This is a genomic window from Flavobacterium pygoscelis, assembly GCF_023162025.1.
Lineage (GTDB): Bacteria > Bacteroidota > Bacteroidia > Flavobacteriales > Flavobacteriaceae > Flavobacterium > Flavobacterium pygoscelis.
The window spans coordinates 403,701-461,371 of sequence record NZ_JALNUB010000004.1 but is presented as its reverse complement, the minus strand read 5'-3'; the positions used below and the strand labels follow the sequence as shown (position 1 = coordinate 461,371).

At 31.8% G+C, this 57,671-nt stretch carries 47 protein-coding genes (2 of these 47 cut by a window edge); 31 read left to right on the top strand and 16 right to left on the bottom strand.

Annotation, left to right across the window (positions count from 1 at the left end):
• The 3 genes from alaS to MW871_RS08715 form a co-directional block, all read left to right on the top strand.
• A protein-coding gene (gene alaS / locus MW871_RS08725; protein ID WP_248428277.1) for an alanine--tRNA ligase crosses the window boundary here: on the top strand, positions 1 to 2,589 show its 3' portion. 75 nt of this gene lie to the left of the window's left edge; only the last 2,589 of its 2,664 coding nucleotides appear in the window; the start codon falls outside the window, past its left edge; the stop codon is at positions 2,587 to 2,589.
• Positions 2,590 to 2,819: 230 nt separating this feature from the next.
• Entirely contained in the window at positions 2,820 to 3,776 is a 957-nt protein-coding gene (locus tag MW871_RS08720; RefSeq protein WP_248428276.1) for a GSCFA domain-containing protein, read from the top strand.
• A 2-nt stretch (positions 3,777 to 3,778) separates the two neighbouring features.
• Complete coding sequence (locus MW871_RS08715) at positions 3,779 to 4,399, top strand: DUF4230 domain-containing protein (RefSeq protein ID WP_188049532.1); 621 nt, start codon at positions 3,779 to 3,781, stop codon at positions 4,397 to 4,399.
• A 109-nt stretch (positions 4,400 to 4,508) separates the two neighbouring features.
• On the opposite strand, the gene MW871_RS08710 is transcribed toward MW871_RS08715, so the two are convergent.
• From MW871_RS08710 to MW871_RS08675, 8 genes are all read right to left on the bottom strand, one after another.
• On the bottom strand, positions 4,509 to 6,248 hold the full coding sequence (locus MW871_RS08710; RefSeq protein WP_248428275.1) for an aromatic amino acid hydroxylase: 1,740 nt from the start codon (positions 6,246 to 6,248) through the stop codon (positions 4,509 to 4,511).
• A gap of 267 nt (positions 6,249 to 6,515) precedes the next feature.
• The gene (locus MW871_RS08705) at positions 6,516 to 7,649 is read right to left on the bottom strand and encodes an esterase-like activity of phytase family protein (protein WP_248428274.1); all 1,134 of its coding nucleotides are present in this window, start codon (positions 7,647 to 7,649) and stop codon (positions 6,516 to 6,518) included.
• Positions 7,650 to 7,686: 37 nt separating this feature from the next.
• The gene (locus MW871_RS08700; protein WP_188049535.1) at positions 7,687 to 8,076 is read right to left on the bottom strand and encodes a group III truncated hemoglobin; all 390 of its coding nucleotides are present in this window, start codon (positions 8,074 to 8,076) and stop codon (positions 7,687 to 7,689) included.
• A 59-nt stretch (positions 8,077 to 8,135) separates the two neighbouring features.
• Complete coding sequence (gene ilvA / locus MW871_RS08695) at positions 8,136 to 9,380, bottom strand: threonine ammonia-lyase IlvA (RefSeq protein ID WP_248428273.1); 1,245 nt, start codon at positions 9,378 to 9,380, stop codon at positions 8,136 to 8,138.
• Positions 9,381 to 9,414: 34 nt separating this feature from the next.
• Positions 9,415 to 9,927 (bottom strand): acetolactate synthase small subunit, encoded by a 513-nt coding sequence (gene ilvN, locus MW871_RS08690; protein ID WP_248428272.1) that lies wholly within the window; start codon positions 9,925 to 9,927, stop codon positions 9,415 to 9,417.
• A 318-nt stretch (positions 9,928 to 10,245) separates the two neighbouring features.
• Positions 10,246 to 10,788, bottom strand: a complete 543-nt coding sequence (locus MW871_RS08685; RefSeq protein ID WP_188049538.1) for a DUF4136 domain-containing protein — start codon at positions 10,786 to 10,788, stop codon at positions 10,246 to 10,248.
• A 47-nt stretch (positions 10,789 to 10,835) separates the two neighbouring features.
• Positions 10,836 to 12,818: a urocanate hydratase gene (hutU, locus tag MW871_RS08680; protein WP_248428271.1), complete on the bottom strand. Its 1,983-nt coding sequence runs from the start codon at positions 12,816 to 12,818 to the stop codon at positions 10,836 to 10,838.
• Between the two features lie 105 nt (positions 12,819 to 12,923).
• On the bottom strand, positions 12,924 to 13,106 hold the full coding sequence (locus tag MW871_RS08675; RefSeq protein ID WP_248428270.1) for a C1orf53 family protein: 183 nt from the start codon (positions 13,104 to 13,106) through the stop codon (positions 12,924 to 12,926).
• Between the two features lie 120 nt (positions 13,107 to 13,226).
• Here MW871_RS08675 and MW871_RS16405 point away from each other — a divergent pair, with 120 nt between their 5' ends.
• The 5 genes from MW871_RS16405 (at position 13,227) to hemL (ending at position 19,091) form a co-directional block, all read left to right on the top strand.
• Complete coding sequence (locus MW871_RS16405; protein ID WP_248428269.1) at positions 13,227 to 13,565, top strand: hypothetical protein; 339 nt, start codon at positions 13,227 to 13,229, stop codon at positions 13,563 to 13,565.
• 485 nt (positions 13,566 to 14,050) lie between these two features.
• The gene (locus MW871_RS08665; protein WP_248428268.1) at positions 14,051 to 15,883 is read left to right on the top strand and encodes a T9SS type A sorting domain-containing protein; all 1,833 of its coding nucleotides are present in this window, start codon (positions 14,051 to 14,053) and stop codon (positions 15,881 to 15,883) included.
• Between the two features lie 89 nt (positions 15,884 to 15,972).
• Entirely contained in the window at positions 15,973 to 16,869 is an 897-nt protein-coding gene (locus MW871_RS08660; RefSeq protein ID WP_248428267.1) for a 1-aminocyclopropane-1-carboxylate deaminase/D-cysteine desulfhydrase, read from the top strand.
• Complete coding sequence (locus tag MW871_RS08655; protein ID WP_248428266.1) at positions 16,862 to 17,773, top strand: glucosaminidase domain-containing protein; 912 nt, start codon at positions 16,862 to 16,864, stop codon at positions 17,771 to 17,773. The genes MW871_RS08660 and MW871_RS08655 overlap by 8 nt, the downstream gene beginning before the upstream one ends.
• Before the next feature lie 31 nt (positions 17,774 to 17,804).
• Positions 17,805 to 19,091, top strand: a complete 1,287-nt coding sequence (gene hemL, locus MW871_RS08650; RefSeq protein ID WP_248428265.1) for a glutamate-1-semialdehyde 2,1-aminomutase — start codon at positions 17,805 to 17,807, stop codon at positions 19,089 to 19,091.
• A 48-nt stretch (positions 19,092 to 19,139) separates the two neighbouring features.
• Here the strand turns inward: hemL and MW871_RS08645 are convergent, their stop codons facing one another.
• Positions 19,140 to 19,580, bottom strand: a complete 441-nt coding sequence (locus MW871_RS08645; protein WP_248428264.1) for a hypothetical protein — start codon at positions 19,578 to 19,580, stop codon at positions 19,140 to 19,142.
• Between the two features lie 191 nt (positions 19,581 to 19,771).
• Between MW871_RS08645 and MW871_RS08640 the strand changes: the two genes are divergently transcribed.
• The 7 genes from MW871_RS08640 (at position 19,772) to MW871_RS08610 (ending at position 26,697) form a co-directional block, all read left to right on the top strand.
• Positions 19,772 to 20,260, top strand: coding sequence for a c-type cytochrome (locus tag MW871_RS08640; protein ID WP_210644364.1), 489 nt, complete (start codon positions 19,772 to 19,774; stop codon positions 20,258 to 20,260).
• Positions 20,261 to 20,285: 25 nt separating this feature from the next.
• The gene (gene nosZ / locus MW871_RS08635; RefSeq protein ID WP_188049546.1) at positions 20,286 to 22,259 is read left to right on the top strand and encodes a Sec-dependent nitrous-oxide reductase; all 1,974 of its coding nucleotides are present in this window, start codon (positions 20,286 to 20,288) and stop codon (positions 22,257 to 22,259) included.
• A 62-nt stretch (positions 22,260 to 22,321) separates the two neighbouring features.
• Positions 22,322 to 23,338: a nitrous oxide reductase accessory protein NosL gene (locus MW871_RS08630; RefSeq protein WP_236023870.1), complete on the top strand. Its 1,017-nt coding sequence runs from the start codon at positions 22,322 to 22,324 to the stop codon at positions 23,336 to 23,338.
• A 166-nt stretch (positions 23,339 to 23,504) separates the two neighbouring features.
• Positions 23,505 to 24,734, top strand: a complete 1,230-nt coding sequence (locus MW871_RS08625) for a nitrous oxide reductase family maturation protein NosD (protein WP_248428263.1) — start codon at positions 23,505 to 23,507, stop codon at positions 24,732 to 24,734.
• Positions 24,731 to 25,453, top strand: a complete 723-nt coding sequence (locus tag MW871_RS08620; RefSeq protein ID WP_188049548.1) for an ABC transporter ATP-binding protein — start codon at positions 24,731 to 24,733, stop codon at positions 25,451 to 25,453. The genes MW871_RS08625 and MW871_RS08620 overlap by 4 nt, the downstream gene beginning before the upstream one ends.
• Positions 25,437 to 26,204, top strand: coding sequence for an ABC transporter permease subunit (locus MW871_RS08615; RefSeq protein ID WP_248428262.1), 768 nt, complete (start codon positions 25,437 to 25,439; stop codon positions 26,202 to 26,204). The genes MW871_RS08620 and MW871_RS08615 overlap by 17 nt, the downstream gene beginning before the upstream one ends.
• Positions 26,205 to 26,325: 121 nt before the next feature.
• Positions 26,326 to 26,697, top strand: a complete 372-nt coding sequence (locus tag MW871_RS08610) for a group III truncated hemoglobin (protein WP_210644357.1) — start codon at positions 26,326 to 26,328, stop codon at positions 26,695 to 26,697.
• Between the two features lie 134 nt (positions 26,698 to 26,831).
• On the opposite strand, the gene MW871_RS08605 is transcribed toward MW871_RS08610, so the two are convergent.
• The 3 genes from MW871_RS08605 to MW871_RS08595 form a co-directional block, all read right to left on the bottom strand.
• Positions 26,832 to 27,386 carry a fasciclin domain-containing protein gene (locus MW871_RS08605; protein ID WP_188049551.1) on the bottom strand — a complete coding sequence of 185 codons (555 nt, stop codon included), beginning with the start codon at positions 27,384 to 27,386 and terminating at the stop codon, positions 26,832 to 26,834.
• 67 nt (positions 27,387 to 27,453) lie between these two features.
• Complete coding sequence (locus MW871_RS08600) at positions 27,454 to 28,686, bottom strand: hypothetical protein (RefSeq protein ID WP_210644355.1); 1,233 nt, start codon at positions 28,684 to 28,686, stop codon at positions 27,454 to 27,456.
• A 2-nt stretch (positions 28,687 to 28,688) separates the two neighbouring features.
• Positions 28,689 to 29,285, bottom strand: coding sequence for a Crp/Fnr family transcriptional regulator (locus MW871_RS08595; protein ID WP_188049553.1), 597 nt, complete (start codon positions 29,283 to 29,285; stop codon positions 28,689 to 28,691).
• 265 nt (positions 29,286 to 29,550) lie between these two features.
• Between MW871_RS08595 and MW871_RS08590 the strand changes: the two genes are divergently transcribed.
• The 7 genes from MW871_RS08590 (at position 29,551) to MW871_RS08560 (ending at position 37,505) form a co-directional block, all read left to right on the top strand.
• Entirely contained in the window at positions 29,551 to 31,365 is a 1,815-nt protein-coding gene (locus MW871_RS08590) for a hypothetical protein (protein ID WP_248428261.1), read from the top strand.
• A gap of 95 nt (positions 31,366 to 31,460) precedes the next feature.
• Positions 31,461 to 31,829 (top strand): PH domain-containing protein, encoded by a 369-nt coding sequence (locus tag MW871_RS08585; protein WP_248428260.1) that lies wholly within the window; start codon positions 31,461 to 31,463, stop codon positions 31,827 to 31,829.
• A 341-nt stretch (positions 31,830 to 32,170) separates the two neighbouring features.
• Positions 32,171 to 33,097 (top strand): hypothetical protein, encoded by a 927-nt coding sequence (locus MW871_RS08580; protein WP_248428259.1) that lies wholly within the window; start codon positions 32,171 to 32,173, stop codon positions 33,095 to 33,097.
• Between the two features lie 5 nt (positions 33,098 to 33,102).
• Positions 33,103 to 35,085, top strand: coding sequence for a TonB-dependent receptor plug domain-containing protein (locus MW871_RS08575; RefSeq protein ID WP_248428258.1), 1,983 nt, complete (start codon positions 33,103 to 33,105; stop codon positions 35,083 to 35,085).
• A gap of 1 nt (position 35,086) precedes the next feature.
• Entirely contained in the window at positions 35,087 to 35,458 is a 372-nt protein-coding gene (locus MW871_RS08570) for a hypothetical protein (protein WP_188049558.1), read from the top strand.
• Positions 35,459 to 35,526: 68 nt separating this feature from the next.
• A complete protein-coding gene (locus MW871_RS08565; protein WP_248428257.1) occupies positions 35,527 to 36,399 on the top strand; it encodes an MbnP family protein in 873 nt (290 codons plus the stop codon).
• 80 nt (positions 36,400 to 36,479) lie between these two features.
• Positions 36,480 to 37,505, top strand: a complete 1,026-nt coding sequence (locus MW871_RS08560) for a cytochrome-c peroxidase (protein ID WP_248428256.1) — start codon at positions 36,480 to 36,482, stop codon at positions 37,503 to 37,505.
• Positions 37,506 to 37,602: 97 nt separating this feature from the next.
• Here the strand turns inward: MW871_RS08560 and lysS are convergent, their stop codons facing one another.
• From lysS to MW871_RS08545, 3 genes are all read right to left on the bottom strand, one after another.
• Positions 37,603 to 39,306, bottom strand: coding sequence for a lysine--tRNA ligase (gene lysS, locus MW871_RS08555; protein WP_188049561.1), 1,704 nt, complete (start codon positions 39,304 to 39,306; stop codon positions 37,603 to 37,605).
• Between the two features lie 178 nt (positions 39,307 to 39,484).
• A complete protein-coding gene (locus MW871_RS08550; RefSeq protein WP_248428255.1) occupies positions 39,485 to 40,495 on the bottom strand; it encodes a hypothetical protein in 1,011 nt (336 codons plus the stop codon).
• A 14-nt stretch (positions 40,496 to 40,509) separates the two neighbouring features.
• The gene (locus MW871_RS08545; protein ID WP_188049563.1) at positions 40,510 to 41,742 is read right to left on the bottom strand and encodes a hypothetical protein; all 1,233 of its coding nucleotides are present in this window, start codon (positions 41,740 to 41,742) and stop codon (positions 40,510 to 40,512) included.
• A gap of 281 nt (positions 41,743 to 42,023) precedes the next feature.
• On the opposite strand from MW871_RS08545, the gene MW871_RS08540 reads away from it, so the two are divergent.
• Both MW871_RS08540 and lipB read left to right on the top strand, forming a co-directional pair.
• Complete coding sequence (locus MW871_RS08540) at positions 42,024 to 42,758, top strand: hypothetical protein (RefSeq protein ID WP_248428254.1); 735 nt, start codon at positions 42,024 to 42,026, stop codon at positions 42,756 to 42,758.
• Between the two features lie 200 nt (positions 42,759 to 42,958).
• Positions 42,959 to 43,657, top strand: coding sequence for a lipoyl(octanoyl) transferase LipB (gene lipB, locus MW871_RS08535; RefSeq protein ID WP_248428253.1), 699 nt, complete (start codon positions 42,959 to 42,961; stop codon positions 43,655 to 43,657).
• A gap of 63 nt (positions 43,658 to 43,720) precedes the next feature.
• Here the strand turns inward: lipB and MW871_RS08530 are convergent, their stop codons facing one another.
• A complete protein-coding gene (locus tag MW871_RS08530; protein WP_248428252.1) occupies positions 43,721 to 44,380 on the bottom strand; it encodes a ribonuclease HII in 660 nt (219 codons plus the stop codon).
• A 376-nt stretch (positions 44,381 to 44,756) separates the two neighbouring features.
• Here MW871_RS08530 and MW871_RS08525 point away from each other — a divergent pair, with 376 nt between their 5' ends.
• The 7 genes from MW871_RS08525 to MW871_RS08495 all read left to right on the top strand — a co-directional run.
• Complete coding sequence (locus MW871_RS08525; protein ID WP_188049567.1) at positions 44,757 to 47,939, top strand: SusC/RagA family TonB-linked outer membrane protein; 3,183 nt, start codon at positions 44,757 to 44,759, stop codon at positions 47,937 to 47,939.
• Between the two features lie 17 nt (positions 47,940 to 47,956).
• Complete coding sequence (locus tag MW871_RS08520) at positions 47,957 to 49,399, top strand: SusD/RagB family nutrient-binding outer membrane lipoprotein (RefSeq protein ID WP_248428251.1); 1,443 nt, start codon at positions 47,957 to 47,959, stop codon at positions 49,397 to 49,399.
• A gap of 709 nt (positions 49,400 to 50,108) precedes the next feature.
• Positions 50,109 to 53,246 (top strand): SusC/RagA family TonB-linked outer membrane protein, encoded by a 3,138-nt coding sequence (locus MW871_RS08515; RefSeq protein WP_248428250.1) that lies wholly within the window; start codon positions 50,109 to 50,111, stop codon positions 53,244 to 53,246.
• 18 nt (positions 53,247 to 53,264) lie between these two features.
• Entirely contained in the window at positions 53,265 to 54,698 is a 1,434-nt protein-coding gene (locus tag MW871_RS08510; RefSeq protein ID WP_188049569.1) for a RagB/SusD family nutrient uptake outer membrane protein, read from the top strand.
• Between the two features lie 237 nt (positions 54,699 to 54,935).
• The gene (locus MW871_RS08505; protein ID WP_248428249.1) at positions 54,936 to 55,805 is read left to right on the top strand and encodes an ABC transporter permease; all 870 of its coding nucleotides are present in this window, start codon (positions 54,936 to 54,938) and stop codon (positions 55,803 to 55,805) included.
• Positions 55,806 to 56,084: 279 nt separating this feature from the next.
• Positions 56,085 to 57,401 carry an ABC transporter ATP-binding protein gene (locus MW871_RS08500; protein WP_248428248.1) on the top strand — a complete coding sequence of 439 codons (1,317 nt, stop codon included), beginning with the start codon at positions 56,085 to 56,087 and terminating at the stop codon, positions 57,399 to 57,401.
• A 19-nt stretch (positions 57,402 to 57,420) separates the two neighbouring features.
• On the top strand, positions 57,421 to 57,671 hold the 5' portion of the coding sequence (locus MW871_RS08495) for a class I SAM-dependent methyltransferase (RefSeq protein ID WP_248428247.1). 460 nt of this gene lie beyond the right edge of the window; only the first 251 of its 711 coding nucleotides appear in the window; it begins with the start codon at positions 57,421 to 57,423; its stop codon lies beyond the right edge, outside the window.

Sequence of the window (57,671 nt, the reverse complement as noted above, 5' to 3'; positions counted from 1 at the left end):
CCTATCGTTCTAAAAGATGATCCAACCTTGATGTTCAACAACTCAGGAATGGCGCAGTTCAAAGAATATTTTTTGGGAAACGCAACGCCAAAAAGCAATAGAATTGCCGATACTCAAAAATGTCTTCGTGTTTCAGGAAAACACAATGACTTGGAGGATGTTGGTTTTGATACGTATCACCATACGATGTTCGAAATGTTGGGAAATTGGTCTTTTGGTGATTATTTTAAAAAAGAAGCAATCAATTGGGCTTGGCAACTTTTAACGGAAGTGTATAAAATTCCTAAAGAAAATTTATACGTTTCAGTTTTTGAAGGTAATGCAGAGGAAAATGTACCTTTCGATCAAGAAGCTTGGGATATCTGGAAGGAGTTGATTGATGAAGACCGAATCATTCTTGGAAATAAAAAAGATAATTTCTGGGAAATGGGTGATCAAGGACCTTGTGGACCTTGTTCAGAAATTCACGTTGATTTACGTACCGCTGAAGAAAAAGCAGCAGTTTCAGGAAAAAGTTTAGTCAACAATGATCATCCACAAGTGGTTGAAATTTGGAACAACGTATTTATGGAATTCAACCGTAAAGCCGATGGTTCATTAGAAAAATTACCTGCAAAACACGTTGATACCGGAATGGGATTTGAGCGTTTGTGTATGGCATTGCAAGGAGTGACTTCTAATTATGACACGGATGTTTTTACCCCACTTATTGAAAAAGTAGAACAAATTACTGGAGCTAAATATACTACCAATGATGTCATTCTGAGCGCTAGCGAAGAATCTCAAAACAAAACTAATATTGCTATTCGTGTCATTGTAGATCACGTTCGTGCGGTTGCTTTTGCAATTGCTGACGGACAATTACCCTCTAATACTGGTGCAGGATATGTAATTCGTAGAATATTGCGTCGCGCTATTCGTTACGGTTTTACATTTTTAGACATCAAAGAGCCTTTTGTCAATCAATTAGTTGCTGTTTTAGCAAACCAAATGGGTGAATTTTTCCCAGAAATCAAATTGCAAGAAACGTTTGTGACGAATGTGATTCGTGAGGAAGAAGCTTCATTTTTGAGAACATTAGACCAAGGTTTACAGTTATTAGACAAAGTTATTGCCGATACTAAAAAAGCCCTTCCTTCGGAGGGGTTGGGGAGGATTTCAGGAGCTAAAGCATTTGAACTGTATGATACTTTTGGTTTTCCAAAAGACTTAACAGCTTTGATTTTGAAAGAAAAAGGAATGTCTTTCAACGAGGCTGAATTTGACGCTTCGATGCAAGCTCAAAAAGCGCGTTCTCGTGCAGCATCTGAAGTTTCAACCGAAGATTGGTCAGTTTTAATTCCTGGAAATGTAGAAACATTTGTGGGTTATGACCAAACTGAAAACGAAGCGAAAATTACGAGAATTCGTAAAGTAGATAGCAAAAAAGATGGAGTTTTATACCAAATAGTTTTAGACAACACACCATTTTATCCAGAAGGAGGAGGACAAGTTGGTGACAAAGGAATATTGGTTTCTGCTAATGAAACTATTGAGATTATAGACACTAAGAAAGAAAATAATTTAATTCTACATTTTACAAAACAACTTCCTGAAAACATTGAAGCAAGTTTTGTGGCCAAAGTAAATACAGAATTAAGAACTTTAACATCAAGAAATCACTCGGCTACACACTTAATGCATCAAGCTTTAAGAAGTATTCTGGGAACGCATGTGGAGCAAAAAGGTTCTTTGGTAAATTCAAGCTATTTGCGTTTTGACTTTTCTCATTTTGCAAAAATGACGGAAACAGAATTGCAACAAGTGGAAGATTTTGTTAATGCTAGAATACAGGAGCAATTACCACTTATCGAAAGAAGAAATATTCCTTTTGCGCAAGCAGTAGAAGAAGGAGCGATGGCTTTATTCGGTGAGAAATATGGCGATCATGTTCGAGCGATTAAATTTGGCGAAAGCATGGAATTGTGTGGTGGAATACACGTGAAAAATACAGCGGAAATTTGGCAATTCAAAATTGTTTCAGAAGGAGCAGTTGCAGCAGGAATTCGTCGTATTGAAGCGATTACGAGTGATGCGGTAAAAGCATTTTATGCTACGCAAGAAAACACATTAAATGAAGTGAAAGTTGCTTTGAAAAACCCACAAGATATTTTGAAAGCGGTTCATTCGATGCAAGAAGAGAATTCTAAATTCAAAAAAGAAATTGAAAATTTAGTAAAAGAAAAAATTGAGGGACTAAAAAATATTTTGGTTACTGAATTTCAAGAAATCAATGGGGTTAACTTTTTATCTAAACAAGTTAATTTATCAATGAGCGCCACAAAAGATTTGGCTATGGCAATTGGAAGCGCAACACCGAGCTCGTTTGTGTTTTTGGCTTCTATTGAAGACGGTTTACCCAATATTCATTGCTTTATTTCTAAAGAATTAGTTAGCCAAAAAGGACTTAATGCTGGTAATGTAATTAGAGAACTAGGTAAATTCATAGACGGAAACGGTGGCGGACAACCCTTTTTTGCATCAGGAAAAGGTAAAAATGTATCTGGAATTAAGGAGGTATTAGAAAAAGCAATTGATTTTGTGAAATAGTAAAAATGTATAAATACAAACAACCCTTTTAGAACTCGTTTTTAAAAGGGTTGTTTGCTTTTGTAGTAAAGACGTATTGAAAAGAATCTCTTGAATTTAGCACTTATTACCGTTTTGCTAAATCATTTCTCCTGATAACAATAAACAAATCGGCAGTTTCTATTTTAAATCGAAATGTTTGAGTTTTTTTATTGGTTTAAATTATTCAACTTTGTAAGAAAGTAAGTGAAATGAATTTCAGAACTCCAATACCTATTCCAAAAAGTAATCGGCTTATAGATTACAATTCGAAAATTGTTTCTCTTGGTTCTTGTTTTGCAGTGAATATGGCAGAAAAATTGGATTATTTCAAGTTTCAAAATACTTGCAATCCGTTTGGGATTTTATTTCATCCTCTGGCTATTGAGAAATTTATTGATTTTGCTGTTTCTAAAAAACAATTTACCGAAAACGATATCTTCTTTCATAATGAATTGTGGCATTGTTTTGATGCGCATTCGGATTTAAGTAATCCCGATAGAGAAGAATTGCTAGTTTCATTAAATGCTGTTGTCCAATCTGCTAAAATAGCAATAGAACAAGCTTCACATGTTATTATTACTTATGGTACATCGTGGGTTTATAAAAATATAGAAAGCAATGAAGTTGTTGCCAATTGTCATAAAGTACCTCAAAAACAATTTGAGAAATCTATTTTGTCAATAGAAACTATTCAAAAATCTATTAGAAATACAATAGATTTAATTCAAAAAGTAAATTCAAAGTGCTGTGTTATTTTTACGGTTTCTCCAGTGCGTCACATCAAAGATGGTTTTGTTGAAAATCAATGGAGCAAAGCAAATTTAATTTCTTCAATTCATCAAGTTATACAAACAGAACATTTAAAATTAAATACTGGATACTTTCCTTCCTACGAAATTATGATAGATGAACTTCGTGATTATCGTTTTTACAGCGAAGATATGTTACACCCCAATCAAGTAGCGATTGATTATATTTGGAAACGTTTTAAAGAAACCACTATTTCTGATGGAGTTTTTACCACGATGGAGGAAGTAGAGAATATTCAAAAATCACTAATGCACCGGCCATTTAATCCGCAATCTGAAAGTCACTTAAAATTTGTGTCTAAATTGAACCAAAAAATCACTAAATTAGAAACTCAAAATCCATTCATGAAATTTTAATTATGCTAAAAAGACTATTTATTTTCATCGGAATTATAATTACTGTTTTTCTATTATTCAAATACTGTGAATTTAAAAAAGACGATAATACAACTACTATAGACGGCTCAGGCTTAATTCAGCAACAAATTCTAAATGTTGGAAAACTAATTGTTACTGAGGGACATTTCTCTGAAGTGATTACTTATAAAAATCAAGAAAAGTATTTATTAAACATGCTTTCTTTTGAGAAAAAAGCACTCGTTGTCGTAAATGCTGATGTAACAGTTGCCTATGATTTACATAAAATGAAATATGATATTGATGAGAAAAATAAAACCATAACGATTGTTTATATTCCCAAAGAAGAAATAAAAATTAATCCAGACATTAAGTTTTATGATGTAGAACAAAGTAAACTGAACCCTTTTACTGGCGAAGATTACAACAAAATTAACAAATCTGTAAAAGCGAATTTAGCTAAAAAAATAGAAAGTTCTACTTTGAAAACCAATGCTCAAAACAGATTAATTAGCGAATTGTCTAAACTATTAATTACGACTAGTCAATTAGGGTGGACACTGAAATACGAAGGAAAAGTGATCGAAAGTGAAAAGGAATTTGGACAACAAATTAAATTGTAGGTAAAAAAAAATCGCATATTCTCAGTGTATTAATTAATCTGAGAATATGCGGTTTAATTTTAAATAATCTATTTTCACTAGAGCAATCTGCGAAAATGAGCGTTCTTTTTTATATCAAATCCAGTCCGCCATTTATCAAGTGTGCAATTTCTGATCGTCTTTGTTTTAGATTTTCAAGATAATTTTTCACCTCTTGCAAAAGATTTGGTTCGTTTCTATCTTTCAATAATTCAACAATCTCAACAGATAACAACCAATCATTTGGGTGATTCTCTTTTAGTTGTTGAAAAATCGGAACTAAAGAAGTTGTAGTATCTTTTGATTCTCTAATCAATCGTACGGTTTGATACAAAACTTCTAAATCATCACGTTCTGCGCTTTGCTGCGCTTTGATTGTTGTACTACTAGGAACAGCAGTAATCAAATCAAAACTAGTCGCATCTGCAGGTCCTGAAAAAGCCGAAACTAGTTTTTTTCCAACAGCCATATCATAAATACCCCATTCTGGTTGAAACAAAATAGTTTCTCCATGCGTAACAGTACAATTTTTAAAACTGATTAAAATTATTTCGCCATGCAAGTTTCTCGAACCAGTAATAATTTCTCCTTTTACGGTAATATCACCTTCAAAATCTAAAGTTACCGTTTCATTTTCAGTAATAGAATAAGCACTTAAATCTCTTGGACTCATGTCTTCTATAGCCAGATTGATGCCTTTTAGTTTTCCAATGGGACTACCAAAACCATCTTTATGATTAATCGTTCCATGACCTACTAATTCTTTCTCTCTATAGGATAAAGCTGTTTTTCCAGTGGTCTGAATGTAAACCGGTTTTCCATTCGCTTCAATTACATTCGTAAAAACTCCTGAAACTTGTATGCCAGTGCTCAACTCAATAGTTCCTAAAGCATTTGATTGTATCAGTTTATTTATACCCGATAAACCTCCTGTACGCAACGCCATTTTATTAGCAAATTCTTCTAATATTAAGCTCAAATACGCAAAATCAGGAGTTACATACAATTGCGGTTGCAGTTGTGTAATATCAAAATTCTGATTTGCTGCCGATATGTCGTAAGGGATTTTCTTTACTTTTTTAGTCATACAATGCGCACTTTCACCAATTGAAGAAAGTAAACCAGCGCCGTATATTTTCGGATTTTCTACCGTGCCTATTAAACCGTATTCTACAGTCCACCAATGCAGATTTCTAATTTGTGCCATTTCTGACAATTCACCCATGTTATTCTGCAAATCTTCCACTGCTTTTTCAGCAGCGTCAATATTGGCTTGTGGAGTTCCTTCTGCTTCTTTCAAAATAGAAAGTAATCGGATGGCCTCATACATTTCGTAATCTTTGTGCGAAGAAATGGCTTTGCAACCTATTTCTCCAAAACGACGTAAATATTCTGCATATTCTGGATTGGCAATAATAGGGGCGTGACCAGCACCTTCGTGAATAATATCTGGTGCAGGCGTGTATTCTATATGTTCAAGTTGACGAATATCTGAAGCAATCACGAGTACATTATACGCTTGAAATTCCATGAAAGCATTGGGCGGAATAAATCCATCAACAGCAACAGCTGCCCAGCCAATTTCAGTTAGAATTCGGTTCATTCCGTACATACTCGGAATAGTATCTACCTCAATTCCTGTTTTTTTAAGTCCTTCTAAATAGGAATTATGTGCTACTTTTGATAAGTAACTTACGTTTTTACGCATTACATAACGCCAAACTGCTTGGTTAATTGGTGTATAGTCGCTATAATCCTGAGGTTTAATAAATTGTCTTAAGTGCTTTGGCAACCGATCTAATAACGGATTGCTTTCTATAGTTGTGCTCATCTCGAAAACGTTATAGTTTTTGTCAAAAGTACAACTTTAAGGAGCTATTTCCAGCTATCCGTTACAAGATTTAGCAAAAAAATACATTTTTGTAAGTCCTAATAAGAGCTTCTTACAGTCGCTTTATTAGAACAACAAAAATTGTCTTTTTTTGCCAAATGCTTTCCACTGCTATCTGGGCTAGGAGAGTTAGTTTTTATTTTCGATGAATTTTAATTTAGTTTTTACAGGTAAATAATAGTGTTTTGAAAAAAACAGTATAAAACATTATTCTTTTACTTCAAAAAGCAATACCTGTGTTTTTTGAGTTTCTGAAAAGTTATTATCCGATATAAAAATCAAGGAACGATTTCCATTAGTTAATTTTGGACCAAAAGTCAATCCTTCAATATTGTCTGTATATATTCCTAAATCATCCATATTTAGAATTAGTTTTTTAGAGATCAATTCAATTTTTTGATTCTGTAAAGATTCATGATTTTTAACATCTGTTGCCTTTTTAAAATCACATAAAAAAACTTTTATAGTACACGGTTGCGTTCCTGTAGAGTAGGAGCGTTCTAGTACTAAGAATTGGTTTTTTTTGTAAAACTGAATCGCAGCAACACCATTTACAGCAAAAGCGCCTTTAGGATTAGGTTCGTTTGCAATGGCTTCAAGCTGATATCCATATTGAGCTGTGTTTTTTTGTGTTTTTATATCAAATTCGTAAAAACGAATTAAGCCACCTTTGCTTGTGCTGGCTTGGTTACCGTCTTCAAATAGCGGTTCTTCTACGCAAGTATATAGTGTTTTATAATTTTGGTCAAAAGTGATGCTTTCAAGTGTTCCGTTATTGCGAGGTCCTTTGCTTTCTTTTTGCATTTCAAGATTAGAAGGTAATTTTAACTCCTCTTTAAAATTTCCTTTTAAATCCATAAAAGTAATCGAAGGATTTTGTAAAATAGTTTTGTCAGCGGTTACAACTCGAGCACCTTCACTTGTCCAAACTAGAGAGTTATTTTTCGGATTGTATCTAATATCTTCTGGATCTGCAGAGGTTTCTGGACTAGTTGTCCAATTGCCAAAAGTGGAACCTTGCTCATTTTTTAAAGTGTTGGTTTCTTGAAAACTAATTGCTTTTAGTTGATTGTCAGCGATATTAATCTTTGCAGTGTAAAATCGGGAAAGGTTTTCTTGTGCTCTTTCATCGCAAATGATATAATAAAGATCCTTCTTTTTATCATAATCAATACCGGAAAGCCCACCAATTTTAGTGTTATTAAATTCTTGGTTAAATGGAATTTCAATTGAATTAATGAATTTTAATTCAGGATAACTGCCACTTGAGGATGTGTTTTTTAAATTGGAACAAGAAGCCAAAATAGATAGTGCAAATAATCCAGTAAGAAGTTTACGCATGATATTGTTTCTATTTATAAAAAGATACTTAATGAGGTTAATTGTTTTTTGCAGCATTACGAAAATAATCAATCTTGTAATGAAACATTTCGGCCATGTTTCGGCCACGTAATTTTGCTTCTTCAGCAAGTGGACCTAAAAATAATTCATCTGTAGTTGCTGAGAAAATTGCCATCCAACGATCAAAGTGTTCTTTCTCAACAGGTAATTGTTTGTGCGGAGGAAATGGACTACCAGAATACGAATGGACATCAAGTAAAATAGTTTGCCAAAAACGATACATTTTCTCCAAATGTTCTGGCCAGCGATTGCCTATTTTCTCATTAAATATTGGTCCGATAAATTCATCTTTTTGAACTTTAGAATAAAAAGTATCAACTAGTAATTTTATATCGTCTAGATTTTTAATGTCGGTAAGAGTTGTCATAATTGTATATAAAAAAGCCTACGCAAAGGTAGGCCATTCTTAAGGAACTGTAAATTGTTTTATCCAATTAATTGTGTAAACAAATCTTGCCTGTCGTTGAGATATTGAAATTCGAATCCTTTATCAAACATTTTCTCTTTTATATTTACAATGTCATTCTTGTTTTTTAATTCTAAACCTACAATCGCAGGACCTACTTCTCGGCTATTTTTTTTAGTGAACTGAAAATAGGTAATATCATCATCTGGCCCTAAAATATCATTTACAAATTCCTTTAGAGATCCTGGACGTTGTGGAAACTGAATCATAAAATAATGCATGAGTTCTTCATACAATAAAGACCTTTCTTTTATTTCGGCAGTTCTTTCAATATCATTATTACTTCCGCTCACAATGCACACCACATTTTTCCCTTTTATTTGGTCTTTATAGAAATCTAAAGCGGCGATAGTTAATGCTCCAGCTGGTTCTACAACCATTGCTTCTTCATTATACAAACGCAAAATAGTAGTGCATACTTTTCCTTCTGGCACTAAAACGATAGCATCAAGATTTTTTTTGCAAATTTCAAAAGTCAAGTTTCCTACTTGTTTTACCGCAGCTCCATCTACAAATTTGTCTATTTTTTCAAGAGGAAGGTTTTTACCAGTAGCTATAGCAGTTTTCATTGAGGGAGCACCTTCGGGTTCAACGCCAATTATTTTTGTGTTAGGACTCAATTTTTTAAAAACTTCCGAAAGTCCTGCTGCTAATCCGCCACCGCCAATAGGTACAAATACATAATCTATTGGTTCTTTACAGTTTTCTAAAATTTCTAATCCAACGGTTCCTTGTCCTGCAATGACTTTAAAATCATCAAATGGATGTACAAAAATAATGTTTTTTGCAGTAGCCTCTTCTGCGGCTTTTGCATAAGCATCATCAAATGTGTCTCCTATTAAAATAATTTCAACATAAGTTTTTCCAAATAATTGTACTTGTTTTATTTTTTGTTTCGGTGTTGTTTTAGGCATGTAAATTTTGCCTTTTATTTTCAATAAATGACAAGAGTAAGCTACTCCTTGTGCATGATTTCCAGCGCTAGCACAAATTACACCCTGACTTTTTTCTGACAAAGTTAAAGTGCTCATTTTGTTATATGCTCCTCTAATTTTATAAGAACGAACCACTTGTAAATCCTCTCTTTTTAATAAAACTTTACAATTAAATTCTTCTGATAGATTTAAGTTTTTACTTAAAGGTGTAGCTGTTACAACCTCTTTTAATTGATTTTTTGCTGCTAATACTTGTTCGTATGTTGTCATAGGATTTTTTTTAATAAGGATTAAAATTGTTGATCTAGTTTGAATAAATTAATACGTTTTCTCTGTTTGATTTTGTAATGGATATTCTACCGCTTTTAACAAATTCGATCAGGTTACAATTTCGCAATTCTTGTACTAAATGTTTTAATTGTTCAGATCTTCCACTCACTTCAAATACAGTAAAATCTTTAGTTATTAATATGGTTTTTGCTTTGTATTTCTCTACTATTTTTTCAATTTGAAAATCTATTTCTCTTTTTTTAAAACAAATTTTAAATAAGGCAATTTCATTTTCTATTACTTCATTTCTCATGCTAGCAAATACGTCAATTATTCCAATTGTTTTTCTTATCTGAAGTACCAAATTTTTAATTATAATTTCGCCGTCTATTAAAACAATGGAGAATTTATAAAGGTTTTCTATCGGTTCAAAATGGATTGTAACCGATTCTGTTTTGATTTTTCTTCTGGCAAGGATTATATCTATTTTACTGATCAGACTTACTTGATTTTCAGTAAGTATAGTAATGGTGTATTCTTGTTTCATTGGTTTTTTAATTGTATTACTGTTTGAATTTTTGGTAAAAAAAAGCCTTTCTCATTATGGTGAGAAAGGCAAATAGGGAGCACTATTATTCTGACTCGTTACGTAAAACGAATGATGATAATAATGATAATAGAATTTTTAGATAGACTTAGCATAGGTTTAAAACAAAAAAAACCTCCTAAATTAGGAGGTTTGATACAAATATTTTTATACAAGACTCCGCTATTATTGCTGAACAATAATAATTATAATAGCGACGATAATGTTTATAGAATTTCTCATTTTTTTATTAGAAAATCAAATGTAAATAAAATAAAATTATTTCTTTACATTTGAAGGAGGAAATTGTGCAAGTATTTTAGTAACAAATTCATTGATTACTTTTTCCTTTTCACTTCTATTATTGGTGAGGTATCCAATTCCTTCACCTTGCCATACTAATTCTTTTTTCTTGGCATCAATTAAATCGATATAAAGAGTTCCTTCAGTTGATGAGGTAACAGAAGTGTTTCGACCTCCCCAGATATAAGGATTCCAACCGTATCCCCAACCATAACCAAATCCCGCATTGAATTGATTTACATCTATTCTTTCTCTCTCCTTTGTGAATATGTTTATTAAAAGATCTGGATTCTCACTTTTAGTCATGCCTTTTTTTGCAAGTTCAGCATCAACAGCGTAAAGAATTCTTTTTTTATCCAATTCTGAAATTTCAACTTTATCAATCCCTTTTTTATGAAACGCATAGGTTTTGTATTGACTAAAGTCTACTTTACTATCATAATCAGAATATACTCTTACAGAACTGCAGGAAGCAAGTACTAAAAGTAGAAAAACGGGTATAAATTTAATTGCTTTCATAATAGGTTAATTTGATTACTAATAGTTATAAAGGTTTTATGTAAAATTTAAAAATCTAATAAAGTGTCATCTACTATATTTGGGAGTGTAACTTTTAATAAAGGTTGCGTCTCCATAGCTCTTTTTATAGCAAAAATTGCTCCATCATTCCGAGCCCAACTCCTTCTTGAAATACCATTGTTGACATCCCAAAAAAGCATTGATGCTAAGCGCTTTGAAGCTTCCTTAGAGCCATCAAGAACCATACCAAATCCACCATTAATTACCTCTCCCCATCCTACGCCACCACCATTGTGAATAGAGACCCATGTTGCGCCACGAAAACTATCTCCAATTACGTTTTGGATGGCCATATCGGCTGTAAAACGAGAGCCGTCATATATATTTGAAGTTTCTCTATACGGCGAATCGGTACCTGAAACATCATGGTGATCTCTACCTAAAACTATGGTTCCTATTTCTCCCTTAGCAATTGCTTGATTAAAGGCTTCTGCAATTTTTACACGGCCTTCTGAATCTGCGTATAAGATTCGAGCTTGAGAACCAACTACTAGTTTGTTTTCTTGAGCTCCTTTAATCCACTGAATATTATCTTGCATTTGTTGTTGAATTTCAACTGGAGCATTTGTTGCCATTTCTTCTAAAACACTACAAGCAATTGCATCCGTTTTAGCTAAATCTTCAGGTTTACCTGATGCACAAACCCAACGAAATGGACCAAAGCCATAATCAAAACACATTGGTCCCATAATATCTTGCACATAACTTGGGTATCTAAAATCGATATTGTTTTCTGCCATAACATCTGCCCCAGCACGAGAAGCTTCTAATAAAAAAGCATTCCCGTAATCAAAGAAATAGGTTCCTTTAACAGTGTGTTTATTAATTGCTGTTGTATGACGACGTAATGTTTCTTGTACTTTTTGTTTAAACAAATCAGGATCATTAGCCATCATTTCATTGGCTTCTTCAAATGAAACACCAGCAGGATAATAGCCTCCAGCCCAAGGATTGTGCAATGAAGTTTGGTCGCTACCTAAATCAATATGAATGTTTTCTGTATCAAATTTCTCCCATACGTCTACTATATTTCCAAGATACGCTATGGAGACTGTTTCATTATTGGCTTTAGCCAAAGCTACTCTTGCAACTAATTCGTCGATGTTTTCTATAACCTCGTTAATCCATCCTTGGCTATGACGAATGTGTGTAATTTTTGCATTCACCTCAGCACAAACGGTAATACAACCAGCAATGTTACCTGCTTTTGGTTGCGCACCACTCATACCTCCTAATCCAGAGGTTACAAATAAACCTCCTTTTGGTTGTTTCTTAATTTTTCTGAAACCATTTAACACAGTGATTGTTGTTCCATGTACTATTCCTTGTGGACCAATATACATATAACTTCCCGCAGTCATTTGTCCGTATTGAGAAACACCTAAAGCATTCATTTTTTCCCAGTCATCCGGTTTAGAATAATTTGGGATAACCATTCCGTTGGTTACTACAACCCGTGGAGCTTCCTTGTGAGAAGGAAATAGACCCATTGGATGTCCAGAATACATTGTTAATGTTTGCTCATCGGTCATTTCAGATAAGTATTGCATCGTCAATAAATACTGCGCCCAATTCTGGAAAACGGCACCATTACCACCATAAGTAATTAATTCATGCGGATGTTGGGCTACAGCATAATCTAAATTGTTTTGAATCATCAACATGATCGCTTTTGCCTGTTCTGATTTTCCAGGATATTCTTCAATAGGACGAGCACGCATTTCATAATCGGGACGAAAACGATACATGTAAATTCGACCGTATTTATTTAATTCCTCTGTAAATTCTTTAACTAATTCGGGATGATGTTTTTTATCAAAATAACGAAGTGCATTGCGAAGTGCTAATTTTTTCTCTTCTGTTGAGAGAATTTCTTTGCGCTTTGGTGCATGATTTATTGCTGTTTCGTAGTTTTTTTGTTTGGGTAAAACAGTTGGAATCCCTTGTTGTATTTGTTCTTTAAAAGTCATTTTTTCTGTGCTGTTTTTTTGTGTAGTGTAGTAGAAATATTTTTGATTACGTACCACAATAAATAAAGTGAATTTAAATATTTATTCATTTAATGCGGTTAGGCTCTATAGTTGTTTTTTTGTGGCACCTGTTTTTTTATCGAAGCCATACGGACAGTGACGACAACCGTTTTTACAACAATAACCTCTTTTTAAATGGTGCTTTTCTGTAAAACATTTATAACCTTCTGGTGTTAAATAAAAATCTTCGCCTTCTATCACTTTATTTTCATTACTTTGGTTATTCATAGCTTTACCATTCAATTGCAAATTAATTTGGATTTGTGTTCTAGAATTGTCATTTTAAGAACTGACTTTTTACTTAATTTAAGCCAAATTTTAAATACAAATTTATAAATTTTATAACGAATGTTTCTGATTGTTACTAAATATTTAATTCCTAATGGATATCGTGGATTAACGGTATTTCCTTTTGTGTTTGCAAAACAGGAAGCTGATAAAGAAAATGCCGTTTTTTTGAACCATGAAAAAATTCATCTTCGACAACAATTGGAATTGTTGGTTATTCCTTTTTTTATTTTGTATTTACTTGAATACTGTTTTCGACTTTTATATTACAGAAACTCAAATTTAGCCTACAGAAATATTAGTTTTGAAAGAGAAGCGTACGCCAACGAATCTGATTTTAATTATTTAAAAACACGCTCTTTTTTTAGGTTCTATTATTACATTTTTTCGAAAAAATAATTAAAATAGTCTTAATGTCTGATTGAAAAGCTTTTAAAGAATTACTTTTTCTTTAAATTAAATCAGTTAATTTCTTTTCTCACTATTGCAATATCCAAATCCTAAGAGAATTTGTAATAGGTTGTATTTTTTTCTTTATCTTTAGTTATTACATTTTCCACAAATTTTTCTGATTTTATTTTACGCCAACTAATTTTTTTTTGAATAATTTTTATTTATATTTTACGTAAGAAAAATAGCTTTTTTTTAGACTAAAGATGTATTTCAACGATTATTTATACTTTTTATCGGTGTTTTAGTGGTTTAACTTATTCTTTTTTCTGTATTTTAGATAAAAATTATTTTAATGGCTTAATTACGATCAATAATTGATGTTTACTAAAGCAATCTTTTTTTGATTCAAGCTAATAAAAATATTTTTTTTAATTATTTTATTTTGAAGTTTTTATAATAAAAAAATCAGCAACAACTTAATTCACAAACCTATGTACGGAAAAATACTTAAAAAAAGCCTATTAGTAGCAACGGGATTTTTACTTCAGAATTCTGTGAATGCACAAATGTTTGTTAGCGCAGATACTTATGTTTATGCTTCAAATGAAGTTATTTATATAGGACAGCAGTTAGAACTGAATGCTGCCAGTAGTTTTTTATATTTGAGGGATACAGCCCAGTTGGTACAAGGTTCAGCAGGTACAAGTACTAATAAAGGATTGGGTAGTTTATCTGTTTTTCAGGAAGGATCTGTAAATGATTACCAGTATAACTATTGGTGTTCCCCAGTCGGAGGTAGCGATACAAACTCTGGAAACTCCCCTTTTGGTATTAATCAATTGAATGATGTTTTAAATGTAACACAATCTACTCCCGCCACCATATTGCCTATGAATAATTATAATGGGACTTCAGTTCCATTAGCAATTGCTCCTTATTGGGTTACTAAATTAACGACTTCTACCGAATACTCTAGTTGGATTGATGCAGGAGCTCCAAATAGTATTTTAGCTGGCGAAGGATTCACAATGAAAGGAACTTCGGGAACGAATACTGTTTCCGTTAATGGAGTTCAAAATAATCCAGGTAGCAGACAACGCTATGATTTTAGAGGAAAGCCAAATGATGGGACTATTTCTATACCCGTAAAATTCGAAAATTATACCTTAACAGGAAATCCTTATCCCTCTACAATTGACTTGTCTGCTTTTTTACTTACTGAGACAAATTGTTCAGGAACAGCTTATTTTTGGGAGCAAGATAACACCGTAAATTCACATTTTTTAGCAGACTATAAAGGAGGTTACGGAACTTTTGTTCCTGTTGATATCAATAGTCTTGGTATATACACGCCAGCTACATTTTATTCTTACGATGGTTCTGGTAATGCTGGTGGGAATGTAGGAACTGGTAATTATTATCAAAGAAGAAATTTACCAATAGGACAAGGTTTTTTAATAGATGGTAAAGTTGATGGTGTGGTTGAAATGAAAAATAGTTATCGAACATTTGTGAGAGAAACTCCAGATTCTTCTACTCCTATTGCTAGAAAGAGTGATTCTAAAGCTAAAAAAAATACGAATCCTTTTGCAAATACACAATCGGTATCGGGCATTGATTACTCACAAGTGACAGATGAACAAGTTCCTCAGATAAGAATTAATACACTTTTGAATAATAAAGGAGTGCGTCAATTAGCTTTAGGATTTGTTCCTCAAGCAACAGATGGTATAGATCATGGTATGGACGGTGGTTCTTCTAGTCAAGGAACACCAGCCGATATTTATTTTCTTATAGAAGATGCTGAATTTGTGATCAATGTATTGAATTTCGATAATGATAAAAAAATTCCAATTGGTTTTAGAAATGCTAAAGAGGCTAGCTATAAAATTACCGTAAATGAAATAATAAATTTTACGCAAGCCAATACCATTTTTCTACACGATAAAGTTAATAATCAATATTATGATATTAAAAATGATTTTCACGAATTGATATTGCCTCCAGGAGAAAATAATACACAATTTGAAATAACTTTTAAAACGGATAAAAGTCTTGGAGTTGAAGAAGCGGCAAAAGAGAATTTTATGATTTACCAAAATAACGAAAACCAAAATTTGGTTATTGATAATCCTTTATTAATGGATCTTGATGTTTGCGGTTTATATGATGTTGCTGGTAAAGTTATTTTTACAAAAAAAGATATTGGTAATCAGGCTTCTTACAAATTTGCTACCTCTGGATTAGTAGATGGGATATATATAGTTAAAATGGTTACAAAAGATAAACAAGTTGTTGGAAAAAAAATTATAATTAAAAATTAGAATACTTTGAAAAAAGTACAAAAAATGCAGCCAGTCAAGGTTGCATTTTTTGTTTTATAAAAATTATATTTGTACAAAATCCAATTCCATTGAATCAAGAAATAAAAATAGCGCTTCCCAATTCTATTACTTTAGTAATTAAACGAGAAGATTTGATTCACCCTTTTGTCTCCGGAAATAAATTTAGAAAGCTAAAATATAATTTGCTTCAGGCCAAAGCAGAAAATCAGGAAACATTACTTACTTTTGGAGGTGCATTTTCAAATCATATTGCTGCAGTTGCTTTTGCAGGATTCGAGAATGGCTTAAAAACTATTGGCATAATTCGCGGCGATGAACTTAGAGGTAAAATTGATGACAATCCTACATTAAAATTTGCTGAAAATTGTGGGATGCAGTTTGAATTTGTTAGTAGAGAAGATTATCGCCAGAAAAATGAAATTTTATTTTTAGAAGAATTAAAAAATAAATTCGGATCATTTTATCTGATTCCTGAAGGAGGTACAAATGAATTAGCAATAAAAGGCTGCGAAGAGATTCTGACGGATAAAGATGCCGATTTTAATTATATTTGTGCTGCTGTAGGCACTGGAGGAACTATATCGGGTATAATCAATAGTATCTTGCCAGATCAAAAAGTTTTAGGATTTCCAGCTTTAAAAGGTGATTTTTTAAAAGAGGAAATTCGTAGTTTTGTAAAAAGTCAAAATTGGGATTTAATTACTGATTATCATTTTGGCGGATACGGAAAAATAAATAATGAGCTTGTTCAATTTATTAATGATTTTTATCTGCAAACTCAAATTCCTTTAGATCCTATATATACTGGAAAGATGGTATTTGGCGTTATAGATTTAATAAAAAAGAATTATTTTCCAAATAACTCAAAAATTTTACTCATTCATACCGGAGGAATCCAAGGAATTAAAGGGATGAATAATAAATTAATAAAGAAACAACTACCAATAATAACAATCAATGTTTAAAAAAATCCTACTAACATTTACGATTCTTACCTTAATAAGTTGTAATGCTTCTAAACCAATTATTGTAACTAGTAAAAATGCACCTCTAAAATCGAAATCTGAAATAGTTAGAACTACTAAAAAAAATCCACCAAAGGGCACCGTAATTTCAAAACCTATTGCTACTAATCAAGGCAGAGTTGATAGCAAAAATAATGAAACAGAAGTAATTGTATCTACTTCAAAGACTGTAGTTACTAATGATGTTATTAAGATGTATATCTATCAGTTTAAAGACATTGCTATGGGTAACATGAAAACATACGGGATTCCAGCAAGTATTATTTTAGCACAAGGAATTCTAGAATCTGGTGCAGGAAGAGGAGATTTAGCTAAAAGTTCTAATAATCATTTTGGAATAAAATGCCATGTAGGTTGGACTGGAGAGAGTGTTAAGCATGATGACGATGCAGCCCAAGAGTGTTTTAGAAAGTATGATAATCCTTCAGAATCTTTTAGGGATCATGCATTGTTTTTAACCGGTAGAAGCAGATATGCTAAACTATTTACACTTTCAAAAGGGGATTATAAAGCTTGGGCAAAAGGATTAAGGGCTGCAGGTTACGCTACAGATCCTAAATATCCAGATAAGCTAATATCGTATATTGATCGATATAGTTTGCACGAATATGATAGTATGGTTTTAGATCCTAATTTTGTGTCTAATGAAAAACAGTTAGTAAAAGAACTGACTGTAGAAACAAGGACTGTTGCTACTAATGGTTTAGATTCTTATATTGTTCAAAAAGGAGACACGCTTTATTCTATTTCAAAAAAATTCGAATTAAAAGTTGAAGATTTAAAACAAAAAAATAATTTATCAGACAATACTCTTTCTATCGGTCAGAAATTAGTAGTTAAATAATTTAGAACAACAACAATTTATAATTTAGCACATGTTATATAAAAGAAGTAGTCAGCTATTTGCTGAAGCAGAAAAAGTAATACCAGGAGGAGTAAATTCTCCAGTTAGAGCGTTTAAAGCAGTAGGAGGAACTCCCATTTTTGTAAAGAGTGCAAAAGGAGCCTATATGTATGATGAAGATGGAAATCGTTTAATAGACTACATCAATTCTTGGGGTCCTATGGTTTTAGGTCATGCTTATGAACCGGTAGTAAATGCAGTAATTGAAAAAGCAAAATTAGGAACTTCTTTCGGGATGCCAACCGAGTTAGAAACACAGATAGCTGCTTTAGCTGTTGCAATGGTACCGAATATTGATAAAATAAGATTCGTTAATTCAGGTACAGAAGCTTGTATGAGTGCTGTTAGGTTAGCCCGTGGTTTTACAAAAAAAGATAAAATAATTAAGTTTGCAGGTTGTTATCACGGTCATTCTGACTCCTTTTTAATTCAGGCTGGAAGTGGGGCTATTACATTTGGTTCGCCCAATAGTCCAGGAGTTACTGCTGGTACTGCAAAAGATACTTTATTAGCAACTTACAACGATTTAGATAATGTAGCCGCTCTAATTGAAGCTAATAAAAATGAAATTGCTGCAATAATTGTAGAACCTGTTGCCGGAAATATGGGTTGTATACCTCCTAATAAAGGTTTTTTAGAAGGATTACGCCAAATGTGTACTGATAACGGTATTCTTTTGATATTTGATGAGGTTATGACTGGTTTTCGTCTAGCGAGAGGTGGTGTTCAAGAACTTTTAAATATTAAAGCAGACATTGTTTGCTTCGGAAAAGTTATTGGTGGAGGTTTACCGGTCGGAGCTTTTGCAGCTCGAGAAGAAATTATGAATTATTTAGCTCCACTAGGTCCCGTGTATCAAGCAGGAACTTTGTCAGGGAATCCATTGGCTATGGCTGCAGGATTGGCTATGCTTCAAGCATTAGATTCTGATCCTACTATTTTTAAAAGATTAGAAGAGAAAACAGCTTATTTGCATGCAGGTATTGATAGAGTTTTAAAAGCTCATAATATTGTTTTTACGATCAATAGAATTGGATCTATGATTTCAGTTCATTTTGATAGTAATCCGGTAACTGATTTTAAATCTGCAGCTAAAGGAGATAATGAAAGGTTTAAAAAGTTTTTTCATGGATTACTGAATGAGGGAGTATATATTGCTCCATCAGCATACGAGACTTGGTTTATTACTGATGCTCTTTCCTACGAAGATTTAGATTTTACCATAGCAGCCATTAATAAAGTGGCTCAAACATTATAATATTTATTATTTTTAAAAAAAAGCTTCGGATTGTCCGAAGCTTTTTTTTTAGTTTTCTATTTCAGTTCTTTTATTACTTCTTTCTTTCATTCTGTTTGCTACTTTTTCTCTGTTTTTTTCTTGGTTTGTTTTCCAAGTAGTAAATTGCTCAGGAGTTAAAATAACTTTCATTTTATCTTCTAGAATTTTTCTCTCTTGTTGCCTCTCACTTTTTTTAGCTTCATGCTGCATTTTCATTTCTTCTTTTGATGTCTTATTTTTATCCATCATCTTTTCTCTTTTCAGTTTCTGATCGGTTAAAAGTTGATTGATTTGTTCCTGCTGTTTGGCATTTAAACTTAATTCAGCAGTCATTTTTTTCAATTGCTTTTCTTGACGCTCTTGCGGTGTCAATCGTTCCATTTTTGTTCTTTCTGAGCCATCTTTCTTGTTTTGAGCATAGGTTGTCATACCAACAACTAATAATGCAGCAATAATTAATTTTTTCATTTTAATAATTTAAGAGTTATAGAGATAAGACTAATATGATGTTTTAAAGTTTAATCATTAACAAAAGTTTATCGTTTGATTTCTTAACTATAAGTTAAAAAAAGCGAATATATCCTTATAAGTATGATTGAAGTCATAATAATTAAATATTAATATTCGCAAATTTGTTAAACAATTCTAAAAACAATTTTATGTACAAATTAACTTTTTTTGTAGTTGCATTCTTAATGTTAACTTCATGTGGCGATAAAACGAAAACCACCGATGATTTCTCAAAAGATACTGCTGCTCCAACTGACGGGTCAGCGACCTCTACTACTGATGCCGCAACTTATGATCCAAATAGAGGAATAGGGAAACACACATCAGTAGACTTAGGAGCCAAACTAGATGTTGCTATGGCTGCCGAAGGAGAGAAAATTCAATCTGTAAAATGTTCTTCTTGTCATAAATTAACGGATGAAAAATTAGTAGGTCCAGGATGGAAAGGGGTTACAACACGTCAAAAACCTGAATGGATAATGAACTTTATCACAAATCCAGACCCAATGATTGATAAAGATCCAGAACTTCAAGCACAACTAGAACTTTGTTTGGTTAGAATGCCAAATCAAGCCTTATCTGATACTGATGCAAGAAACTTACTTGAATTTATGCGTAAAAACGACGGAGTAAAATAATTCAAAAAATAATAAATAAAAAAGTATGAAAAATATTTTTGTAAAAACCAGTCTTGCTGTTGTGTTCGCGAGTGCGTTTTTTGGTTCTTGTAGACCTAAAGACACAGCCGATGCGGTTAGTGGTGATGCTGCTCAAAAAGTGTATGTTGCCCCTGGTAAATACGATGAGTTTTATAATTTTGTTTCAGGAGGATTTAGCGGACAAATGAGTGTTTACGCTTTGCCAAGTGCTCGTTTATTAAGAGTGGTTCCTATTTTTTCTGTAGATCCTCAAAGCGGATATGGATATAGTGAAGAATCAAAGCCCATGCTGAATACTTCTCATGGATTTGTGCCTTGGGACGACCAACACCATTTAGACATGTCACAGACGAATGGTGAAGTTGATGGTCGTTGGATTTTTGCCAATGCCAATAATACGCCTAGAATTGCTCGTGTGGATTTGAAAACATTCAAAACCGTAGAGATTATTGAATTGCCTAATAGTGCAGGAAATCACTCCTCTCCTTTTATTACCGAAAACACAGAATATGTTGTTGCAGGAACTCGTTTTAGCGTTCCGCCGGATAATTCTAATGGAGACGTACCTATTAATACGTATAAAGAAAACTTCAAAGGGTATTTGAGTTTTGTAAAAGTTGGTAAAGAAGGTCAGATGGATATCGCTTTCCAGATTGAAACTCCTGGTGTAAATTGGGATTTAAGTCATGCTGGAAAAGGGAAGTCTCACGGATGGTTTTTCTTTTCTTGTTACAATACGGAACAAGCTAATACTTTACTTGAAGTGAATGCTTCTCAGAAAGATAAAGATTTTATCATGGCTGTTAACTGGAAAAAAGCAGAAGAGTATATCAAAGCAGGTAAAGGGAAAAAAATAGCGGCAAAATATGTTCACAATACTTGGGATGAGAAAACACATTCTGCCAAATCAGAAATGAGAAATGAAGTTCTAGTACTTGATTCTAAAGCTTTAAAAGACATTTGCTACATGATTCCATGTCCTAAATCTCCTCATGGTTGTGATGTAGATCCTACAGGTGAATTCATTGTTGGTAGTGGGAAATTAGCCGCTTTGATTCCTGTTTTTAGTTTTGACAAAATGGTAAAAGCAATTGCTAACAAACAATTTGACGGTAATTACGATGGTATTCCAGTTATAAAATACGAAGCAGCTTTGCATGGTGAAGTTAAAAAACCAGGATTAGGACCATTACACACTGAATTTGACGGAAGAGGTAACGCTTACACTACTTTCTTTGTTTCTTCAGAAGTGGTAAAATGGGATATTAAAACCTTGAAAATTTTAGATAGACATCCAACTTATTATTCACCAGGACACTTAATGATTCCAGGTGGTGATAGTAGAAAACCATTTGGTAAATATATGGTTGTATATAATAAAATTACCAAAGATCGTTACTTGCCTACTGGCCCAGAATTGGCGCAAAGTGCACAGTTGTTTGACATTAGTGGTGATAAAATGAAATTATTATTAGATTATCCAACTATAGGTGAGCCGCATTACGCGCAAGCAGCACCAGCAGATTTAATTAGAAACAATGGCCAGCTAAAGTTCTACAAAATTGAAGAAAATCACAATCCTTTTGTTACTAAAGGAGAGAAAGAAGCTAAAGTAGTTAGAAAAGGAAATAGAATTGATGTATATATGACTTCTATCCGTTCTCACTTTGCTTCTGATAATATTGAGGGAATAAAAGTTGGTGATGAGGTTTATTTTCATGTGACTAACTTAGAACAAGACTGGGATGTACCTCATGGTTTCGCTATAAAAGGGGCAGATAATGCAGAACTTTTAATCATGCCTGGAGAAACTGCAACTCTAAAATGGTTGCCTAAAAAAGTTGGAATTTATCCATTCTATTGTACTGATTTTTGTAGTGCGCTACACCAAGAAATGCAAGGTTATGTTAGGGTATCTCCAGTAGGAAGTACCGTTCCTCTCACTTTTAGTCTGGGAACTAATATGCCAGCTAAATAATAGTACTTGAAATTCAAAAGGGAACAAATAAATAGTTTGTTCCCTTTTTAATAATAAAAAATATGAATAATTCAAAAATTACAATACTTTCAAAAGTTATGCTTTTGGTAGTGATGGTACTATTGCTATCTTCTATTTTTGTTCCAATGTGGAGAATCGAACTTTCTGCTCCACAATATCCAGAGGGATTAGTTCTTAAATTACATGCGAATAAAATTGCGGGAGATGTTGATATTATCAATGGGCTTAACCATTATATCGGCATGAAAACCTTGCATAAAGAAGATTTTATAGAGTTTACAATTCTACCTTATATCTTTGGTCTTTTTGCAATAAGTGCTTTAGTAGTTGCACTGATTGGAAAGAAAAAAGGATTATATGCGTTATTTATTTCTTTAATTGTTTTTGGAGTTTTGGCCGCAGTAGATTTTTACAGATGGAACTATGAATACGGACATAATTTAGATCCCAATGCAGCCATTAGAGTACCAGGAATGTCTTATCAACCACCGATGTTAGGATATAAGCAATTGTTGAATTTTGGAGCGTATTCGATTCCGGATATTGGAGGTTGGATGTTGATTGCTTCAGGAGTGCTTTTATTTATTCTTGTGCTTAAAGAGTCTAATATGTTAAAACGATTTTCTAAATCTAAAGTAACTGCCGTCTTATTATTTGCTTTCTCCTTATCATTTATTTCTTGTGCTAAAACAGAGCCAACTCCAATTAAATTAAATATAGATTCTTGTGATTTTTGCAAAATGAGTATTGCCGATGGTAAATATGGAGCAGAATTAATTACGGTAAAAGGAAGAACTTACAAGTTTGACGACATTATGTGCATGATAAAGTACGGTAAAGAAAATCCGGATACCAAAGTGGCTTCTTATTTTGTTAATGATTACAACCAGAATAATGTATTAATAGCGGCAGAAAGTGCTCATTTTATTTCGGGGACAGACATTTTAAGCCCAATGCGAGGTGGAGTTATTGCTTTTTCTGATGCTACAGTAGCTAAAGAATTTCAGCTTAAGTTTGAAGCTGAACCCATGAATTGGGATGCTGTATTCACAAAATAAATTCTTATTTTTTTGTAGCATAACAAACGTAAAATTTGTTTTCAATTCCTTTATTTTTATAAGACTATAATTTTTTTTAATTAGAAATTTTATAATTTCAGATGCTTTTAAATACCTATATAGCGCTAAATTATTTATGCTGGAATTGCTTAATCTAAAAAAAATAATGAAAAAAATATTGTTCATAATGCTCTTGTTTTCTTCATTTCTGCACGCGCATATAATTGATGTAGGTCCTAAAAAAACTATTAAATCCATAAAAAAGGCAATTTATTTAGCTAAAATAGGAGATACTATTATTGTTCATAAAGGAACTTATAAAGAGGGTAATATTATTATCGATAAGAAAGTTGTCTTTATTGGTAAAGATTTTCCTATTCTTGACGGTCAAAAAAAATATGAAGTTCTTTCTGTAAAAGCGGATAGTGTTGTTGTAGATGGTTTTAAAGTCATTAGATCCGGACATGCTACATTAGAAGATCCTTGTGGTATAAAAGTTTACAACAAAAAAAATGTCATAATACAGAATAATATTTTAGATGATAATTTCTTTGGAATCTATATTCAAAATGGAAGAAACTGTCTTATAAAGAACAATACAATTATTGCCTATGGAAAAGAGGAACAAGAAATAGGCAACGGAATTCATTGTTGGAAAAGTGATAACCTTCAGATTATTGCTAATAAAATATCTGGTCACAGAGATGGGATTTACTTTGAATTTGTGACGAATTCTGTGATATGGAGAAATATTTCAAGCAAGAATATTAGATATGGTTTGCATTTTATGTTCTCAAATGATGATGCTTATATTACAAACGTTTTTAAGAATAATGGTGCTGGAGTTTCGGTGATGTTCACCAAGAATGTCAAGATGTTTAATAATTATTTTGAAGAAAATTGGGGAGATAGTGCCTACGGTTTGTTCCTAAAAGAAATTTCGGACAGTCAGATTATTGGTAATAAATTTTCTAGAAATACTTCTGGAATTCACATGGAAGGAACTAATAGAATTTTAATTGAAAAAAATGTATTTCAGGCCAATGGTTGGGCTATGAAAATTCAGGCAAGTTGTATGGATAATGAAATTGTGAATAATAATTTCATCGCCAATACTTTTGATATGGGAACCAACGGAAGTTTGGTTTTAAACAAGTTTAATACCAACTATTGGGATAAATATGAAGGCTATGATTTAAATAAAGATGGAGTAGGAGATGTTCCCTATCATCCATTAAGTTTATTTGCCGTTCTAGTCGAAAAAAATCCTGCTGCAATGCTCTTATTTCGGAGTTTTATGATTACTCTTCTCGATAAATCAGAAAAAGTTTTACCAAGTATTACACCGGATAATTTTGTTGATAATTCTCCATTAATGCATTCTTTACCATTATGATTGAAATAAAAAATATATATAAAAATTTCGGGAAATTAGAAGTTTTAAATAACATAAATCTTCGTTTTCAAAAAGGAGAATGTATTGCTCTGATTGGACCCAATGGTTGTGGAAAGACTACTTTAATCAAAACAATTCTAGGAATGGTGATTCCCACAAAAGGAGATATTCTGCTGGATCAAAAATCAATTTTAAAAGAATTTAAGTACAGAGAAAATATTGGTTATATGCCTCAAATTGGTCGTTATCCTGATTATATGACTGTGGGACAGATTATAGAAATGATAAAAAATATTAGGAACTCCAATCAAGTTTTAGACGAAGACTTAATAAAAGCTTTTGAACTCGAAAAGATTGTTGACAAGCAAATGCGAACTTTATCTGGCGGAACTACTCAAAAAGTAAGTGCAACATTAGCTTTCTTATTTGATCCCGAAGTGCTAATTCTAGATGAACCTACAGCTGGACTTGATCCTTTGGCTTCAGAAATTTTGAAAGAAAAGATTATAAAAGAAAAAGAAAAAGGAAAACTAATCTTGATCACTTCTCATCTTTTGAGTGAATTAGATGATCTGATAACGCAGATTATATATATGCAAGATGGTGCTGTACATTTTCACCAAACCATTGCTGATTTACTCCAAGCAACAAACGAACAAAAAATTTCAAAGGCTATTGCCAAAATTTTAAAAAATAAACGCAATGAACAGAATCATTAAAATTATTTTTCTAGATATTCTTAAAAATAAGATTATTGTCGCATATACTTTAATTCTAGCTGTTCTTTCTTGGAGTTCTTTTGGATTAGAAGATAATTCAGCAAAAGGATTATTGACTATTTTAAATATTATCTTATTTACGGTTCCATTGGTTTCTATTCTTTTTGCAACTATTTATTTGTACAATAGTTCAGAGTTTATTGAGCTATTATTAAGTCAACCAATTAAAAGAAAGAAAATTTGGCTGAGTCTTTTTTTAGGGCTGTCTTTGTCTATGGTTTTAGCTTTTTTTGTAGGAGCCGGAATTCCTCTTTTGATAAATGCACCGGATAGTGTTGGATTAATGATGCTAATTATTGGTTCGCTCATCACATTGGTTTTTGTTGCTTTGGCATTCCTCAGTTCTATTCTTACACGAGATAAGGCAAAAGGAATTGGGATTGCAATTATGGCATGGTTGTATTTTGCTTTGCTTTTTGATGGTTTAGTACTGTTCCTTTTATTTCAATTGTCTGATTATCCAATAGAGAAAGCAATGATAATTGTCACTGCATTTAGCCCCATAGATTTAGCAAGAATACAAATTTTATTACATTTAGATGTCTCGGCCATGATGGGTTATACTGGAGCAATTTTTAAAGATTTTTTTGGAACTTCTGTTGGTTTATTAATTTCTTTTTTGTTGCTGTGTACCTGGATTATTGTTCCCTTTTTGATCTCTCTCGTTAAATTTAGAAATAAAGATTTGTAAGTTCTTCTTAAAGCCTTTTAGAGGAATGATATTATTAATTTGAATGTTAAATAATAAACAAGGTTATAAACTATTATTTATGTTAAGCTTTTAGTGAATTTTCAACTCAAAAATCATCAAAATGAAATCAACTATTAGAAATAGAAATGATATAATTAAGCTGGTGAATACTTTTTATGATAAAGTAAAAAAAGATGCCAAAATAGGCTATTTTTTTACTGAAGTTGCACATGTAAACTGGGAAGATCACTTATCTAAAATGTATGATTTTTGGGATAATATTTTATTTTGCAATGGTAATTATACCGGTAATCCTATTGTCAAGCATAAAGAATTACATCAAAAAAGTAAGATGAATGAATCGCATTTCTTACAATGGAATCTTTTATTTGATCAAACTGTTGATGAGTTATTTGTTGGGGAAAAAGCTAGCGAAGTAAAGAAAAGAGCCGCCAATATTGCAATGGCTATGATGTACAAAACAATCGAATAATCGTTTTTATTTATCTTTAAAACTAATAATGATTTTAAAATTACAGCTATTACTTTTTTTTAAAGTAATGACTTAAAAAAAAGCGCAAAACAATTTACTTTGCGCTTTTTTAATTGGCATTTGAATTAATAATTTTATTTAGGCAATAAAACATCATTTATGACATGAATCATTCCATTTGCAGTTGTAATTGAGGCAATGATTTCAGAACCATTAACAAAAACTTTATCCCCCACTTTTGTTATTTTTATTTTTCCACCATTTACTTCTTCATATTCCTGACCATCTTGCATATAATCGGTTTTTAAATTACCAACATAGGTGTGATATTCTAAAATATTTTTTAAATCATCCTTTTTTTCAGGTTTTAATAAGCCTTCAACAGTACCTTTTGGTAGTTTTTCAAAAGCAGCATTGGTAGGTGCAAAAACGGTAAATGGTCCCGCATTACTTAACACATCTACTAATCCAGCGGCTTTTACAGCTGCTACTAATGTCGTGTGGTCTTTACTCTTTGACGCTGTTTGAACAATGTTAGGACTTGAAATTTCATCGTTTACTGCAGATTGTCCTACAGCAGGAACTTCACTTTCAGGAGTAGCTTTTTCACTTACTTTTTCATTACTTTCTTTGCATCCAAAAAAAGTTAGTAAAGAGGTGGCAACTAATAATAAAATTGGTTTTTTCATAATTAATATTACTTAGGTTTTGTACCTCAAAGTACTTCATTATCCATTTTTTAATTTATGATTGGAATCATAAGGCAGGATTAATTTTAGTCTTTTTAAATGAATAATAAGCAGTTAAACCTATTCCTAAAAGTAAAAGTAGCGCTACACCAAATAAAATCTCATTGACATAGGGAATCATTGTGTAACTGAACGAGGCGACACCTTGTACAGCTAGAACGAGCTCATTGAAAAACACGCCTAAAGAAAAAATAATAAGGCCTATCTTTATTTTGCTATTCAAAATAATAAAATGTTTGGCATATATATAAAATAGCAAGAACAATGAAATTACGGCTAGTAAAACTAAGTGTAAATAAGCAATTACGATGGGTCTGAAACCAAAAGCCATTTGACTTAAAACCGGAATAGTTGAACCTAGTTGTAAAATGAATTTAATGCTTAACGCTAAGGCAACAAAACATAAAATGTAGCGCAATAAAGGAGCAAAATTATTAATGAATTCTTTTTGAGTTTTAATTAAAATAAACAATAATTTAAACCAAGCAAAAACTTGTATTGTAGCTGCGAATGCTGTTATAATGTAAATCCATACGGGAACTTTTAGCCAAAGAATTGATAAAAAATAGGCTGGAATACAAGCAAAAGCAAATAATTTAAAGGAAATTTCAAAAAAGGAATGATCTGATTTTTTTAGGTTTAAAAACCCAAATAATAACCCAATGCAGCCAAAGAAAAACCAACCGTTATACTGAAAATGTAAAAAATAATAAATTGAAGATAAATACAAGTCTTGTATTACATTTTTACTAGCCATCATGTAGGCTAAGTAAAAAGTTCCAAAAGAGGAAATAATATTAAAAATGACTGCTGCTCTAAACCAATTTATGGCAGCTAAATCAGTATCTATTTTTTTTAAATCTTTGAGGTAGTAATATCCAAAAGCATAGGAAACTAGGATTGAGGCGGTAGAGAAAAATATAGAGAACATTCCGTAGCCTTGAATGATAAAAAAGACTAGCATTCCGTACGAGCAAATGAGATTTGCAATGATTATTTTTTTATATTTATTTGTATCGAGAACGCCAATTTTATCTTGAAGATAATAGACCATTAAGGTCATTAGTGTATGAGTAATCCATCCGGCAAAGGCAAAATGAGAATGGGAATGCAGTATGTTTTTCTGATTGAAATAAGGAAATTCAAATCCTATTTTATAACGCATCAAAACGCCTAATGATGCTACTATGCAAAGATTTATGAGTGAGAATTTAAGCCAAAATTTTATATTAAGTTTCATTTTTAAAAGTATATTTTGTGATTTATGATTTCTACTTTTTTGCAGTCATTTAATTTTGAAAAAACCCGAATTACTGTCTCTACCCGTAAGCCTGTAAAGTTGGCAATTTCTTGACGGGTATAAGGAATGATTTTTTTGTCAGACGCACAACATTCGGATTTTCTCTTGTGTTTTTCTAAAAAAGCAATAATTCTAAATTCAGGAGTTTGGTTAATTATTTCTTTAGAAGTAATAGATTTTGAGTGGGTTTTTCTGGCGAGTAAAATCAGAAATGATTTCAGTATAATAGGATATTCATCTAAGATTTTTAGAAATTTTTCCTTGCATAATTTTATGATCGTAGCATCGTGTAGGCAAACTGCTTTTGAAGGATATAATTGATCAATAAATAAAGGAGGTTCTCCAAAACTTTCTCCTTTGCTAAAAAGTCCTTGTGTAAATTCTTTTCCTTCATCATTAGAGTTATACATTCTTACGCTACCATCAATTATTTGGTAATAAAAATGAGCTTCTTCACTTTCATTAAAAACGACTTCATTTTTTTTGTACTTTTTGGCTACAGCGCCCCAAGAGAATAGTAAGTCTATGTCTATTTGCATAATGTAATCAAAATTTAGAAATGTTTTATTTCGGCTCTATTATTTATCAATATATACTACAAATCGGATTGGTATAAAGTTATCTAATAAAATCAGAATATTAGTAATAAATAGTTCAATAAAAATAAATAGTTTAAGCTAAAGTGCTATAAAACAGTTCGAAGTGCTAAGGTATTTTAATAAAGGACAAAAAGGTATGATATTTATCAGTTTTTTTTAAATTTTCTTTTTCGAATTTTGTCGTCTATCTAATAAATTATTTTATATGACAACACTTAAACCACTTCATACTTTTCATATTCCAGTTATGGGGCTAGCCTATACAATTGATAGTCCAATACGAGTGGCAAAGTATGGCATATCGTCTGTTATTTCGATTATGGATGATGAACTTATCGAAAAAATGAATGCTTTTTACAGCGCAAAATTTGATCTGCCTTATCAAGAAATAACTCAAAAAATTCATGATTATCGTGCAGAACGTATCACCTCTTATTTAAACTTAGTAGATAAAATTGTTAAGGAAAAATTCGAAAATTTTAAAACAGAACTTTCTGAAAGTAAAACAGCATTAGAAAATTACATCACAATGTTATCCGATAAATCAGGTATTAAAGCTGGTTTGCAAAACATGATGGATGATGGATTAGCGTTAAAGGAAACAATCAAAAACTATCTTGAAGAACATTTAACTCCTGGCGATATCGATGTAAATATCATGACAAAATTGGATAAAGACAATTTTATAAAGGAGGAACAATTGCCTATTATTTTTAATGATGCACATGCAGCACTTCGAGGTTTTGCTAATAGTACTTTAGAATCATCAGTTGTTTTATCTGCTGGTATGAATCCGAGATTATACAGTTATTTTGAAAATTTTTCTGCTTTCTTCCCTGATTTAAATGACAAATTAAAAAAGAAAATTACATTGAAAGTAAGTGATTTTCGTTCGGCTATGATTCAAGGTAATTTTTTAGCCAAAAAAGGACTTTGGGTTTCCGAATATCGAATAGAATCAGGACTAAACTGCGGCGGACATGCTTTTGCTACAGAAGGGTATCTGTTGGGGCCTATTTTAGAAGAATTTAAACAAAAAAAGGAACAATTAATTCAGTCAGCACATGAGTTAATGGTTAAGGCTTTGGGTCAAAAGGAAATGCACATACCTCAAGAGCCTTTAGATTTAAAAATAACAGTACAAGGAGGAGTGGGAACTGCTGAGGAGCATGATTTTCTTTTAGAACATTACAAGGTAGATTCTGTTGGTTGGGGTTCACCGTTTTTGCTGGTTCCAGAAGCAACCTCAGTAGATAAGCATACAAGAGCATTGTTGGCAGGAGCTAAAGAGGAAGACTTATATTTAAGTCATATTTCACCATTAGGAATTCCTTTTAATACGTTACGCGGAACTACCAACGAATTATTAAAACAAAAAAGAATTAATGAAAATAAGGCTGGGAGTTCTTGTCCAAAACGTTTTTTAGCACTTAGCAAAGAATATGATGCAAAAGGGATTTGTACCTCTTCAAAAAAATATCAAGATCTAAAATTAGACGAGTTAGAATTACAAAAAGAAACGCTTTCTGCAGAAATTTTTGAAAAAAAGAAAAATAATATTACCGAGAAAGCTTGTCTTTGCGTGGGTTTAGCTAATGCTTCTTATCTTGAAAATGATATTAAAATAAAAGGTCAAGCGCAAGGTGTCATTATTTGTCCTGGACCTAATATGGCCTATTTTGATCATGAAGTTTCACTGTCTCAAATGATGCAACATATTTACGGTAAAGTATCTGTATTAAACACAACAGATCGTCCTAATCTGTTTGTAAAAGAATTGAAAATGTATTTGGATTATTTACAAAATGAAATCGAAACTGTTTCTGATGAAATTACTGCTGCACAAATAAAAAAATGGCATGCCTTTAAAAATAATTTAATCATCGGAATTGGTTATTATGAAGATTTATTTTCAGGGAATTCTTTTTTTCAAAAAACTAAAAAGGAGATTTTAAATCAATTTGAGTCCTATAAACAAGAGTTAATTAAGATTGTTATTCCAGAATTACAGTTCGTTTAATTTGGGCTAAGTATTTGTTTTAAATAGAATAATTTATTTCTGAAATTATTCTATTTAAAACAAATTTTCATATCATAATTTTGTAATTTCGCATCGTGAGAAAAATCATATTCATAGTGGTATTAATCCTGCTTATAAAGCCAATTCTTCCGGTTTTAGAGTATGTGGTAAACTATGATTATATCTCAAAAGTACTTTGTATCAATAAGGACAAGCCCATGATGCATTGTAACGGAAAGTGCCACTTAATGAAGGAGCTTGCCAAGGCTTCTGAATCAGAAAAAGGAAAAGAAAAACATATTTTTTTCTCTTTTGAAAATAACATCCTTTTTTGTAACGAAATTCAATATAATACCCCTTTTGTTTTTTATAAAAACTTTATCAAAAAGAATTTTATTTCTAATAAAATAATCTACACATTCTCCTTGGCTAATCGTGTTTTTAGACCACCTCTCTTTATTTAATTTTTGGAATAGTTTCTTCTAAAATTCAATAAAATTGGGTTTAGTACTTCTTTTTGTACTTAACCTTAATTTTGTAGAATGCCTCTCTATATAATAGGTTTATTAGATAACTATGACCTTTATGGTTTAAAAAATACAATTATTCTTAATCTTAAGTCTCATTGATTTTCTAGTGTTTGTTGCGATATTGATATAATAGAATTTTTATAGATTCTCATTATAAACAGTAATGCTACAGGTATGTAGTGTTTTATTAGTTTTTATACAGAAATGTAAATAACAAATAATTCTGCTACATCGTTTGCTATGATATTAAGATGCTTAGCTGAAATTAATAAATAATGAAATCCTTTCAATTTTATGTAATTGCAATTTTAATTGCAGTTACTCATTCGTGTACTTTAAATAAAACAGATTACGAAGCCGAAATAAGTACTGATGTTACTGAATATTATGAGTTTAAAGAAGTGTCTGTGTCTAATGTTGGTGCTTATAAAGTAAGTATCGAATCATTAAATGGAACTTTTTACAAAGGCTATAATGAAATTCGTGTTAAGATTTTAGATACTCAAACCAATCAATTTATAAAAAAAACAGCAGTGAAATTTTTACCTATTAAAACTGCTTTAAATTCTGAAAAATCCTCTTGTCCCCATGAGTATCAACTAAAATACAAGCCCAACGAAGAATATTATTTGGGATATTCTGTTTTTTTAGAAGAGAGTGATGCTAGTATAAAATGGAAAATATACATAGATTTTACAGTAAATAATGAGTCTTACACTGTTGCGCCAGATGTTGTTATAAAAGCACAGCCTAATAAAAATCTGAATATGACAACATTTAAAGGAAAGGACGGAAAAGAATATGTTATCGCTTTACTGTGGCCTCAAAAACCAAAAATTGCAGAAAATAAATTAGTTGCAGGAATTTATCAATACGATCCGCCTTTAAATTCTCCGGGAGTTTTTCCCGACCCATCACAGTTTTTATATTCTCAAGTAAAAGGCTATAGCTTACTATTAGATCCAAGAATGCCAGAACCTTCCATGGGAAACCACTCGTCTATTAATAATAAAAATTTAGTTCAGCAAGAAGATGGTTTGTATTATGGAATTGTGAATTATACTATGACGGGCAATTGGACATTGAATTTTATAATGTTAGATCAAAACGGAAAAACCATCAAAGGAACGCAAGTTTCAAATGAATTTACGCCAGGAATTGAAGGAGCAAAAAGTGATCTTTTTATTAATATCTTATTCTAATTGTAATGCGATTACTAACAATAGTTTTGCTGTTTTTTCAAGTAGTTGTTACTGCACAAAATACACCAATAAAAAAATATACTATCATTGTTCTTAAAGAAGTAAAATTAATTTCAGCTACCAAAAAGAAAATAGAAACAGCAATGAAAATGGCAGTTTCTGTTGATGATTTTTTAGCTTCTTCTAGCAGTATTAGTTTTATAAAAAGAGGTGCTTATGCCTGGGAACCTTTATTAAATAATATGAGTACGGAGCGTTCTGTTGTAACTATTGATGGCATGCATATTTTTGGTGCTTGTACCGATAAGATGGATCCTGTTACGTCGTATTTAGAAAGCAATACTCTTTCTAGTATTGATATAAAATCAGGTCAAGAAGGTAGCTTACACGGCGCAACTATAGCAGGAAGCATTGATCTAAAGAGAAAAAGTACCTCTTTTGGTCTTGAAAAGAAATGGAACGGAGCCTATCAAACCGGTTTTGAATTTAACAATAAACAATTTTTCAATCTAGGAAACGTATCGTATTCTAGAGAAAAATTGGTCTTTGACGCAAGTATATCCTACCGTGATGCGGGTAATTATCAAGATGGAAATGACAATGAAGTTAAACATTCTCAATACCATAAATTCAATACTTCATTGGGATTAGCATTTAAAACCAGTGCGTTGTCATCGGTTAGAGTTGAAGCTATTTTTGATGAGGCAAAAGACGTTGGTTTTCCTGCATTACCAATGGATTTGTGGCTTTCTAGAGCATTAATTACTTCAGTTTCTTACAAACAATTGTTTGAAAAAGGATTAATACGAGTTTTAGATACTAAAATCTATTTTAACGCTATAGAGCATTATATGGATGATACTACAAGACCAGAAAATCTTGTTCACATGGACATGCCAGGTTGGAGCACAACTTATGGTTTGTTGTCTAAGGCTAATCTTAAAAAGGATCGTTTCTCATCGGAAATTCAACTGAATGCCTATAATAATTTATCTATTGCAGAAATGCGAATGTATCCGCAAGACCGCAAAAATAGAACTATGTTTGCTTATAGTTGGCCTTCTGTAACTACCGCTTTTACAGGAATAGCAATGAATAATTCATGGGAGTTCTCCGAAAAAAGTCAACTGAATTTTGGAGGTTCTTTAGGGATGAATTATAATTATTCTAAGTATGTCGAATTTAATTGGATTTTTCATCCTGGAGCATCTCAAGAAAAAACTAGAATACTTCCCAGTTTGCATACCAGCTATCAACTTAGCGTTGCTAATTTTAATTTTTCAGTAGGAACGGGCTATGGAGAACGGGCTCCATCAATTTCTGAAGGGTATGGCTATTATATTTACAATAGTTTTGATCGCTATGATTATATAGGAAATCCTGATTTGAAAAATGAAATATCTTATGAAGGTAATGCTAGCGCAGGTTTTAAAAATAAAAAATTAAACATTCAAGCTAAAGTAAATTATTTCTATATAGAAAATTATATTATCGGTAGAATTTTAAGCCTTGGAAGTCCTATGAATTATCAATCAATTGGAGTAAAAGGATATACACAATTAAACCATTCTACGTTGTTTAATTTCTCTTTAAATTCAGAGTTTGCTATAATGCCTAATCTACATTGGAAAGGGATTTTAACCTACGCGAGAGCAAAGGATGATGAAGGTAAAAACTTGCCATTTATTCGCCCACTTAGCTACCAAACTTCTCTTCATTACAAATTCAAAAAGTTTGGTTTTCAAACTTTATTGAATGGTGATTTTGAACAAATTAATTACAGTCCAGAATATGGAGAAGATCAAACGCCTAATTACATGATTTGGAATCTTTCTGCAGATTATACTTTTAATATCAAAAACAAAAAAACGGTTTTTCAGGTTGGTGCAGAAAATATATTGAATGAATATTACAGTACTTACGCTGACTGGGGTAATATTCCAAGAATGGGACGTAATGTTTTTACCTCTTTAAAATTTAATTTTTAAAATGATCAAATCTTTTTTTAGTGTATTTATGTCCGTTTTGTTCTTGCTTATTACCTCTCAGCAAGCACTAGTAATTTTGCGCTTCAAACTCAATCAAGATGTTATAGAAAAAGAATTTTGTGAAAATAAAAATCGTCCAGAATTGAATTGTCATGGAAAATGCCATTTAAAAAAAGAATTAAAACAAACTGAAAGTAAAGATTTAGAGCTTAAAAATTTTTATAAAAACTTTGACTTGACTTTTGTTTATAGAGCTGATTTTGTTTTTAAGGCTCCTTATTTTATTGCGTTTCCTAGAAAAATTGGTTACGCAGAAATTCGACATTCTGAACCTTACTTAGATATTTTTGTTCCTCCACCGCTTGTAGTTTAAGGAGTCAAAAGATTGAATAATAATTACAAAAATGAATAAAATACAAATAGTTTTAAAAATAAATAAAAATGAAAAATTTAAAAAAATATCTTTTAATGCCAGCTATTCTTTTAGCTGTTGTTTCTTGTAGCAATGATGATGAAAATCCGGTAGCTAATAGTGTGGCATTAAAGTTCAATAATACATTTGATAATACAACAATTATTCTGGGTGATGCGGCTTCTACGACGACTTCTGTAAAGACATCTGGAGCAGGACAAGTGCATCGCTTTTCTGAGTTGAAATATGTAATAAGTAACATTCGTCTTGTAAAAACAGATGGAACAGAAGTGCCTTACAATGTAAATAATCTTGATAAAGGTGCGGTGATTGTAGATCAGTCTAAAGCGGCATCTTTAAACTATGTTATGAGTAATATACCAGTTGGTGAGTATGCTAAAATAAAATTTGGATTAGGTGTTAAACAGGTTTTAAATGCCTTAGACCAAGTAAAATTTCCAAGTTTTTATGCTGCTGCTGGTGCAAATGATACTGAAATGATGTGGGAATGGAGTACTGGATATCGCTTTACTAAATTAGAGGGTTTTTATGGGGCAGACAATAAACAAATGTCTATTCACACCGGAAGTACTGTAGAAGGAAATAAAGTAGATGCGACTTCTTATGTTCAAGGTGTTGATGCTTACAGAGATATTACATTAGAGCTTACAACTAAAGCTATTGTAGGTAAAAATGCACCAAAAATAACTATCAAAGCAGATTTCAATAAACTATTAAGTGGTACTACAGTAATTACTTTATCAACTGGAACAAGCGGAAGCAGTAATGCTACTCCTAATATTCATACCGCTTTACAAATGGTAAAATTTGTTGATAATTTAGGAGGGAATGGCACAACTGATGTAAAAGGTATGTTTTCTATTCTAGCGGTAGAAAACTAGATAATAAGTTTTAGAGCCGTTTAAAGTTGAAAAATAGAACGGCTCTATTTCTAATTTTATTCATACTAAATTTTTCTAAAATGAAAAAAATAATATGCTTTTTAAGTTGCATTGTCTTTTGTATTTCCTGTAGTAATACCGATGATTATGAGGCCATTTTTTTAGAGAATGAAACGATTGCTTTAGAAATTCCGGTTGGTTTTCCTGCATTAAACAACGCATTTTATACAAATCGACCGACAAAACTAGGTGTTGAATTAGGTAAAAAATTATTCTCTGATAAAAGATTTAGTGCTAATAATACTATTGCTTGTGCGAGTTGCCATATACAAGCTAATGCTTTTGCAGACAACAATGCTAAAGCTATAGGGATTTTTGCAAGGATAGGGCTTAGGAACACGCCGCCTATTCAAAATATGGCGTTCCTGAATTTTTACAATTGGGATGGAAGTAAATTACAATTAGAAAAGCAATCTATAGTTCCTATAATAACTCATGAAGAGATGAATTCTTCTATTATAGAGGTTATTGACAAAATTAAGGTTGATAAAGCGTACAGAGATTTATTCAAAAAGACTTTTGGAGACGAAAATATTACTCCAGAAAGGATTTACAAAAGTATTGCCCAGTTCGAATACACACTTATTTCTGCCAATAGTAAATATGATAGAGTGAAAAGAAAAGAGAATGAATCTTTTTCAGTTTCTGAAGCTCGTGGATATCAAGTTTTTCAAGAAAAGTGTAACAGTTGTCATAGTACAGAATTGTTTACGGATCAGAGTTTTAGAAACATTGGTTTCCCGTTAAATACAGATTCTAATGAAGGAGGAAGAGGAAGGGTCACTGGTATCGAGAAAGACTATATGAGTTTTCGTGTTCCTACTTTAAGAAACATTGAAGTTACTGCTCCTTACGGGAGTTTTGGACAATTTGCTACTTTAAGACAACTATTAGATTATTTAGATAATGGTGTGATACTAACGGATAATTTAAATCCCATTTTTAAAGAAAATGGAAATAGAATTCCGCTAAATGAACAAGAAAAAATAGATTTAATTTCATTCATGAAAACATTGACTGACACTCATTTTTTGGGTGGTGATTGAGATTAAAAAGTTTTTTTCTAAAATGTGATGAAAAAGTATTGCATAAAAAAAAAGGAACTCAATTGAGTTCCTTTTTTTTTATCTTCTAAATGAAGTTTTATTCTTTTAATCTGCAAGCTTTTACATCACCATCAACTACTACTTCTGTCATGCCAAGAGCAGCTAAATTTTTCATGGCTTTATCCCATTTTTTTCCGCTTAATTCTGATTTGGTTTTTAATAATCCAAATTCCATTTGGTTGTTATTGGTTTGCAGTAATGCTACAATTAATTTTTCATCGTCTTCTAATTCAATCTGAACTTGTTTCTTTTCAGGTCTCATCTGAGGAAACAGTAATACTTCCTGAATAGAAGCATTATTGGTCAAATACATAATCAAACGATCCATACCAATTCCCATTCCAGAGGTAGGTGGCATTCCGTATTCTAAAGCTCTTAAAAAATCTTCATCAATAATTCCCGTAGCTTCATCGTCTCCTTTTTCGGCTAATCGCATTTGGTCTTCAAAACGTTCTCTTTGATCTATTGGATCATTCAATTCAGAATAGGCATTGGCCACTTCCTTACCGCAAACCATTAATTCAAAACGCTCTGTCAATTCTGGATTATCTCTATGTTCTTTGCATAATGGTGACATTTCTTTTGGGTAATCAGTAATAAAGGTTGGTTGAATATAATTTCCTTCGCATTTAGCACCAAAAATTTCATCAATCAATTTTCCTTTACCCATCGTAGCATCAACGTCAATTCCCATTCCTCTTGCAGCCTCAAAAAGTTCCGCTTCCGTTTTCCCAGAAATGTCAAAACCAGTAAAATGTTTAATAGAATCGGTCATTGTCACACGAGCGTAAGGTGCTTTGAAACTAATTTGGTGTTCACCAAAAGTAACTTCCGAAGTTCCGTTTACGGCCACTGCGCAATATTCTAATAGCTCCTCGGCAAATTCCATCATCCAGTTGTAGTCTTTGTAAGCTACATATATTTCCATGGCAGTAAATTCTGGGTTGTGGGTTCTATCCATTCCTTCGTTACGGAAATTTTTAGAAAACTCATAAACCCCTTCAAAACCACCAACAATTAATCTTTTTAAATACAATTCATTTGCAATACGCATGTATAACGGAATGTCAAGTGAATTGTGGTGTGTAATAAACGGTCGTGCCGCTGCACCACCAGGAATAGGTTGTAAAACAGGGGTTTCTACCTCAAGATATCCAGCATTATTAAAAAAGGTACGCATGGCGTTAAACAATTTTGTACGCTTAATAAATGTTTGTTTTACATGCTCATTTACAGTCAAATCTACGTAACGCATTCTGTAACGCAATTCGGCGTCATTAAATGCATCGTGTACTTTTCCGTCCTCATCTACTTTTGGTAAAGGTAACGGACGCAACGTTTTGCTTAAGAAAGTGAAAACATCAACACGAATGCATTGTGCACCAACTTTGGTAGTAAACAATTCTCCTTCTATTCCTATAAAATCCCCAAGATCTGTTAATTTTTTAAAAACCTGATTGTACATGGTTTTGTCTTCCTCTGGACACAAAACATCGCGATTCACATACAATTGAATGCGTCCTTCACTATCTTGCAATTCAGCAAAACAAGCTTTTCCTTGGTCTCTTACACTCATCAAACGGCCAGCGACGATAACCTTCTTTCCGTCTTCAAATTGCTCTTTTATCTGCTTCGAAGTATGATTTACAGGAAAAAGATTAGCAGGATAAGGATTGATTCCTAAGTTGCGTAGCGATTGAAGTTTTTCTCTTCGGATGATTTCTTGTTCAGATAATGCCATTGTGTTCTAATTTTTAAGAATGCAAAGATAAGTTTTTGTTTTTAAGTATAAAGTTTAAAAGCAAAGGTTTTGGTTTATAAGTATCAAAAAAAAAATACAAATTAAGCAGTTCTAAGAATGCCTAATTTGTATTTAAGTTGAATTAATTTAAAAGTTCGTTTTTAGCGAATCAAGTCTTTTACTTTTGTTCTGCTATCGTTGCTTTATTAAGTTTTATAATTCTTATTTTTTTATTGGTATTGTCTGATAAAAAGATACGATCCTTGTATTGTGCAGTGCTAATTATAGTTCCAAAGGAATTATTGCCCATAATATCAGATGCATTTACTCGTGGATTGTAAGTTTGCCCTATGAATTCATTTATAGGATACAAGCGCAATAGGTTTGAATTCCCTACACTTTCTGATGCAATGGCCCATTCTGTTGTAAAAGTGATTGCTACAGGTCGGCTTTCTGAAAGGGCTATTTTTGCTGGTGCCAAAGCAGTTGTAGGTGAATTTGCAGCGCTATTTCGAATTGCTTTGATAGGATAATACAAATAACCTTCTGCATTTCTACCGGCAACTACTAGATTTCCTGAATTTATATCCATCGAATAAATTTCGTCAAAACCACTGGTTGTATTTAATTTTGCGATTGGCGTTAAATTCCAATTGCTAGTTTCGGTGATTTGTGAAGTTTCAAACACTTTGATTGATTGTTCTTTTTCTTTAACAAAGACTAATCCATCTTTTACTGTAACACCAAATACGTGTACAAAAGTAGTCCACCATTGACCATTTCCTAAAGTATTGATTCCGTTAGTTGTTTTTTCATCCATCACAAAAAGTCTAGAATCTACACTTCCTAAGTAAATTCGTCCGTTATCAATAGAGATCGACGAAAGTTTACTAAAGGGTATGGTTGTAGAACCTTTGGTATAATTGGCTATTGTTTTGATGTAGGCCAAAGTTTCTGCATCAAATATTTCTAGAACATCTCCGTTGCAAATGTATAATTTGGAGTTCGAAACCGCAATTCCTTTTGGATCCAAATTTTTAGTTCCATCTCCAATTTCAGTAGCCGAGATACTAGTATCTTCAGTAGGGTAATAATAATTATAATTCGTGGGAGTATCTGTTTCTGAAGAGTCTTTGCTACAATTAGTCAGTAAACAAAGTAAGAATATATAGGAAATTATTTTTTTCATTTTGTAGGTATTTTTTAATTCCATTTCCCTGTTCCTTTGTATTTTAACAAAAATGGATTATTGGCATTTATTTTGAAAACTGGTTTTTTATAAGTTGTGTTTAGATATTCTTTTTTAGTCCAGCTTTTCAAAATTTCTGGATCTATAAAGGGTAAGTCGTTTATATGAATCAAGTATTTGTAAAACTGGGTTAACATCTCTTGTTGGCCTCCACCTTCGCCACTGTTCGCTAAATTACTACTATGGCTGTATCCAGTATGGTGAGAATATTCATGAGACCAAACTGACATTTCTCCTGTCCAATGTCCTGTTATGTATCCAGATTCCCATTGTGATGCTAAAGCGCCACCTCCCAACGCAGAATCGCCACCAACCATTGCTATATGCAGATTTCTATTGTCAACATAATTTTTATATTGTTGCTCTATTTCAGCTTTCGAATAGTAATCATAATTTCCGTCAGCATCCTCAGCGTTTCCATGCCAATCTAATGCGCCATTGATCGGTTTTCCAGCTACAGCTGCTTGTTCTTGTTTGTATTTGTCAAAATTTACAAAAGTATCATAGTAAATGGGATGACTCAAGGCATAAGAATAATTGATGATCATAGTGATCGCTTCCTTAGCTAATACAGGATTCATAGGCAAAAACCTTCCTAATTCGGCCAAATGATAACCATCGTGAAATTGAACCAATTGAGAAGATTTTATTTTTTTGAATTTAGCATATAAGGGATCCGTAGATTCTACCGAAAATTCGATTGAGCCAGATGAAAACCCTGTAATTTGATCAATAGTTACTGTTTTGCCAGATTCTAATAAATAATCATTTTTCCCAGCCACTAAAGGAATTTGATGAAAAGAACGATGAAAAGCAGGGATGTTTGTAAAATGATAAATGACAAATCGTTTGTCGTAATTTGGTAATTTTGCGTAAATTTTCACATCAGATAATCCTACAGGAGAGTAAAGAGATATTTGTACGGAATCCTTTGTTTTTTGAATCACTTGTAAAGGTTGATTTACCCTAAACCATCGATCGCTTTTGTCATACATTTTTGAAGGATTTTCTGAGTCTTCAAACATAGTCATTGGTCGATTTTCTTTAGGAAGTTTAGATCCGTCAATAGTTGCTTTGTAGTGGGGCTCATAAGCAGCATAATTGGTGTCGCTGTCGCAACTACTAAGTATTAAAAATGGGGTGATTAATACTATAAGTAAAATTTTTCTGTAGGTTTTTTTCTGCATTTAATTAATTTAAAAAGGTTTTTTTTATTTATATTTTGCAAACTTCGTTCTTTTTTAATTAAACTAAAATTTGGTTTTAAATTAATTTTTTTTTGATATTTTTAATAGGAAAAAAATTAATATTGTTTTTTTTTAATACATTTTGCTTGCTGCTAATAAATATATTGGTAATGTGTTATTTCTGTTTCAAAAATTGAAATGTATTTTTCTTTTTTAAATTATAAATGTCAAAAATCAAAATCTTTTAATTGTCAGATTTTTGCTATATTTGGAAAAAAATTATGCGAAATTTGAAACCGTTTTTCTCCTTATTTTTAATATTGTTTTTTTCGGCTTGTCAAATGACTGAAACTATTTTTTTAAATCAAGATGGTAGCGGAACAATAACCACTCAAGGATTGCGCGATGAATCAAGTTATATGAAATTAGTTGGTGAAGACTATTCTAAAGAAAATAATTTTATAGATAGTAGCTATGTTTTTAAAGAATATATATCAAAATATCAAGAAAATTTTTCTAAACTACCCTTGCATGAAAAGTCAGTTTTTAATCAGTACAAAGAGGTGAATGTACATATCAAAAAAAACTCTTTTGATAAAGAATTCAGAACTGTAATTTCTTGTAAATTCGATAAAATCGAAGCTGTTCCTGACTTATATAAAACGGAAGAGTATGCAGATGATTTACGACATAATTATGCTTTGTCTGCAGAGGAGCATTATTATAAAGTAAGTTATTCTTTTGATGGAAATGTATTTAAAAGAAGCGTTACGATTACCGATGTAAAAGAATTAAAGAAACAGCAAGCAAGAATGATAGCATTATTAAAGCAACTTGGCGATGTAAAAATGAATCAGTCTTATGTTTTAGATTATCATTTTCCTAAAAAAATAAAATACGTTTCGAATACAGCAGCAATAATAAGTAATGATAAATTATCTGTTTCACTAAGGTTTCTTATATCCGATTCTTTACAAGATCCTGAAAGTACAACACTAGAAGTTGTTTTAGAGTAATGGGATTTTTGATTAGCATAGCTTTTTGATTACTATCCAAAATAATTAAAGATATTAGGAGTGAATTTTTTATTTAAAAATTGATTCCTCAATATTATCAAGCGATTGTTGATTCTTGGAAAAAACAAAATAATAAATTGTAAATTTGTCACTCACCAATGACAGAAACTAAATTGATTAATTTTTCTCTGTAATCACAAATGAATAAAACGATACAACTTCAAGATTTAGGAAATAAGGATTATAAAGCCACTTGGGAATACCAAGAACAGCTCTTTAAAGAAATTGTCGATCTCAAAATTAGAAATAGAAGAGAGGAACTTGATTTAGCAACACCCAATTATTTTTTGTTTGTAGAACATCCGCATGTTTATACATTAGGGAAAAGTGGAGATTTAAGTAATTTATTATTATCTGAGAAACAACTAGCTGCTAAAGGGGCTACTTTTTATAAAATTAATAGAGGTGGCGATATTACTTATCACGGTCCTGGTCAAATTGTAGGTTATCCTATTCTGGATTTAGAAAACTTTTTTACCGATATTCATAAATATTTGCGTTTTTTAGAAGAAGCTATTATTTTAACGCTTCAGGAATATGGAATTTCTTCAGGACGCAGTGAAGGAGAGACTGGAGTTTGGCTAGGTGTGGGAACTCCGTTTGCTAGGAAAATTTGTGCTATGGGTGTCCGTGCCTCACGATGGGTGACCATGCATGGATTTGCTTTGAATGTTAATGCCGATCTTGGATATTTTGATAATATTATTCCATGTGGGATTCGTGGTAAAGCAGTTACTTCTTTAAATGTAGAACTTGGTGTTGAAAAAGTAAATGAAGAAGAAGTGAAACAAAAAGTCTTGAAACACTTCAATGAATTATTTGAAGCAAAATTTGTGTAATAAAATCAATCAATTGGAATGCAATTATGTTTTTTTTGTTTAAAAATAACAAAAAAATAAAAATCATAATTCAAATTTTAATTGCTCTGGAAGCAACTTGAATGTCATTCTGTGGTATTTCGTTATTCCATACTTTCTAATGGCTTCTCTATGTTCTTTAGTAGGGTAGCCTTTATTCTTTTTCCAATTATACATTGGGTACTCCTCATGTATTTTATCCATGTATTCATCACGATAGGTTTTTGCTAAAACGGATGCAGCAGCAATACTCATGTATTTTGAATCTCCTTTGACAATGCTAGTGCTTGGTATAGCAGTTAATATTTTAATCTCTGATTCGCTGAATATTTTTCCGTTTGTTTTTACAAATCCTTTTTTCCTGATAAAAGGAGTGTTGCCATCTACAATTACATATTCTGGTTTTGGATTCAATTGTAATACACTTTGCTGCATTGCTTTTATAGAAGCATTCAATATGTTTATATGGTCTATTTCTAAAGGCTCGAGATGAGTTACCGCAAACGTTAGGGCTTGTTGCTCTATTAAAGGGCGTAATTGACTTCTGGTTTTCTCAGATAACTTTTTACTGTCATTTAGTATTTCATTTTTGAAATCATTCGGTAAGACTATTGCGGCAGCCGTAACTGGTCCGGCAAGACAGCCACGACCGGCTTCATCAGTTCCTGCTTCAAGATTTTGGGTAAAAAAATAAGGATGTAGCATAATTGTTGTATTTTATTACAAATAAAGTAAGTTTTGAGGAATTTAATGAAGAAAAATTATCATTTTAATCTTTCATTATTCAATTTTTTCACATGCCTAAAAATTAAACTTTATAAGAAAAGTATAATTTACATTTTTTTAACTGATTGTTAACGTCAGATTGAGTCATTATTGAGGTTTTCATAAAATTTTTATAATTTTTTTTTTACATTTTATGTTTTTTTAAACCTAAAATACTGATTTTTTGACAAGGTATTTTGATTAAAATTATGTTATTATCTCAATAATGTTAAATATTTTTTTCATAGAGCATGAATCTATAATATTTAAGAAAAAATTAGCATTTTTGTAACATAACTAATTCAAATAAATTAAAATGAGATTAAAATTCAAATGGATTTTTACGCTATTATTAGCGTTGTCTATGCAGTTTTCTTTTGCACAAGAGAAAACTATTGCGGGAGTTGTTTCAGATGCAACGGGACCTATTCCTGGTGTAAACGTTATCGTGAAAGGTACAAATAGATCAGTTCAGACTGATTTTACTGGTAACTTTTCAATTAAAGCGAAATTTGGTGAAACACTATTATTTTCGTTTGTAGGCATGGACCCGGTAACTAAAGTTATAGATGCATCTATAATGAATGTTAAAATGAAAGATGCCGGTAATGTTTTAGAAGAAGTTGTTGTAACTGCTTTAGGAATTAAAAAAAGTGCTAAAGCTGTTGGATATGCTGTGCAAGAAGTTAAGGCAGCAGATTTGAACAAGGCTTCTAATAATAGTTTAGCGGGAGCTTTACAAGGAAAATTAGCAGGAGTTCAAATTACACCTTCAAGTGGAGCGCCAGGTGCTTCTTCACAAATCGTAATTAGAGGAGCTAGATCTTTTACAGGAAACAATACACCTTTGTATGTAATTGATGGAATGCCAGTAGCTTCTACATCAGATTATTCTACAGGTAATAGTGTAACTGGTGCTGATGTTGCAAATCGTGCAGTAGATATAGATCCTGCAGATATAGAGTCTATTTCTATATTAAAAGGGCAAGCTGCTGCTGCAATTTATGGTATTAGAGCCTCTAATGGTGTTGTTGTTATTACAACTAGAAGTGGAAAAGGTTTAGCTAAAAACGGAAAACCAGTTATTTCGTTTAATAACTCAGTTAGTTTTGAAACTATTTCTAAAAAGCCAGAAACTCAAAATATATACGCTCAAGGTACACAAGGTAAATATGAGCCTACAAACTCTCTAAGTTGGGGGCCGAAAATTTCAGAATTACCTAATGATCCAATTTATGGAGGAAATGTTCCAAATGCTTTAAACGGTGGTACACTTAGACCAGGTTTATATTATGTTCCGCAACGTTTGAAAGCTGGTTTAGATCCATGGGTTGCTCCAAAATCATATAATAATATAAATGATTATTTTACAACTGGTGTTACTATAAATAACTCTATAAACATAGGTCAGTCTACAGAAAAAACAAATTATTCATTTGGAGTTGGGTCTTCTAAGCAAGATGGATTTATGCCTGGTACAGGAATGAATCGTTATACTGTAAAAGGAGTAATTGAGACTAAGTTGAATGACCATTGGAAAACAGGTGCATCTTTTAACTATGTTCAAACAAAAATTGATAAAAGTCCTTCAGCTAATGATGGAGTATTAGCAGGTGTTTTTGGAGCTCCAAGAAGTTATGATATAAAAGGTATCGGTTTCGAAGCTGCAACTAATCAATATGATCAAGTTTATTATAGAACTGGAGCGTTTAACAATCCTTATTGGGCTGCTAAATATAATGAATTCAGCGAAAAAACTAATCGTTTTTACGGTAACGCAAATATTCAATATGCACCTACAATAAGTTCAGATGGATCAAAAAAATTGACATTTAAATATCAAATTGGCTTGGATTCTTACACTACTAATTTTAGAGATGTTTTTGAATTTGGTAGTAAACACGATTTAAAAGGTACTAGTAGTAATATCAGTTTGTACGGAATTACATCTGACGTTATTAACTCTTTATTTACTGTTAATTATAATATGGTTTTTGCAGAAGATTTTAATCTTAACGTTCTTGTAGGGAACGAGTATAATCATAAAAATAATAAAGGATACAGCGATTACGGATCAGGCTTTAACCTTGGTGGTTTTGCTACTATTTCTAATGCTAGAATTGTGACTTCATCAGAGGACAGATCACAGCAAAGAAATGTTGGTTTTTTTGGAAGTACTGAGCTTTCTTTTAGAAACTTCTTATTTTTAAATGGAACTATTCGTGAAGATTTTGTTTCGACAATGCCACGTGGTAACAGAGATTTCTTATACCCATCAGCTTCACTTTCTGTAGTGTTAACTGAATTAGAAGGTTTGAAACAAAATAGTTTTTTATCTTTTGCAAAACTTAGGGGATCTGTAGCTGAAGTTGGACAAGCAGGTACTTATTTACAAGATTTTTATGCAAAACCTACTTATGGTGGTGGATTTTGGGGACAAGCACCAATACAATATCCTATTGGTGATGTAAGTTCATTTATTCCTAATACAACATTGTATGATCCAAATTTAAAAGCACAAAATACTCGTTCTTATGAATTAGGTTTTGATTTTAAATTTTTTAACAACCGTATCGGTTTAGAATATACTTATTCTAGGCAAGATGTTAAGGATCAGATTTTTGCAGTTCCTTTAGCGGGTTCTACAGGTTCTGCTTCATTTGTTACAAATGGTGGAAAAATTCATACTGATGCTCATGAAATTTTGTTGACTGCTAGTCCAGTTAGAACTAAAGATTTTGAATGGAATTTAAGTGCAAATTTCTCAAAAATTGACTCATATGTTGATGAATTAGCTCCTGGTGTTGAGAGCATATTCTTAGGTGGTTTTGTAACTCCTCAGATTAGAGCTAGTGTTGGAAGTAGATTTCCTGTTATTTATGGAGAAAGTTTTAAAAGAGACAATGGTGGTAATGTAATTGTTGGTACTGATGGTCTTCCAATGATTGGTGAAGCTAAAGCTATTGGAGAAGTTGCACCTAAATTTAATTTAGGCGGTTCTACACAATTTAGATATAAAAGAGTTTCTTTAGGAGCTACTTTTGATTGGAAGAATGGTGGAAATATTTATAGTGGTTCTAACAGTCTTATGGCACTTTACGGTGTTGATGTTGCTACTGGTGATAGAGAAAAAGGATATGTTTATCCAGGAGTTAAAGCTGATGGATCTAAAAATGATATCGTCTTAGGAGGAGCAACTAATCCTAATGGACAACAAAACTTATACAACCGTTTGAGTAGTATACACGAATCAAGTGTTTATGATGCTAGTTTTGTTAAATTAAGAGAAATAAATTTAGGATATACATTTCCAAAATTACTTAGTGAAGCTGTAGAATTAAGAACTAGTGTTTTTGCTAGAAATATATTGCTTTGGTCAAAATTACCTAATATTGATCCTGAGGCATCTCAAGGAAATAATAATATCAGTGGTGGATTTGAGCGTTTATCAATACCTCAAGCAAAAAGTATAGGATTCTCTTTAAATCTTACATTCTAATTTATAAAATATTTAAAATGAAAAATATAAAAATTGTATTAACGGGTTTTATAGGTTTGTTTTTATTTCAATCTTGTTCAGAAGACAAAATGGATGAAATAAATACTAACAAAAACAACCCATTAACGGTACCAACAAGATTAGTTATTACCGATGTAATTACTGCTACAGCTTTTGATGTAACAGGTTCAGATTACTCTTTCTATGCTGGAGTTTATAGTGAATTGAATGCAGGTGTCTTTGGACAATTGTATGATGCACAAAACAGAGACGGACAACCGCAACTAGCATCTACTTATAATAATAACTGGAATAGTAGCTATAGACAATTGAGTACTTTGAAGGGTATTATCTCTAAATGTTCTGTAGGTGGTGCAGAATCTGGTAATTATACAACATTAGGAATAGCTCAGATCTTATATGCATATAATTTAGCTGTATTAACAGATTTGTTTGGTGATATTCCTAATTCAGAAGCTTTAAGACCTAAAGAAATTCTTCAGCCTAAATTAGATAAGCAAGAAGATGTTTATAAGGAAATCTTTAAAACGCTTAACGATGGTATTTCAAATTTAGAGAAAACCACAACTTATCCAAGTTTAGGTGTTCAAGATTTAATATATGCAGGAAATGCAGCAAAGTGGAAAAAAGCTGCTAATGGTTTGTTAGCTAGATATACAATGCGTTTGTCTTTAAAAAAGGCTGATTATCCTAGTGTTATTAATTATGTAGATGCTTCTTTTGCTTCGGCGAATGAAGAGCTTAAATTGGTTAGTAATTTCATTCCTAATCCATATTCAAGATTTGAAACTGATAGAAGTTACTTAGCAGTATCTAAAAGTTTTTATGATAGAGTAAATGCAAACGGTCCATTAGACGCTAGAGCAGATGGTTATTTTACTAAAAAAGCTGGAGTGGTTAAAACTTTTAATAATTCTATCTTGAATGAAGTAAATGCTGTTAAAATTTATTCTATTTCAGCATTGATAAGTGATAAAAATCCTATATATTTATTAAGCTACCATGAGTTGTTGTTTTTGAAAGCAGAAGCTCAAGCGAGATTAGGTCAAGATTTAAATGCATTAAATACTTTGAAACTTGCAATAAAAGCAGCGTATCTTAAAGAACAAGTGGTAAGATTTACATCTGCACAAGCAGATGCTTACATTGCAACAATTCCTGTTTTAACTGGAAATGATCTTTTAAAAAGAATTATGGTGGAAAAACAAATATCTTTTTATGAAAATGAAGGTATTGAAGCTTACAATGATGTAAGACGTTTAAAAGCTATGAATAACGCTGACTTACTTCCTTTAGTTAATCCAAAACCTCTATTTTTCCCAAAAAGGTTTGGTTATGGTACTTCAGATGTTTCAACAAATCCTAAAGTAAAAGCTGCCTTTGGAGATGGATCATATGTATATTCAGAAGATGTTTGGTGGGCAGGAGGAACAAGATAAGTTTTTCTTTAAAATCAAAAATAATAAAAACCCGATTACTTTATGTAGTCGGGTTTTTTTAATTTTGCGGATTGTGAGTAATTGTATTTTTATTTAGCATACTTTTTCTTATTGTTGGTTAAATAAATAATTTTGGCGATGTGTTATTAATACTTTAGAAGTTGTTAAGAGTATCAATAATTATTTATTATGGTTTCAAGTTTTCTTATCCCATTAAGAGATAAAAATGCAAATTCTAATACTATTCAGAATAAAGGCTACTAATTTAATTATTCAGTTATCTTTTAAAAAGGCTATCCAGAAATGGACGGCCTTTTTTTTGAAATCAATTTTTAGTTTGTATTAATATTTTACCTAATCCTAATCTAATTTGAAGTTTTACATTTGATCTGAACTTCAATTTTGTAAAACTCTTAATATGTTTTGTTTTAATTTTATATTTTTTAATAGTATTTTTTTACAAACAAATTATATTGAAGTATTCCAACTTATTTGATCTTAATTTTTTATTGTTAATTTTTCATTGTGTTTTAGTCATTAATTAATAGATCTTATAGAATAATAATTTTTTCTATTTAATGTTAAGTCTTGTATTTGCTGAACTCTAGTTTTTATTAATGTTAAATAATTTAATATTTTATGTTAATAATAGTTTATTTAACAATTTATTAAGATGTTTGCTGAATAATTAACTAAACCAAACAAAAAAATGAGATTAAAATTTAAATGGATCTACACGCTATTGATAGCGTTATCTATGCAGTTAGCTTTTGCACAAGAGAAAACTGTAACGGGTGTTGTTTCAGATGTTTCTGGTCCTGTACCAGGCGCAAATGTAATTGTAAAAGGAACTAATAGATCAGTTCAGACTGATTTTAATGGTAGTTATTCCATAAAGGCTAAAGTTGGAGAAGTACTGCAATTTTCGTTTATCGGTATGAATAGCTCATCTGTAACTGTTGGTGCTTCTAATACGATAAACGTAAAGTTGAAATCTGATTCGCAGGATTTAGATGAAGTTGTTGTAGTTGGATATGGAACGCAAAAGAAAAGAGATGTAAATGGCGCTATTTCTAAGATTGGTGGTGACAAAATTAAAAACATTCCTGTTCAAAGTTTTGATCAATCATTATCAGGAGCTGCATCTGGTGTTAATGCATCTTCTCCTAACGGTGTTTTAGGAAATCAAGCAGTAATACGTATTAGAGGTATAAATTCTATTAATTTGAGTTCTTACCCTTTAATTGTAATAGACGGAGTTCCTTCTTGGAATGGAGACAATTTAAATCAAAGTAATGCTGCCAATAATCCATTGTCAGATATTAATCAAGCTGATATTGAAAGTGTAGAGGTTTTGAAAGATGCTTCATCTGCTGCAATATATGGTTCAAGAGCAGCTGCAGGTGTTATTTTGATAACAACTAAAAAAGGAAAATTAGGGAAAGTTTCTATAAACTTTGACTCTTCTGTTAGTTTTACAAGTGCTTACAATTTAATTCCACTTTTAAACGCAAATGAATTTACTGAAATTAAAAATGAAGGTCTAGCTAATTTTGGAACACCAGCAAATGGTACTACAAGAGGTTTTTATACTATGAAAGATGCTAATGGTAATCTTGTAGATACCAATTGGTATGATTATGCTTACAGAACTGGTGTTGCTTTCAATCATAACCTTAGTATCTCTGGTGCTACTGAAAATACTAAATATTTCTTATCAGCAGGTCAATTAGAGCAAGAAGGAATGTTTATTAATAATGACTTTAGAAGACAAACAGGTCGTTTCACATTAGATCAAAAAGTAAATAGTTGGATTAATATTGGTGGTACCTTTAGTTACACGAATGCTAAAACCAATGGCTTAAACACGGGTTCTGCAAACGGTGCTGCTTTTGCTGCTTCTGGTGCAGCAAGGTTAGCATTTGTTCAAGCTCCAAACGTGGGACCATTCAATAATGATGGAACCTATAATTTAAGAGGAAACCAGATAGGTTATGGAAATAATTTAACGGCGTTACAATATGTTAATGCTAAATACTTGACCGATACAAATACTTTTATTGCTCAAAATGATCATATTATTTCTAATTTTTATATAGGATTAAAAATAGCTAAAGGGCTTAATTTTAAATCTTTGTATGGTATTGATAATTTAATTATCGAGAATAAAGATTTCTTAGGGCCACTTCAAGGAGACGGATTTACTGATAAAGGTACAGCAAGTAATACCATGAATAGATATACTAGAAAATCAATTCAAAATATATTAGATTACAATCTTACTTTGGCTGAAAAAAATAATTTTAGTGCTTTATTAGGTACTGAAAGACAATATTCTAAAACAGATGCTTGGGGAGCTACAAGAAAAACGGTTTCTGATCCTTTTTTTAATGAATACCAAGGAGGTTATAGTACAATAGTTCCTGCGGGTAACTTATTGATTGAAAATTATCTTGAGTCGTATTTTGGACGTGTTAATTACGATTATGATAAAAAATATTACTTTTCTATAAACGGGAGAAGAGATGGTTATTCTGCTTTTGCACCAGGAAATAAATGGGGTAATTTTTATGGTGGATCTTTAGGTTGGACGGTTTCTGAAGAGGATTTCTTTAAAAATTCTGCCATTGGTAATGTATTAAATCAGTTCAAATTGAGAGCTAGTTATGGACTTGTAGGAAATAATCAAGGAATTGCTAGTTATGCTTCAAGTAGTTTCTTTAATGCAGGTCTAAACGGAACAAATCCAACACTTTTTTATGCTCAAGCGGGAAATAAAAATTTAACTTGGGAAACAAGTAAAAAAACAGATTTTGGTTTGAATTTTGGATTGTTTAATGATCGTATTACAGGAGAATTAGGCTATTACAAAAATAATATTGATGGATTGATTTTAAGTGTTCCACAAGCCTCTTCTACAGGAATTCCAGATAGCTCAATTTTGGCTAACGTTGGAAGTATGAGTAATACAGGTTATGAGTTGACTTTAAACGCAAAAGTTTTGTCTAATGGTGATTTTAAATGGAATACAAGTTTTAATATTTCGACTCAAAAAAACCGAGTTTTATCTTTAGATGCTAATGATTCTGATATTATTACTGCTACTGCTTTAGAAAACACAAGTATCACTAGAGTAAATGAGTCTATTGGAAACTTTTATATTGTGAAAACGGGAGGAGTAAATCCTGCTAACGGAAGAAGAATTTTTTATTATAGAGATGGTACAGCGGTTCAGTACGATCATGCGTCTCCAGTAGCTTCAAGATGGACTAAAGTAAGTGATGGATCTGTTACTCGTGCGGCTAATCAAGCAGCAGATGCAGTTGTTTTAGGGCCAGCATTACCTAAGTATTACGGTGGTTTTTCAAATACATTTATGTATAAAGGATTTGATTTAAATGTTTCTTTGTATTTCTCTGGAGGGAACTATGTGTATAATGGTACAAAAGCTGGATTGCATGATCAGAGAGTTTGGAATAACTCGGCTGATGTTCTAAATCGTTGGAGAAACCCAGGAGATGTAACAGATATTCCTAAAATTGTTTTTGGTGATAATATTTCAAATGGTTCTTCTATGCCTATTTCAGATAATCTAGAGAAAGGTGATTTCGTGAAAGTTAGAAATATTGCTTTTGGATATAGCTTGCCTAAGAGTCTATTAGATAGAGTTCAACTTTCTAACTTAAGATTCTATTTAAGTGTGCAGAATGCCTTTACATTTACTAATTATTCAGGATTTGATCCAGAAATTTCGACAAACGGAAATTCAAATGGTTCGCCAAGTGTTGATAGAAATTCAGCACCTATTGCTAGAACGTTTTCATTTGGTTTAAATCTAAGTTTATAATTTTAAAGAAAAGAAATAATGAAAAAAATATATTTATTACTTATTGCCTCAATAGCAATATCTTCTTGTACCGACACAGATGCTTTGTCACCTGTCAATCAAACAAGAATTAGCGACGTTACTGCATTTGAAACACCAGATAGAGCTTTACAGCAGGTTTTGGGTATGTATGGTGGTGTCAAAACAGGACAATTTTATGGCGGAAGATATTTTAATTATCAAGACGTGCGTGGGGAAGAGTTTAATAATGATAGATCTAATGGTGTTACCAACTTATTTACATGGAATTTTGGTTTACAATCTAGCACTAACGAAGTTAATAATTTATGGTACGCTGGATACTTAGCCATTAATAGATGTAATGTTGTTATTGCGGGTTTAGAAGGAGCTCCTATTCCAGCATCATTAAAAGTTCAGTATAAAGCTGAAGCATCATTTTTAAGAGCTTTGTCTTATTATTCTATGCTTACTTTGTACGCTAGACCTTATTGGGATGGTAATGGTTCAAAACCGGGAATACCGTTGCGTTTAAAACCCGAAACAAATAGCGGAAGTAGTGATTTAGCTCGTGCATCAGTTGCCGCTGTTTATGACCAAATCATAATTGATTTAGATTACGCTGAGGCAAATTTACAGTTGACTAATGCGAATGCCTATGACAATACTACTAGAGCGCATAAAAATACTGCTATTGCATTAAAAACTAGAGTATATTTAAGTATGAATAAATATGATAAGGTTATTGCTGAAGCTAATAAAATAGTTACAATGTCAGCGCCTTTCTCTTCTATTACCGGAGTTTCAAATAAATTAGCTCCTACTATAGGTGCTGTTTTTGCTACTCCTGCATTAACCACTGAGAATATGTTTTCATTTGCTTATAGTCCTACAGATATTCCTGGAACGCAAAATTCATTAGTTAGTTATTACAATCCAACTGTTGGTACTGGCGAATATTCCTTGCTTCCTACAGGAATCCTTTCAAATGCTGGTTGGAAGTCTACTGATGCACGAAAAGCTTTAAATGTCGTGAATTCAGGAAAAACGTATTTGAATAAATGGACTAAAAATGCTTCAGATCCTGATTTTGTTGCTGTAATTCGTTATGCTGAAGTACTTTTAAATCTTTCAGAGGCGATTGTAAGAGATAATAAAACAGTTGATGCAAGAGCTATTCAATTATTGAACGCAGTAAGAGGTAGATCAGATGCTACTACTATATTTACGGCGGCGTCTTTTGCGACTTTTCAAGATTTATTAAATCAAATTGCAATAGAAAGAAGGATTGAATTACTAGGTGAAGGTTTTAGATCTCCAGATATTATGAGATTAGCACAAAATTTCCCTGCAAAGGGTGGTGCTCCATCTGTAGCTACAACAGATTCTCAGTACATATGGCCAATACCATTAAATGAGCTTTTATATAATAAATTATGTCTTCCTAATGACTAATAAAATAAAATTATATTGATTATTAAGTTTTAGAATTAGTTGAAAGAGCATCCAGTTTAATAACTGGGTGCTTTTTTTATTTATACGTTTTTATGATTTACCTTTACACTATTTTTTTTGTCTACTAAATTTATATTTTTTGTCTAATAACATTTTTATACTAACCAGTTAATGTGAAATGTTGAAAAATTAGTTTATCTTAAGACAGACTTTAGTAATAGATTATAGCATAAATAAATGAATCATTCAGAAAAGAAAAATAACGATTGGTTGTTTGAGATAACGCCAAAAAATAAATTTTTCACACTTAATTTAAAGGAAGTTTGGCAGTATCGAGATTTATTGTTTCTTTTTGTCAAAAGAGATGTGGTAACTATGTACAAACAAACCGTTTTAGGGCCGCTTTGGTATCTGATTCAGCCGTTATTTACCTCAATTACTTTTACGATTATATTCAATAATTTAGCAGGAATAAGCACAGGCAGTGTTCCTCCGTTTTTATTTAACTTAGCAGGAATAACGATATGGAATTATTTTACGGCCTGTCTAAACGGAACGTCTAATACCTTTGGTAGCAACGCAGGTATTTTTGGAAAAGTCTATTTTCCGCGACTAATTGTTCCGCTTTCAATTGTAATTTCTAATCTAATTAAATTCGGAATTCAATTTTTTATTTTTATTGTTTTCTATCTCCTTTATTATTTTCAAGGTGCTGCTTTACATTTTAACCCTGCTATTGTATTTTTTCCTTTTCTAATAGTTTTAATGGGTATATTAGGGTTAGGTTTGGGAATGGTTATTTCTTCATTGGTTACCAAATACAGGGATTTTAGTTATCTAATAGGTTTTGGAGTACAATTGCTCATGTATGTATCTGCAGTGATGTACCCTCTGGCATTGATTAAAGAAAAAATACCTCATTATGCTTGGCTGGTACAATACAATCCTTTAGCTTATGTTATTGAAAGTACCCGATACATGCTGTTAAATGTGGGTGAAGTTTCTGTTATAGGACTAAGTTATACAACTGTGGTAACAATAAGTTTATTTCTAGTAGGAATTTTAATTTTTAATAGAACTGAAAAGAACTTTATAGATACAGTATAATCTTTTTAAGATGTACTGTTTAAGACATAATGATAGGTTTTTTTTAAAATAAAAGTAACGTTTCCTAAGTAAAATAAAGTGTAATTTATCTCTTTCATTCCTGTGACTGAGTATGCGAAGCCGTGTAAAATAGTCGCCTATTTGTGTTTATAAAATTTAAAAATTGATTTAATAAAAGTGTTAAAATAGTTAATTTTTAATTGTTTATAAAAGTGACCATCTAAAAACTGCACTTATAATAAACAGTCAACAAGAAGAAGAAATAACTCAAAGTAAATAATGGACAAAGAATTACGAAATAAGGAATTAAACATTCATTCCACTTCTTTTGATGTTGATGAGAAGAATGGAGATGTTATTCTTAAAGCTGAAAATATTTCCAAACAATACCGCTTAGGCCAAGTCGGTACAGGTACGCTGAGTCATGATTTAAATCGTTGGTGGCACCAAATAAGAGGTAAGGAAAACCCCTATCTAAAAATTGGCGATGTCAATGACCGTTCTACAAAAGGAAATAGTGATTATGTTTGGGCGTTACAGGACATCAATTTTGAAGTTAAACGAGGAGAAGTCCTTGGGATAATTGGTAAGAACGGAGCAGGTAAATCTACTTTGCTCAAAATATTATCTAAGGTTACAGCGCCTACCACTGGAAGTATAAAATCAAGAGGAAGAATTGCTTCCTTGTTAGAAGTAGGAACTGGTTTTAATGGTGAAATGACTGGTAGAGAAAATATATTTCTCAATGGCGCTATTTTAGGAATGACCAAAAAAGAAATTGCCTCAAAGCTAGAGGAGATTATCGATTTCTCTGGTTGTGAACGCTATATTGATACACCTGTAAAAAGATACAGTTCTGGAATGACCGTTCGTTTGGCTTTTGCGGTAGCCGCTTTTTTAGAACCCGAAATTTTGGTTATTGATGAAGTTCTCGCCGTGGGTGATGCTGAATTTCAAAAAAAGGCTATCGGTAAAATGCAGGATATTTCTAGAGAGGGCGGAAGGACTGTTTTGTTTGTGAGTCATAATATGGCGGCGGTGAAGAATTTGTGTACGCGAGGGATTGTTTTGGAGCATGGGAAAGTAGTTTTTGAGGGAGGGATTGAAGAAGCATTAGATTTGTACCAACATGATAATGATGCAGACTTGATAGATACATTTGTCGGAAAAAAAGTTATTCGAAAAGCAGTTTTGAATACTAAAAATAACATTCTTAAATATAATACTGAGTTTAAAATTGAACTTTATTTTGAATCAAGTGTTCTAATAAAAAACCTTGTTTTTGGAATCGTTATTAAAGATGTTAACAACGTTCCGTTAATTGGCATTAATAATAAACACTATCTTAAAGAAAAGGTTCATAATAAAGATATTTATAGAGGCAAGATTTCTATAGTTATTGATAAAATTAAACTTTTTCCAGGAAATTATAGTATTGATTTGTATCTAGGTGATTCAATTACAGATATTGAAAATCATCAAGAAGCTATTAGATTTATTGTTTCAGAATCATATGATTGTGAAGTTATTAATAACTTAGATTTTAGGATTAATAAAGTGTTTCACGAAAATGTAAAATGGCATTATGAAATTTAGATTTTAAAATAGTTGAAGTATGATTGATAGAATAAAAAAAGTGTTTGTTTTGCTTAAAAGCAAATTTTATAATAAATATTCAGAAGAGGATATTTATTATAAAAAATTGTTTATTGATAATCCGAATTGGAATAAACCTGATCCTAATGAGGAAGAAATTTTGAGATGGAATATAATCAATAAATTTTTGATAAATGTCAAAAATAATTTTGAGAATAATTCTATTGATATTTTAGATTTGGGAAGTGGTAGAGGTTGGTTAACTAATTT

What these genes read in the sequence shown, in the direction of transcription:
- MW871_RS08720 (WP_248428276.1), top strand. Translation starts at nt 2,820, where the DNA reads ATGAATTTCAGAACTCCAATACCTATTCCAAAAAGTAATCGGCTTATA.
- MW871_RS08715 (WP_188049532.1), top strand. Translation starts at nt 3,779, where the DNA reads ATGCTAAAAAGACTATTTATTTTCATCGGAATTATAATTACTGTTTTT.
- MW871_RS08710 (WP_248428275.1), bottom strand. Translation starts at nt 6,248, where the DNA reads ATGAGCACAACTATAGAAAGCAATCCGTTATTAGATCGGTTGCCAAAG.
- MW871_RS08705 (WP_248428274.1), bottom strand. Translation starts at nt 7,649, where the DNA reads ATGCGTAAACTTCTTACTGGATTATTTGCACTATCTATTTTGGCTTCT.
- MW871_RS08700 (WP_188049535.1), bottom strand. Translation starts at nt 8,076, where the DNA reads ATGACAACTCTTACCGACATTAAAAATCTAGACGATATAAAATTACTA.
- ilvA (WP_248428273.1), bottom strand. Translation starts at nt 9,380, where the DNA reads ATGACAACATACGAACAAGTATTAGCAGCAAAAAATCAATTAAAAGAG.
- ilvN (WP_248428272.1), bottom strand. Translation starts at nt 9,927, where the DNA reads ATGAAACAAGAATACACCATTACTATACTTACTGAAAATCAAGTAAGT.
- MW871_RS08685 (WP_188049538.1), bottom strand. Translation starts at nt 10,788, where the DNA reads ATGAAAGCAATTAAATTTATACCCGTTTTTCTACTTTTAGTACTTGCT.
- hutU (WP_248428271.1), bottom strand. Translation starts at nt 12,818, where the DNA reads ATGACTTTTAAAGAACAAATACAACAAGGGATTCCAACTGTTTTACCC.
- MW871_RS08675 (WP_248428270.1), bottom strand. Translation starts at nt 13,106, where the DNA reads ATGAATAACCAAAGTAATGAAAATAAAGTGATAGAAGGCGAAGATTTT.
- MW871_RS16405 (WP_248428269.1), top strand. Translation starts at nt 13,227, where the DNA reads ATGTTTCTGATTGTTACTAAATATTTAATTCCTAATGGATATCGTGGA.
- MW871_RS08665 (WP_248428268.1), top strand. Translation starts at nt 14,051, where the DNA reads ATGTACGGAAAAATACTTAAAAAAAGCCTATTAGTAGCAACGGGATTT.
- MW871_RS08655 (WP_248428266.1), top strand. Translation starts at nt 16,862, where the DNA reads ATGTTTAAAAAAATCCTACTAACATTTACGATTCTTACCTTAATAAGT.
- hemL (WP_248428265.1), top strand. Translation starts at nt 17,805, where the DNA reads ATGTTATATAAAAGAAGTAGTCAGCTATTTGCTGAAGCAGAAAAAGTA.
- MW871_RS08645 (WP_248428264.1), bottom strand. Translation starts at nt 19,580, where the DNA reads ATGAAAAAATTAATTATTGCTGCATTATTAGTTGTTGGTATGACAACC.
- MW871_RS08640 (WP_210644364.1), top strand. Translation starts at nt 19,772, where the DNA reads ATGTACAAATTAACTTTTTTTGTAGTTGCATTCTTAATGTTAACTTCA.
- nosZ (WP_188049546.1), top strand. Translation starts at nt 20,286, where the DNA reads ATGAAAAATATTTTTGTAAAAACCAGTCTTGCTGTTGTGTTCGCGAGT.
- MW871_RS08630 (WP_236023870.1), top strand. Translation starts at nt 22,322, where the DNA reads ATGAATAATTCAAAAATTACAATACTTTCAAAAGTTATGCTTTTGGTA.
- MW871_RS08625 (WP_248428263.1), top strand. Translation starts at nt 23,505, where the DNA reads ATGAAAAAAATATTGTTCATAATGCTCTTGTTTTCTTCATTTCTGCAC.
- MW871_RS08620 (WP_188049548.1), top strand. Translation starts at nt 24,731, where the DNA reads ATGATTGAAATAAAAAATATATATAAAAATTTCGGGAAATTAGAAGTT.
- MW871_RS08615 (WP_248428262.1), top strand. Translation starts at nt 25,437, where the DNA reads ATGAACAGAATCATTAAAATTATTTTTCTAGATATTCTTAAAAATAAG.
- MW871_RS08610 (WP_210644357.1), top strand. Translation starts at nt 26,326, where the DNA reads ATGAAATCAACTATTAGAAATAGAAATGATATAATTAAGCTGGTGAAT.
- MW871_RS08605 (WP_188049551.1), bottom strand. Translation starts at nt 27,386, where the DNA reads ATGAAAAAACCAATTTTATTATTAGTTGCCACCTCTTTACTAACTTTT.
- MW871_RS08600 (WP_210644355.1), bottom strand. Translation starts at nt 28,686, where the DNA reads ATGAAACTTAATATAAAATTTTGGCTTAAATTCTCACTCATAAATCTT.
- MW871_RS08595 (WP_188049553.1), bottom strand. Translation starts at nt 29,285, where the DNA reads ATGCAAATAGACATAGACTTACTATTCTCTTGGGGCGCTGTAGCCAAA.
- MW871_RS08590 (WP_248428261.1), top strand. Translation starts at nt 29,551, where the DNA reads ATGACAACACTTAAACCACTTCATACTTTTCATATTCCAGTTATGGGG.
- MW871_RS08580 (WP_248428259.1), top strand. Translation starts at nt 32,171, where the DNA reads ATGAAATCCTTTCAATTTTATGTAATTGCAATTTTAATTGCAGTTACT.
- MW871_RS08575 (WP_248428258.1), top strand. Translation starts at nt 33,103, where the DNA reads ATGCGATTACTAACAATAGTTTTGCTGTTTTTTCAAGTAGTTGTTACT.
- MW871_RS08570 (WP_188049558.1), top strand. Translation starts at nt 35,087, where the DNA reads ATGATCAAATCTTTTTTTAGTGTATTTATGTCCGTTTTGTTCTTGCTT.
- MW871_RS08565 (WP_248428257.1), top strand. Translation starts at nt 35,527, where the DNA reads ATGAAAAATTTAAAAAAATATCTTTTAATGCCAGCTATTCTTTTAGCT.
- MW871_RS08560 (WP_248428256.1), top strand. Translation starts at nt 36,480, where the DNA reads ATGAAAAAAATAATATGCTTTTTAAGTTGCATTGTCTTTTGTATTTCC.
- lysS (WP_188049561.1), bottom strand. Translation starts at nt 39,306, where the DNA reads ATGGCATTATCTGAACAAGAAATCATCCGAAGAGAAAAACTTCAATCG.
- MW871_RS08550 (WP_248428255.1), bottom strand. Translation starts at nt 40,495, where the DNA reads ATGAAAAAAATAATTTCCTATATATTCTTACTTTGTTTACTGACTAAT.
- MW871_RS08545 (WP_188049563.1), bottom strand. Translation starts at nt 41,742, where the DNA reads ATGCAGAAAAAAACCTACAGAAAAATTTTACTTATAGTATTAATCACC.
- MW871_RS08540 (WP_248428254.1), top strand. Translation starts at nt 42,024, where the DNA reads ATGCGAAATTTGAAACCGTTTTTCTCCTTATTTTTAATATTGTTTTTT.
- lipB (WP_248428253.1), top strand. Translation starts at nt 42,959, where the DNA reads ATGAATAAAACGATACAACTTCAAGATTTAGGAAATAAGGATTATAAA.
- MW871_RS08530 (WP_248428252.1), bottom strand. Translation starts at nt 44,380, where the DNA reads ATGCTACATCCTTATTTTTTTACCCAAAATCTTGAAGCAGGAACTGAT.
- MW871_RS08525 (WP_188049567.1), top strand. Translation starts at nt 44,757, where the DNA reads ATGAGATTAAAATTCAAATGGATTTTTACGCTATTATTAGCGTTGTCT.
- MW871_RS08520 (WP_248428251.1), top strand. Translation starts at nt 47,957, where the DNA reads ATGAAAAATATAAAAATTGTATTAACGGGTTTTATAGGTTTGTTTTTA.
- MW871_RS08515 (WP_248428250.1), top strand. Translation starts at nt 50,109, where the DNA reads ATGAGATTAAAATTTAAATGGATCTACACGCTATTGATAGCGTTATCT.
- MW871_RS08510 (WP_188049569.1), top strand. Translation starts at nt 53,265, where the DNA reads ATGAAAAAAATATATTTATTACTTATTGCCTCAATAGCAATATCTTCT.
- MW871_RS08505 (WP_248428249.1), top strand. Translation starts at nt 54,936, where the DNA reads ATGAATCATTCAGAAAAGAAAAATAACGATTGGTTGTTTGAGATAACG.
- MW871_RS08500 (WP_248428248.1), top strand. Translation starts at nt 56,085, where the DNA reads ATGGACAAAGAATTACGAAATAAGGAATTAAACATTCATTCCACTTCT.